45 protein-coding genes and 4 pseudogenes (2 of these 49 cut by a window edge) are annotated in these 57671 nt (G+C 55.7%); 13 read left to right on the top strand and 36 right to left on the bottom strand.

Annotation, left to right across the window (positions count from 1 at the left end; translation table 11 throughout):
* The 16 genes from hemN to ccoN (KGB06_RS02880) form a co-directional block, all read right to left on the bottom strand.
* Window positions 1–102 carry the 5' end (the start) of an oxygen-independent coproporphyrinogen III oxidase gene (hemN, locus tag KGB06_RS02955; protein ID WP_223511780.1) on the bottom strand. The gene continues 1281 nt to the left of window position 1, outside the view, so 102 of the gene's 1383 nt are visible here — the first part of the coding sequence; its start codon is at window positions 100–102; its stop codon lies off the left edge, out of view.
* Between the two features lie 217 nt (window positions 103–319).
* Entirely contained in the window at window positions 320–1003 is a 684-nt protein-coding gene (locus tag KGB06_RS02950; protein WP_223511747.1) for a sulfite exporter TauE/SafE family protein, read from the bottom strand.
* Window positions 996–1214, bottom strand: coding sequence for a cbb3-type cytochrome oxidase assembly protein CcoS (gene ccoS, locus KGB06_RS02945; RefSeq protein WP_223511746.1), 219 nt, complete (start codon window positions 1212–1214; stop codon window positions 996–998). The genes KGB06_RS02950 and ccoS overlap by 8 nt, the downstream gene beginning before the upstream one ends.
* A gap of 25 nt (window positions 1215–1239) precedes the next feature.
* Window positions 1240–3690 carry a heavy metal translocating P-type ATPase gene (locus tag KGB06_RS02940; RefSeq protein WP_223511745.1) on the bottom strand — a complete coding sequence of 817 codons (2451 nt, stop codon included), beginning with the start codon at window positions 3688–3690 and terminating at the stop codon, window positions 1240–1242.
* Window positions 3691–3830: 140 nt separating this feature from the next.
* Complete coding sequence (locus KGB06_RS02935) at window positions 3831–4370, bottom strand: FixH family protein (RefSeq protein ID WP_223511743.1); 540 nt, start codon at window positions 4368–4370, stop codon at window positions 3831–3833.
* Between the two features lie 11 nt (window positions 4371–4381).
* Window positions 4382–5797, bottom strand: coding sequence for a cytochrome c oxidase accessory protein CcoG (ccoG, locus tag KGB06_RS02930; protein WP_223511742.1), 1416 nt, complete (start codon window positions 5795–5797; stop codon window positions 4382–4384).
* Window positions 5798–6002: 205 nt separating this feature from the next.
* Window positions 6003–6413 carry a type II toxin-antitoxin system VapC family toxin gene (locus KGB06_RS02925; protein ID WP_223511741.1) on the bottom strand — a complete coding sequence of 137 codons (411 nt, stop codon included), beginning with the start codon at window positions 6411–6413 and terminating at the stop codon, window positions 6003–6005.
* Window positions 6413–6667, bottom strand: coding sequence for a type II toxin-antitoxin system Phd/YefM family antitoxin (locus KGB06_RS02920; RefSeq protein ID WP_223511779.1), 255 nt, complete (start codon window positions 6665–6667; stop codon window positions 6413–6415). Before KGB06_RS02920 ends, KGB06_RS02925 begins: the two co-directional genes overlap by 1 nt.
* 177 nt (window positions 6668–6844) lie before the next feature.
* Window positions 6845–7828 (bottom strand): cytochrome-c oxidase, cbb3-type subunit III, encoded by a 984-nt coding sequence (gene ccoP, locus KGB06_RS02915; RefSeq protein WP_223511740.1) that lies wholly within the window; start codon window positions 7826–7828, stop codon window positions 6845–6847.
* On the bottom strand, window positions 7825–8010 hold the full coding sequence (locus KGB06_RS02910; RefSeq protein WP_003175465.1) for a CcoQ/FixQ family Cbb3-type cytochrome c oxidase assembly chaperone: 186 nt from the start codon (window positions 8008–8010) through the stop codon (window positions 7825–7827). The genes ccoP (KGB06_RS02915) and KGB06_RS02910 overlap by 4 nt, the downstream gene beginning before the upstream one ends.
* 5 nt (window positions 8011–8015) lie before the next feature.
* Window positions 8016–8624 carry a cytochrome-c oxidase, cbb3-type subunit II gene (gene ccoO / locus KGB06_RS02905; protein WP_223511739.1) on the bottom strand — a complete coding sequence of 203 codons (609 nt, stop codon included), beginning with the start codon at window positions 8622–8624 and terminating at the stop codon, window positions 8016–8018.
* A complete protein-coding gene (gene ccoN / locus KGB06_RS02900; protein ID WP_223511738.1) occupies window positions 8624–10066 on the bottom strand; it encodes a cytochrome-c oxidase, cbb3-type subunit I in 1443 nt (480 codons plus the stop codon). The genes ccoO (KGB06_RS02905) and ccoN (KGB06_RS02900) overlap by 1 nt, the downstream gene beginning before the upstream one ends.
* A 482-nt stretch (window positions 10067–10548) precedes the next feature.
* Window positions 10549–11502 carry a cytochrome-c oxidase, cbb3-type subunit III gene (gene ccoP / locus KGB06_RS02895; protein WP_223511737.1) on the bottom strand — a complete coding sequence of 318 codons (954 nt, stop codon included), beginning with the start codon at window positions 11500–11502 and terminating at the stop codon, window positions 10549–10551.
* Window positions 11499–11696 (bottom strand): cbb3-type cytochrome oxidase subunit 3, encoded by a 198-nt coding sequence (locus tag KGB06_RS02890; RefSeq protein WP_223511778.1) that lies wholly within the window; start codon window positions 11694–11696, stop codon window positions 11499–11501. The genes ccoP (KGB06_RS02895) and KGB06_RS02890 overlap by 4 nt, the downstream gene beginning before the upstream one ends.
* A gap of 18 nt (window positions 11697–11714) precedes the next feature.
* The gene (gene ccoO, locus KGB06_RS02885; RefSeq protein ID WP_223511736.1) at window positions 11715–12323 is read right to left on the bottom strand and encodes a cytochrome-c oxidase, cbb3-type subunit II; all 609 of its coding nucleotides are present in this window, start codon (window positions 12321–12323) and stop codon (window positions 11715–11717) included.
* Between the two features lie 10 nt (window positions 12324–12333).
* Window positions 12334–13758: a cytochrome-c oxidase, cbb3-type subunit I gene (gene ccoN / locus KGB06_RS02880; protein ID WP_223511735.1), complete on the bottom strand. Its 1425-nt coding sequence runs from the start codon at window positions 13756–13758 to the stop codon at window positions 12334–12336.
* Window positions 13759–13869: 111 nt separating this feature from the next.
* Here ccoN (KGB06_RS02880) and KGB06_RS02875 point away from each other — a divergent pair, with 111 nt between their 5' ends.
* A complete protein-coding gene (locus tag KGB06_RS02875; RefSeq protein ID WP_223511733.1) occupies window positions 13870–14547 on the top strand; it encodes an alpha/beta family hydrolase in 678 nt (225 codons plus the stop codon).
* Window positions 14548–14680: 133 nt separating this feature from the next.
* Here the strand turns inward: KGB06_RS02875 and KGB06_RS02870 are convergent, their stop codons facing one another.
* Together KGB06_RS02870 and KGB06_RS02865 are read right to left on the bottom strand one after the other, a co-directional pair.
* Window positions 14681–15148 carry a hypothetical protein gene (locus KGB06_RS02870; protein ID WP_223511732.1) on the bottom strand — a complete coding sequence of 156 codons (468 nt, stop codon included), beginning with the start codon at window positions 15146–15148 and terminating at the stop codon, window positions 14681–14683.
* A gap of 212 nt (window positions 15149–15360) precedes the next feature.
* On the bottom strand, window positions 15361–16926 hold the full coding sequence (locus KGB06_RS02865; protein ID WP_223511731.1) for a methyl-accepting chemotaxis protein: 1566 nt from the start codon (window positions 16924–16926) through the stop codon (window positions 15361–15363).
* Window positions 16927–17248: 322 nt separating this feature from the next.
* On the opposite strand from KGB06_RS02865, the gene KGB06_RS02860 reads away from it, so the two are divergent.
* Window positions 17249–24811 carry a type I polyketide synthase gene (locus KGB06_RS02860; protein ID WP_223511730.1) on the top strand — a complete coding sequence of 2521 codons (7563 nt, stop codon included), beginning with the start codon at window positions 17249–17251 and terminating at the stop codon, window positions 24809–24811.
* 8 nt (window positions 24812–24819) lie between these two features.
* Window positions 24820–26169 (top strand): aminotransferase class I/II-fold pyridoxal phosphate-dependent enzyme, encoded by a 1350-nt coding sequence (locus tag KGB06_RS02855; protein ID WP_223511729.1) that lies wholly within the window; start codon window positions 24820–24822, stop codon window positions 26167–26169.
* Window positions 26170–26220: 51 nt separating this feature from the next.
* On the opposite strand, the gene KGB06_RS02850 is transcribed toward KGB06_RS02855, so the two are convergent.
* The 8 genes from KGB06_RS02850 to KGB06_RS02815 all read right to left on the bottom strand — a co-directional run bounded on the left by KGB06_RS02850 (window position 26221) and on the right by KGB06_RS02815 (window position 37468).
* A complete protein-coding gene (locus tag KGB06_RS02850; RefSeq protein ID WP_223511728.1) occupies window positions 26221–26679 on the bottom strand; it encodes an REP-associated tyrosine transposase in 459 nt (152 codons plus the stop codon).
* Window positions 26680–28566: 1887 nt separating this feature from the next.
* Entirely contained in the window at window positions 28567–30018 is a 1452-nt protein-coding gene (locus tag KGB06_RS02845) for a capsule biosynthesis protein (protein ID WP_223511727.1), read from the bottom strand.
* A gap of 11 nt (window positions 30019–30029) precedes the next feature.
* Window positions 30030–30641 carry a GNAT family N-acetyltransferase gene (locus KGB06_RS02840; protein WP_223511726.1) on the bottom strand — a complete coding sequence of 204 codons (612 nt, stop codon included), beginning with the start codon at window positions 30639–30641 and terminating at the stop codon, window positions 30030–30032.
* Entirely contained in the window at window positions 30634–32196 is a 1563-nt protein-coding gene (locus KGB06_RS02835) for an LTA synthase family protein (RefSeq protein ID WP_223511724.1), read from the bottom strand. Before KGB06_RS02835 ends, KGB06_RS02840 begins: the two co-directional genes overlap by 8 nt.
* Window positions 32189–32965, bottom strand: coding sequence for an SDR family NAD(P)-dependent oxidoreductase (locus KGB06_RS02830; RefSeq protein WP_223511722.1), 777 nt, complete (start codon window positions 32963–32965; stop codon window positions 32189–32191). Before KGB06_RS02830 ends, KGB06_RS02835 begins: the two co-directional genes overlap by 8 nt.
* Window positions 32962–34284 carry a capsular biosynthesis protein gene (locus KGB06_RS02825; RefSeq protein ID WP_223511720.1) on the bottom strand — a complete coding sequence of 441 codons (1323 nt, stop codon included), beginning with the start codon at window positions 34282–34284 and terminating at the stop codon, window positions 32962–32964. The genes KGB06_RS02830 and KGB06_RS02825 overlap by 4 nt, the downstream gene beginning before the upstream one ends.
* Entirely contained in the window at window positions 34221–36248 is a 2028-nt protein-coding gene (locus KGB06_RS02820; RefSeq protein WP_223511719.1) for a capsular polysaccharide biosynthesis protein, read from the bottom strand. The genes KGB06_RS02825 and KGB06_RS02820 overlap by 64 nt, the downstream gene beginning before the upstream one ends.
* A gap of 293 nt (window positions 36249–36541) precedes the next feature.
* Window positions 36542–37468, bottom strand: coding sequence for a phosphotransferase (locus tag KGB06_RS02815; protein ID WP_223511718.1), 927 nt, complete (start codon window positions 37466–37468; stop codon window positions 36542–36544).
* A gap of 464 nt (window positions 37469–37932) precedes the next feature.
* Between KGB06_RS02815 and KGB06_RS02810 the strand changes: the two genes are divergently transcribed.
* From KGB06_RS02810 to KGB06_RS02790, 5 genes are all read left to right on the top strand, one after another.
* Window positions 37933–38730, top strand: a complete 798-nt coding sequence (locus KGB06_RS02810; protein ID WP_223511717.1) for a S1/P1 nuclease — start codon at window positions 37933–37935, stop codon at window positions 38728–38730.
* A 33-nt stretch (window positions 38731–38763) separates the two neighbouring features.
* A complete protein-coding gene (locus KGB06_RS02805) occupies window positions 38764–39699 on the top strand; it encodes an SIS domain-containing protein (RefSeq protein WP_223511716.1) in 936 nt (311 codons plus the stop codon).
* Window positions 39700–39788: 89 nt separating this feature from the next.
* Entirely contained in the window at window positions 39789–40802 is a 1014-nt protein-coding gene (locus KGB06_RS02800) for a galactosyltransferase-related protein (RefSeq protein WP_223511715.1), read from the top strand.
* Window positions 40795–42300 carry a stealth conserved region 3 domain-containing protein gene (locus KGB06_RS02795; RefSeq protein ID WP_223511714.1) on the top strand — a complete coding sequence of 502 codons (1506 nt, stop codon included), beginning with the start codon at window positions 40795–40797 and terminating at the stop codon, window positions 42298–42300. Before KGB06_RS02800 ends, KGB06_RS02795 begins: the two co-directional genes overlap by 8 nt.
* A gap of 108 nt (window positions 42301–42408) precedes the next feature.
* On the top strand, window positions 42409–43815 hold the full coding sequence (locus KGB06_RS02790; protein ID WP_223511713.1) for a glycosyltransferase family 2 protein: 1407 nt from the start codon (window positions 42409–42411) through the stop codon (window positions 43813–43815).
* Window positions 43816–44194: 379 nt separating this feature from the next.
* Here the strand turns inward: KGB06_RS02790 and tnpC are convergent.
* A pseudogene (gene tnpC / locus KGB06_RS02785) lies at window positions 44195–45740 on the bottom strand (IS66 family transposase).
* Window positions 45741–45758: 18 nt separating this feature from the next.
* Window positions 45759–46118, bottom strand: a complete 360-nt coding sequence (tnpB, locus tag KGB06_RS02780) for an IS66 family insertion sequence element accessory protein TnpB (RefSeq protein WP_223511711.1) — start codon at window positions 46116–46118, stop codon at window positions 45759–45761.
* Window positions 46119–46351: 233 nt separating this feature from the next.
* Here tnpB (KGB06_RS02780) and KGB06_RS02775 point away from each other — a divergent pair, with 233 nt between their 5' ends.
* Complete coding sequence (locus KGB06_RS02775; RefSeq protein ID WP_223511710.1) at window positions 46352–46762, top strand: hypothetical protein; 411 nt, start codon at window positions 46352–46354, stop codon at window positions 46760–46762.
* A 108-nt stretch (window positions 46763–46870) separates the two neighbouring features.
* On the opposite strand, the gene KGB06_RS02770 is transcribed toward KGB06_RS02775, so the two are convergent.
* On the bottom strand, window positions 46871–48106 hold the full coding sequence (locus tag KGB06_RS02770) for a hypothetical protein (RefSeq protein ID WP_223511709.1): 1236 nt from the start codon (window positions 48104–48106) through the stop codon (window positions 46871–46873).
* 256 nt (window positions 48107–48362) lie between these two features.
* Between KGB06_RS02770 and KGB06_RS02765 the strand changes: the two are divergent.
* From KGB06_RS02765 to KGB06_RS02750, 4 genes and pseudogenes are all read left to right on the top strand, one after another.
* Window positions 48363–48800, top strand: a pseudogene (locus tag KGB06_RS02765) (glycoside hydrolase family 19 protein); the annotation flags it as partial.
* Window positions 48801–48884: 84 nt separating this feature from the next.
* Entirely contained in the window at window positions 48885–49124 is a 240-nt protein-coding gene (gene tnpB / locus KGB06_RS02760; RefSeq protein ID WP_223511707.1) for an IS66 family insertion sequence element accessory protein TnpB, read from the top strand.
* Window positions 49125–49227: 103 nt separating this feature from the next.
* Window positions 49228–49326: pseudogene (locus tag KGB06_RS02755) on the top strand (transposase domain-containing protein); the annotation flags it as partial.
* A 69-nt stretch (window positions 49327–49395) separates the two neighbouring features.
* Entirely contained in the window at window positions 49396–49656 is a 261-nt protein-coding gene (locus KGB06_RS02750) for a DUF6429 family protein (RefSeq protein ID WP_223511705.1), read from the top strand.
* 47 nt (window positions 49657–49703) lie between these two features.
* Here KGB06_RS02750 and KGB06_RS02745 read toward each other — a convergent pair.
* The 7 genes and pseudogenes from KGB06_RS02745 to KGB06_RS02715 all read right to left on the bottom strand — a co-directional run.
* A pseudogene (locus KGB06_RS02745) lies at window positions 49704–49862 on the bottom strand (IS66 family transposase); the annotation flags it as partial.
* Between the two features lie 27 nt (window positions 49863–49889).
* Window positions 49890–50090: an IS66 family insertion sequence element accessory protein TnpB gene (gene tnpB / locus KGB06_RS02740; protein ID WP_223511777.1), complete on the bottom strand. Its 201-nt coding sequence runs from the start codon at window positions 50088–50090 to the stop codon at window positions 49890–49892.
* Between the two features lie 83 nt (window positions 50091–50173).
* On the bottom strand, window positions 50174–51442 hold the full coding sequence (locus KGB06_RS02735; protein WP_223511704.1) for a hypothetical protein: 1269 nt from the start codon (window positions 51440–51442) through the stop codon (window positions 50174–50176).
* A gap of 45 nt (window positions 51443–51487) precedes the next feature.
* Entirely contained in the window at window positions 51488–55258 is a 3771-nt protein-coding gene (locus KGB06_RS02730; protein ID WP_223511703.1) for a CDP-glycerol glycerophosphotransferase family protein, read from the bottom strand.
* Between the two features lie 70 nt (window positions 55259–55328).
* Window positions 55329–56399: a polysaccharide biosynthesis/export family protein gene (locus KGB06_RS02725; RefSeq protein WP_223511776.1), complete on the bottom strand. Its 1071-nt coding sequence runs from the start codon at window positions 56397–56399 to the stop codon at window positions 55329–55331.
* 40 nt (window positions 56400–56439) lie between these two features.
* Complete coding sequence (locus KGB06_RS02720) at window positions 56440–57546, bottom strand: ABC transporter permease (RefSeq protein WP_223511701.1); 1107 nt, start codon at window positions 57544–57546, stop codon at window positions 56440–56442.
* A gap of 47 nt (window positions 57547–57593) precedes the next feature.
* A protein-coding gene (locus KGB06_RS02715) for an ABC transporter ATP-binding protein (RefSeq protein WP_223511700.1) crosses the window boundary here: on the bottom strand, window positions 57594–57671 show its final stretch. It continues 576 nt past the right edge of the window; the window shows 78 of its 654 coding nt (coding positions 577–654); its start codon lies off the right edge, out of view; the stop codon is at window positions 57594–57596.

Below are 57671 nucleotides of genomic sequence, written 5' to 3'. Positions count from 1 at the left end.
CTGACTGTTGAATTGCACCGCAGTCGGATAAGAGGTGTAGCGCGGTCCCGCCAGGTCATAACGGCGGATCAGATCGGTGTCCCAACGAATGGCGTCGAGCATCATGCGGGCATTCCCCCCGGATAGGCTGGCAGTGACTGCGAGTCTAGGGGGCGAGGCGGTTGGGCATGTTGATTTGTGTCAAGGTCAAGATCTGCTCACTTGGTGAAAACCTCTTCGTCGGAACGCCGCCCGGAGCCGGCTCGCTCCCACAGGTTTTTTTTGAGCGCCGCAAATCCAGTGTGGGAGCGAGCCTGCTCGCGAATGGGGCACCGCCGATCTAATGCCCCATAAGCCAATGCTGATGCGGCCCCGGCAAGGTCCATATGCCAAACAGCATCACCAGCAACCCACCCGTCATGCGTACGCTGCGTTTGCGTAACAGCGCCGTCACCCGCTCCGCGGCCAGACCCGTGGCGAGCAGCACTGGCCAGGTGCCCAGTCCGAAGGCGAGCATCAACAGCGCACTGTCCAGCGCATTTCCCTGGCTGGCCGACCACAACAGCGTGCTGTAAACCAACCCGCACGGCAGCCAACCCCAAAGCGCACCCAGCAGCAAGGCGCGGGGCAGGCTCGACACCGGCAGCAATGTGTTGGCGATCGGTTGGATATGTCGCCACAGGCCGCGGCCCAGGCTTTCGATGCGGGTCAGACCGCTCCACCAGCCGGCGAGGTACAGGCCCATGGCGATCAACAGTAAACCGGCAATGACCCGCATAAACATGGCTGCAGGGCTGTTGGCCACGGCCCAGCCCGCCAGACCGATCAGCAGGCCGGCCGTGGCATAGCTGAGGATTCGTCCCAGGTTGTAAGCCAGCAGCAGTCGAAAGCGCCGGCTGCGTTGTTCCTTGGGAATCGCCAGGGTCAGCGCGCCCATCAAGCCGCCGCACATGCCCAGGCAATGGCCGCCCCCGAGCAAACCGAGAATTACCGCGGACACCAGCAGTGGCGCCAATTCAAGCATGAGGCGGCGCCTTGTCGTCCGGCTTGGCCGGATGGCCGCTGGCTTCATCGACCGCTGCTTTGTGGGCCGGGTCCTGGTCGTCGAACAGAATGCTGTGGGCCGGGCCGTCGAGGTCGTCGTACTGGCCGCTGTCAACTGCCCAGAAGAAGATGTAGACAGCGATGGCCACGAGCAGCAATGCGGCCGGGATCATCACGTATAGAGCTGGCATGGGTGGACTCCATGCCCGCGCTGGCTCAGGCCGGCAGCGGGCGGGTTTCTGGCGTGGCGGAGGCGGCCGGCATGCTCGGCAGGCGAGTCAGGCGCAGGGCGTTCAGCACCACGGTCAACGAACTGATCGACATGCCGACGGCGGCCCAGACGGGGGTAATCCAGCCGAGGGCAGCGAACGGCAACATGAGGCCATTGTACAACCCGGCCCACAGCAGGTTCTCGATGATAATCCGACGGGTTCGCCGCGCCAAACTGAAGGCTTGCACCAGCGCATCGAGGCGGTTGGACAGTAACACGGCATCGGCGCTGGTTTTCGCCAGATCGGTGGCCGAGCCCATCGCCACACTGATGTCGGCAGCAGCCAGCACCGGCACGTCGTTGACCCCGTCACCGAGCATCAATACCTTGCGGCCTTCCTTGTGCAGTTGTTGCAGGACCTGCAGTTTATCGTCCGGCCGTAAACCGCCACGGGCCTCGTCGATACCCAGCTCAGCAGCGACACTGGCGACCATCGGCGAGCTGTCGCCGGACAGCAGCAAGGTTCGCCAGCCCCGCGCCTTGCAGGCTTGCAGCAATGCCGGGGCATCGGCGCGCAAACGGTCGTCGAGGACAAACCACGCCAGTGGACCTTGAGTGTCGCCGAGCAGCAACCATTGGCCCGCTTCATCGGGCATCAAGGGCACGGATGCGCCACTGAGTTCGCAGACAAAACCTGGCTGGCCAATTCGCAATCGCTGGACGCCGACCAGGCCCTCAAGACCCAGCCCCGGCGTGCTGTGGACTTCTTCTGCGGCCAGTGGCGCGCGGCCAAAGGCTCGGGCGATCGGGTGTTCGGAGCGGTTTTCCAGTGCGGCAGCGAGGCTCAGGCAGCGGTCACTGTCGAGTGCGCCAAGGGGGCGGATTGAACGCAATGCCAGACGACCTTCAGTGAGGGTGCCGGTCTTGTCGAAGATTACCGTGTCGATCTGGTTCAAGCCTTCCAGCACATGACCGCGCGTCAGCAACAGACCGAGTTTGTGCAGCGTACCGGTGGCGGCGGTCAGCGCGGTTGGCGTCGCGAGGGACAAAGCGCACGGGCAGGTGGCGACGAGCATGGCCAGCACAATCCAGAAGGCTCGCGATGAATCGAGTTCCCACCACAACAGACCAATGGCAGCAGCGGCAATCAGCGACAACAGCAAAAACCACTGCGCGGCACGGTCGGCGATTTCCGCCAGGCGCGGCTTTTCGGCTTGTGCGCGGTCCAGCAGGCGGACAATGGCGGACAGTCGCGTGTCCTGGCCCAGTGCCAACACTTGCACCGTCAACGCCCCTTCAACGTTCAGCGTGCCGGCGGTCACTGCGTCGCCTGGCGTTCGCGGTTGCGGCAGGTATTCGCCGGTCAGCAGCGACTCGTCGATGCTCGACTGGCCATCGAGAATCTTGCCGTCCGCCGGCAGAATCGCGCCAGGGTGAACCAGTACCTGATCCCCCACACGTAACTCGGTGAGCAGGATTCGCTCGCTCTGGCCGTCAGTGTTCAGGCGCAGGCAAGAAGCGGGCAGCAGGTTGACCAGTTGTGCGGTAGCGGCGGCGGTGCGCTCGCGGGCTCGGCGTTCCAGATAGCGGCCGGCAAGAAGGAACAGCGCAAACATCCCGACCGCATCGAAATACAGCTCACCGGCGCCGGTGATCGAGGTCCAGATCCCGGCGAGGTAGGCGCTGCCAATCGCCAGTGAGACCGAAACGTCCATGGTCAGGTGGCGGGTGCGCAGGTCGCGCATTGCGCCTTTGAAAAAAGGTGCGCAACTGTAGAACACAATCGGTGTAGTCAGAAACAGCGCGACCCAGCGCAAAATGGTGTGCATTTCGGGGCTGAGGTCGATGTTGAATTCCGGCCAGGTGGCCATGGTCGCCATCATCGCCTGGAACCACAGCAGCCCGGCGACACCCAGTTGACGCAAGGCCAGACGGTTCTCGCTGGCGAGTTGTTCGCTGGCGCGGTCGGCTTGATAAGGGTGGGCCGCGTAACCGATATGGCGCAACTCACTGAGGACTTGGCTCAACGGTAATTGCGCGTCGGCCCAGCGTACGTGCAAGCGATGATTGGACAGGTTCAGCCGTGCTTCGGCCACTGCCGGCAAGCCGCGCAGGTGTTTCTCGATCAACCAGCCGCACGCGGCGCAGCTGATGCCTTCCATCAACAAGGTGGTCTCGGCGAGGTCGCCGTCGTGGCGCACGAAAGGTGCTTGCACGTCGGCGCGGTCGTACAGCGCCAGTTCGTCCACCAACTGCACCGGCAAGGCTTCGGGGTTGGCCGAGGACTCGCTGCGATGCTGGTAATAGCTTTCCAGCCCACCCGCCACGATAGCTTCGGCCACCGCCTGGCAACCCGGGCAGCAAAACTCGCGGGTATCACCCAGGACCGCAGCGGTGAAGCGGCTGCCGGCCGGGACGGGCAGGGCGCAGTGGAAGCAGGGGGTTGGAGTGGTCATGAGGTGGAGTCTATATCGTTCGGGTGGGCCTCATCGCGAGCAGGCTCGCTCCCACATGTGATCGATGTCATGCACAAGGTCTGTGTACACCAGAGATCCACTGTGGGAGTGAGCCTGCTCGCGATGCGCGAAGCGCGACTTTACTTTTTCAGGTCTTCGGCACCTTGCAGCGGTTCATCGCCCAGCAGCAGGTCTTTGTCGTGGCTGACCGGTTCTTCTTCGAACATGCGCCAGGTCTTGTCGCCTTCGACCCCCAGCAACTCTACAAAGCGACGGCCTTCGACCTTGTCGCTCAGTTGACCAATGTAGCGGCCCTGTTCTGTGTCGCTGTGGACGAGGGTGATTTTGCGATCCTTCTCCGGCTGAGTCGGCGAGATCAGATTCAGTTCGAGGGTTTTCGGTTGGCTGTTGCCGCTCAGGTGCAGGTCGACTTCACCGGTTATGCCATCCAGATGAACACTGGCGCGCAGTTGCAGGGTCTGGGCCAGCAGTTCACGGTCGAGTGAGCGATTGATGCCTTTGCCAGCCTCGTAGTAGTTGTCGTTCACCAGGTCGATCGGGTGATTCACCGCGATGGTCACCATGGACAAGGTCAGGGTCACCGAACAGGCCAGAATCCCGATGATGATCCACGGCCAAAGGTGCTTGTACCAGGGACTTGCGGCAGATGCTGCGGGCATGGCGACTTCTCTCAACGAATTTGTGGGCCGATGAATCGGCTCTTGGCTTCAACGTGAACGCTGTCGTCATCGGCATCCTTGAGGATGAATTTCACCTCGTTGGTGCTCGATGGCAGTTTTTCCGGTGCGCTGGACAACTCTACCGGCTGGCTGAATATTTCCCCGGCCGCGACTTTGATCTCGCGCTTGCCTTGCAGCTTGAGGTCCGGCAAACCGGTGGCCTCCAGCACGTAAGTGTGGTCGCGCTGGTCTTTGTTCATGATTTTCAAGCTGTAGACGTTTTCGATTCGGCCTTCGGCATTCTCGCGGTACAGCACGCGGTCTTTACTGACGTCGAAACCGACCAGCGAACGCATGAAGAACGCGGTGATCAACAACGAAATCATCGTCAGCAGCACCAAGGCATAGCCGATCAGGCGCGGGCGCAGTTTATGGGTTTTTTGCCCGGACAGGTTGTGTTCGGTGGTGTAGCTGATCAGGCCACGTGGGTAGTCCATCTTGTCCATGATGGCATCGCATGCGTCGATACAGGCGGCGCAACCGATGCACTCGATTTGCAGGCCGTCGCGGATGTCGATGCCGGTCGGGCAGACCTGGACGCACATGGTGCAATCGATGCAATCGCCCAGGCCTTGTGCCTTGTAGTCGATGCCTTTCTTGCGCGGGCCACGGGACTCGCCACGACGTGGATCGTAGGAAACGATCAGTGTGTCCTTGTCGAACATCACGCTCTGGAAACGAGCGTACGGGCACATGTAAATGCACACTTGCTCGCGCAGCCAGCCGGCGTTGCCGTAGGTGGCGAGGGTGAAGAAACCGACCCAGAAATACGACCAGCCATCTGCTTCGCCGGTGAAGAAGTCGAACACCAGTTCACGGATCGGCGAGAAGTAACCGACAAAGGTCAGGCCGGTCACAAAACCGATCAACAGCCACATCGAATGCTTGCTGAATTTACGCAGGAGTTTGTTGGCGCTCATCGGCGCTTTGTCGAGCTTGATGCGCTGGTTGCGGTCGCCTTCGGTGACTTTTTCGCACCACATGAAAATCCACGTCCAGACGCTTTGCGGGCAGGTATAACCGCACCACACGCGACCGGCGTACACCGTAATGAAGAACAGGCCGAAGGCACTGATAATCAAAATCCCCGACAACAGGATGAAATCCTGAGGCCAGAACGTTGCACCAAAAATAAAGAATTTACGCTCCGGCAGGTTCCACCAGACGGCTTGATGACCGCCCCAGTTCAGCCAGACCGTGCCGAAATACAACAGAAACAAAAAGGCGCCGCCCATCATCCGCAGATTGCGGAAAAGGCCAGTGAAAGCGCGGGTGTAGATCTTTTCTCGAGAGGCGTAGAGGTCGACGCTGTTGTTCGCGTTCTTGTTGGGTGGAGTGACGTCGTGTACCGGAATCTGGTTGCTCATCGTTGCATCCCACGGCAGTGGAAAAATGCCCCGGTCAGTACATGCCAACCGCGGTCAAAAAGGGGTGTTGCAGTGGCGCAATGATACGCCTGAAGCTCTGGCACAAGGGTGCGACCTTTGGTCACGTTGGTGGAAATCAACTGACGGTGTAATGACTTGAATCAATTGACTTGTGAATTATGGACGGTTTTGCAGGGCGGCGGGTTCATTCGTCCCATGGGTTGATCAGCGCAACACCGCTGGATTGAAAGTCGCTGGTGTTACGGGTGACCACTGTAAGCCCGTGAACGAGTGCCGTCGCAGCGATCAGGGCATCGCTTTCGTTGGCGCGGTCCGGAACATGCAGGCTGGCACAGCGCAATGCCACGGCGGCATCGATCGGCAGGATTCTGGCATCGAAGGCCGGTATCACGTGTCGTTTTAGCCAGGTGCGCAATACCTTTCCCTGGACGGGATCGCGCCGCTCCATTCGCAGCACCCCGGTCTCCAGTTCCTTCAAGGTAATGGCTGAAATAAACATTCGTGGGGCGATGATACTTTTGGCCCAGGCGACGACGTTTGCGTCTGCCTGGGGTTTGCGTAATTCGGATATTACGTTGGTGTCGAGCAAGAACATCAGGACAGGTCCACGGGTCGATGATTGATGACGGCACGCTCGGTGTCGAACTCGATGTCTGCCGCTTCCGGCATCACCAACAGGTCGACAATGTTTGCGTTGATGCCGGTCAGTTTTTGGTACTCCTCAATGCTTAGCAGTACGTGGGCAGGTCTGCCACGGTCGGTGATGATAACCGGCCCCTGAAGCGTGGCTTTTTTGGCACTACTTGTGTCCTGATTGAATTCACGGCTGGAAATGGTGGTGATGGCCATCATGTGTGTCCCTCCTGAAAATGCTTTGTAGAAACGTTACTACTCGGCAGGTTGTCAGGCAACCTCAGAAGGGATGCAGAGCGCTACCATCGGTCGCTGTATTAATGCGATTGAAACAAAACGGCCCCGCCAATTATCATTGGCGGGGCCGTTTTTTTGTTGCCTTAAGCGTGTGTCTTACTGAGCGTCTGTCGCCAGTGCTTTCTCACCTTGAGAGAGGCTGTAGACGTAAGCGGCCAGCAGGTGAACCTTGTCGTTGCCTTGCAGCTGTTCTTGCGCAGGCATCTGGCCCTGACGGCCGTAACGGATGGTCTGCTGCAATTGAGCGAAGCTCGAACCGTAGATGAACGCGCTCGGGTGAGTCAGGTTCGGTGCGCCCATCGCTGGCGTACCTTTGCCTTCCGGACCGTGGCAGGCCACGCAGTTGGCAGCGAACAGCTTCTGGCCGGCAACCGGGTCAGCCTTGGTGCCTTCCGGCAGTTTGCGGCCATCGAGGTTGGTCAGTACAAACGCTGCAACGTCGGAAACGCCTTGCTCGCCGATCACGTCCGCCCATGCCGGCATGACCGCGTGGCGGCCGCCCATGATGGTGGTCTTGATGGTTTGTGCTTCGCCGCCCCAACGCCAATCAGCGTCAGTCAGGTTAGGGAAACCGTAAGCGCCCTTGGCGTCGGAACCGTGGCAGACCGAGCAGTTGGAGGCAAACAGACGGCCACCCATCTTCAGGGCTTGCGGGTCTTTGGCGACTTCTTCGATAGGCATGGAAGCGAACTTGGCGAAGATCGGGCCGAACTTGGCGTCCGACTTGGCCATTTCCTTTTCCCACTCGTGTACGCCGGTCCAGCCGGTCTGGCCGTTGGCGAACGCGGTCTGCTTCTCTGTATCGAGGTAGCTGTAACCCGGCAGCAAGCCTTTCCAGTTGCCCAGGCCCGGGTACAACACCAGATAGCCCAAGGCGAAAATGATGGTGCCCACGAACAGCATGAACCACCATTTTGGCAGTGGGTTGTCGTACTCCTCAATCCCGTCGAAGGAGTGTCCAACCGTATCTTCCGTCTGCTCGGTGCGCTGACCCTTGCGGGTGGACAGCAGCAGCCAGGTCAGGGCGAAGATGGTGCCGAGAGTGAGGACTGTGACGTACAGACTCCAGAATGTAGTCATTCTTTGTTACTCCTAGAAGCTTGCTCGACGTGCTTGATGGCTTCGGGATCATCCGCGAAAGGCAGCAAGGTCGCGTCTTCAAACTCCGACTTGCGCTTGGGGCTGAACACCCACAACGCCAGACCGATGAAGGCCACCATCACAACAACGGTGCCCAGGCCACGAATCATCCCGATATCCATCTAAATCACCGTTTGCTTTTGATGATGGTGCCCAGGCCTTGCAGATAGGCCACCAGCGCGTCCATTTCGGTTTTGCCCTTCACAGCATCCTTGGCACCGGCGATGTCTTCGTCGGTGTAAGGGACGCCGAGCGCGCGCAAAACTTCCATTTTCTTGGCGGTGTCTTTGCCGTCGAGCTTGTTTTCCACGAGGAACGGGTAAGCCGGCATGACCGACTCAGGCACCACGTTACGCGGGTTGTACAAATGCGCACGCTGCCAGTCATCAGAGTAACGACCGCCGACACGGGCCAGGTCCGGACCGGTACGCTTGGAACCCCACAGGAACGGGTGATCCCAGACGCTTTCACCGGCGACCGAGTAGTGGCCGTAACGTTCGGTTTCAGCACGGAACGGGCGGATCATCTGCGAGTGGCAGCCGACACAGCCGTTGGCGATGTAGATATCGCGGCCTTCCAGTTCAAGGGCGGGGCGCGGCTTCATGCCTTCGACCGGCTTGTTGGTGACGTCCTGGAAAAACAGCGGAACGATCTGGGTCAGGCCGCCGATGCTGACGGCGATAACCATGAAGAAGGCCAGCAGGCCAATATTCTTCTCGACTGCTTCATGCTTCATCAGTGAGCTCCAACTACAGCGATCTGTTCGGCGGCTTTGGCTTCTGCCGGGTTCGAGGCGCGTACGGTACGCCATACGTTGTAGGCCATGAACAGCATGCCGCTGGCAAAGAACGCACCGCCCAGGGCGCGAACGATGAAGCCAGGGTGGCTGGCTTGCAGCGCTTCGACGAACGAGTAGGTGAGGGTGCCGTCATCGTTGATTGCACGCCACATCAGACCCTGGGTGATGCCGTTGACCCACATCGAAGCGATGTACAGAACGGTGCCGATGGTCGCGAGCCAGAAGTGCGCGTTGATCAGGCCGACGCTGTACATCTGCGGGCGACCGAACAGTTTCGGGATCATGTGGTAAACCGCGCCGATCGAGATCATCGCTACCCAGCCCAAGGCGCCGGCGTGTACGTGGCCGATGGTCCAGTCGGTGTAGTGAGACAGCGCGTTGACGGTCTTGATGGCCATCATCGGGCCTTCGAAGGTCGACATGCCGTAGAACGCCAGCGACACGACCAGGAAGCGCAGGATCGGGTCGGTGCGCAGCTTATGCCAGGCGCCCGAGAGGGTCATCATGCCGTTGATCATGCCGCCCCAGCTTGGTGCCAGCAGAATGATCGACATTGCCATGCCCAGCGACTGAGCCCAGTCCGGCAGAGCGGTGTAGTGCAGGTGGTGCGGACCGGCCCAGATGTACAGGGTGATCAGCGCCCAGAAGTGCACGATAGACAGGCGATAGGAGTAGATCGGACGCTCGGCCTGCTTCGGAACGAAGTAGTACATCATCCCCAGGAAGCCGGTGGTCAGGAAGAAACCGACCGCGTTGTGGCCGTACCACCACTGGATCATCGCGTCAGTCGCACCGGCGTAAGCCGAGTAGGACTTGAACAGGCTGACCGGCAGCGACATGTGGTTGACGATGTGCAGCATCGCAGTCACGACGATGAAGGCGCCGTAGAACCAGTTACCGACATAGATGTGCTTGGTCTTGCGCTTGACGATGGTGCCAAAGAACACCAGTGCGTAAACGATCCAGACAACGGCCAGCAAAATAGCCAGAGGCCATTCCAGCTCCGCGTATTCCTTGCTGGTGGTGTAGCCCAGCGGCAAAGTAATGCCGGCACCGACGATCACCGCTTGCCATCCCCAGAAGTGGAAGGCCGCGAGGCTGTCGGAAATCAGTCGCGTTTGGCAGGTTCGCTGCACGACGTAATAAGAAGTGGCAAACAGTGCACAACCACCGAAGGCGAAAATCACCAGGTTGGTGTGCAACGGGCGTAAGCGTCCAAAAGTCGTCCACGGCAGACCGAAGTTCAATTCCGGCCATACAAGCTGTGAGGCGATGAAGACACCGAGCCCCATGCCAAGGATCCCCCAGACCACCGTCATGATGGCGAACTGGCGGACTACCTTATAGTTATAAGCAGTCGGACTGATTGCTGTGCTCATTCTAAGGTTCCACGGTTTGGGTGTTTTATTAGGAGTAAAAATCGGCCGCAAGTATGGAGAAAGCAGGGGGTCATTGCAACGCGCCATGACCCCGGTCAAGGCTTTCTAAAGCTGATTCTGCGGCCTTTCCATGCGCCGCGTAGGGACAAAATCGCCCAAGGGAAAAATGTCGCCGCGGACGAAAATGGTAAGGGGGTCCGGTCAGTTGTAACGGGACGTGTTCAAACGCAACGATCGAGTGACCGACGGCAATTGGCGCGACAGCCGGTATCTACCAGCCTTTGCGGGTTGTCATCGAACAGAATCGTCGAACACATCGGCTAAAAACGACCCGGAACCGGCTCATGCCAGTCCGCACGGAGGAAGCTTAGACCCGAATCTGGTGAACCGAAAGAAAGAGCAAGGGGAGGGTGCGACAATGAGTCGCAAAGGAGCAGGGAACTGCCGCATCCGGGAGAATGCGGCAGCAGAGCGGTCGAGAATTATTCGGTTTTGCCTTCAGCCTGCAAACGCTCGGTGCCGGCACCGTGGGACAGGCTGTACACGTAAGCGGCCAGCAGTTGCACTTTGTCGTTGCCGAGCAATTCGTTCTGCGCCGGCATATGGCCCTGGCGACCATGGCGAATGGTCTGCTGCAATTGCGCCAGGCTCGTACCGTAAATAAAGCCGGACGGGTGCGTCAGATTCGGCGCGCCCATGGCTTCAGTCCCCTGGCCGTTTGCCCCATGACAGGCGACGCAGGTGGTGCTGAACAGTTGCTGTCCGGCTTGCAGGTCGGCGCCGCTGTCGGCAGGCAACGGCAGGCCAGCCAAGTCATGGCGTACGTACGCCGCGACATTTTTCACGCCGGCCTCTCCGAGGATTTCACCCCAGGCCGGCATCGCCGCCATGCGACCGCCCATGATCGTGGTTTTGATCATTTGGGCGTCGCCGCCCCAGCGCCAATCGCTGTCCGCCAGGTTCGGGAAGCCAAACGCGCCCTTGGCATCCGAGCCGTGGCAGACCGAGCAGTTGGACGCAAACAGGCGGCCGCCCATTTTCAGCGCTTGCGGGTCCTTGGCCACTTCTTCTACCGGCATGGCGGCGAATTTGGCGAAGATCGGACCGAACTTGAAGTCGGCCATATCCATTTCCTTTTCCCACTCATGCACGCCGGTCCAGCCGTTTTCATAGCCCGGCAAAATGCCTTTCCAGTTGCCCAGGCCCGGATAAAGGATCAGGTAACCCACGCCAAACACCAGCGTGCCGACAAACAGCATGAACCACCACCGCGGCAACGGGTTGTCGTATTCCTCGATGCCGTCGAAGCTGTGGCCCATGGTCTGGTCGACGCTGCCCTTGGTTTCGCCCTTGCGGGTGGCGATCAGCAGCCAGGTCAGGCCGATCAGGCTGCCGATGGTCAGTACGCAGATCCACGTACTCCAGAAGGTGGTCATGGCCGGGTACTCCTTGTTTCTGGTTCTTGGGTGGTGTCGGGTTGTGGCTCATCGGCGAACGGCAGCAAACGTGCTTCGGCAAATTCCGCAGTGCGCTTGTTGTTGAACACCCACAGCGTCAGGCCGACGAAGGCCACAAACACCACGACCGTGCCTAAGCCTCGGATCATTCCACTGCTCATTTCGCTCGCTATAAAAGACATGGGCATGCTTCACCTCTTGCTCTTGATGGCAGTGCCGAGCACTTGCAGGTAGGCAACCAAAGCGTCCATTTCGGTCTTGCCCTTGAGCGAGGCGACTGCGCCAGCGATGTCGTCCTCGGTGTACGGCACGCCGAGGGTGCGCATGGCGCGGATCTTGGTTTCGGTGTGGCTACTGTCGAGTTGATTGGCCACCAGCCATGGATAGGCAGGCATTTTCGATTCCGGCACCACGTTGCGCGGGTTGTACAAGTGCGCGCGATGCCAGTCTTCCGAGTAGCGACCGCCGACTCGCGCCAGGTCCGGCCCGGTGCGCTTGGAACCCCACAGGAACGGGTGATCCCAGACGCTTTCACCGGCGACCGAGTAGTGGCCGTAGCGTTCAGTCTCGGCACGGAATGGGCGAATCATTTGCGAGTGGCAACCGACGCAACCTTCGCGGATGTAAATGTCGCGACCTTCCAGTTGCAGCGCGGTGTAGGGCTTCATGCCTTCCACCGGTTTATTGGTCACGTCCTGAAAGAACAGCGGGACGATCTGGGTCAGACCGCCGATGCTCACGGCCAGCACCATCAACAGCAACAACAGGCCGACGTTTTTCTCGATTGTTTCGTGTTTCATGGCGGACTCCTCAAGCCATCTGCGCGGCAGCGGCGACGTCGGCAGGCTGCGAGGCCTGTACGGTGCGCCAGGTGTTGTAAGCCATCAGGAACATGCCGCTGAGGAAGATCGCCCCGCCCACCAGCCGCACGATGAAGCCTGGGTGACTGGCCACCAGGGTTTCGACGAAGGAGTAGGTCAGCGTGCCGTCTGCGTTGACTGCGCGCCACATCAGGCCCTGGGCGATGCCGTTGACCCACATGGACGCGATGTACAGCACGGTGCCGATGGTCGCGAGCCAGAAGTGCGCGTTGATCAGGCCGACGCTGAACATCTGCTCGCGGCCAAAGACTTTTGGGATCATGTGGTACAGCGCGCCGATGGAAATCATCGCCACCCAGCCGAGTGCCCCGGCGTGAACGTGACCGATGGTCCAGTCGGTGTAGTGGGAGAGGGCGTTGACAGTCTTGATCGCCATCATCGGCCCTTCGAAGGTCGACATGCCGTAGAACGCCAGCGACACCACGAGGAAGCGCAGGATCGGGTCGCTGCGCAACTTATGCCAGGCGCCCGAGAGCGTCATCATCCCGTTGATCATCCCGCCCCAGCTGGGTGCCAACAGGATCAAGGACATCACCATGCCCAGCGACTGTGCCCAGTCCGGCAGCGCGGTGTAGTGCAAATGGTGCGGGCCGGCCCAGATGTACAGGGTGATCAGCGCCCAGAAGTGCACGATGGACAGGCGATAGGAATACACCGGCCGCTCGGCCTGCTTCGGCACGAAGTAGTACATCATCCCGAGGAAACCGGCGGTGAGGAAAAAGCCCACGGCGTTGTGGCCGTACCACCACTGCACCATGGCATCGGTTGCACCGGCATACACCGAGTAGGACTTGGTGAAACTCACTGGCAGCTCAATGTTGTTGACGATGTGCAGAATCGCCACGGTGACGATGAACGCACCGAAGAACCAGTTACCGACATAGATGTGCTTGGTCTTGCGCTTGGCCAGTGTGCCGAAGAACACGATGGCGTAGGCGACCCAGACGATGGTGATCAGAATGTCTATCGGCCATTCCAGCTCGGCGTATTCCTTGGAACTGGTGTAACCCAGGGGCAAGGTGATGGCCGCCAACAGGATCACCAGTTGCCAACCCCAGAAGCAGAATGCAGCGATTTTCGGTGCAAACAGCTGGGTCTGACAGGTGCGTTGCACCGAATAGAACGAACTGGCAAACAAGGCGCAACCGCCGAAGGCGAAGATCACGGCGTTGGTGTGCAGGGGGCGCAACCGCCCGAAACTGGTCCACGGCAAATTGAAGTTGAGTTCGGGCCAGACCAATTGGGCCGCGAGAAAAACCCCGAGCCCCATACCGACGATGCCCCACACCACCGTCATAATGGCGAATTGGCGGACCACCTTGTAGTTGTAGGCGGTACTGATAGAAGTGTTCATGGTTCCCCATCCACGGTTCAGCCGAAGTGAAGGCCCGTCTTCGCGAGTAAGCCGCGCAAGGCAGACGCTCCCTTCGCCTGGAGTTATAGGCAGACTAAAAGCGAGGCAAGCATGGACAAACAGCACATGGCCAGTATTGACGGGGATCAATGGGCGCGGTGCGTGCGGGATCACGGATGGTTGTGGAATGCAGCTGTTTCGCCGGCATCGGCGACACTGATCCTCGCCCACGGTGCCGGCGCGCCGATGGACAGTGGCTGGATGAACGACATGGCTGCACGCCTTGCCGATCAAGGCATCGACGTGGTGCGCTTCGAGTTTCCATACATGGCGCAACGGCGCATTGATGGGGGTAAACGCCCCCCCAATCCAGCCCCGAAACTGCTGGAATGCTGGCGTGAGGTGTATGCCCAGGTGCGACGCCATGTCACTGGGCCTCTGGCCATCGGCGGCAAGTCCATGGGCGGGCGTATGGCGAGTTTGCTCGCAGATGAACTGGGGGCGGATGCGCTGGTGTGCCTGGGGTATCCGTTTTATGCGGTGGGCAAGCCGGAGAAGCCGCGGGTTGAGCATTTGGCCGGGTTGAAGACGCGGACGTTGATTGTGCAGGGTGAGCGCGATGCGCTAGGAAACCGTGAGGCGGTGGAGGCTTACACGTTGGCACCGGGGATCGAGGTGTTCTGGTTGGCGGCGGGGGATCATGACTTGAAGCCGTTGAAGGTTTCGGGGTTTACGCATGAGCAGCATTTGGCGGCTGCGGCGCGGAAGGTTGCCTTATTCCTTCAGTGATATCTGCGGTGCCAGTCATGGCCTCTTCGCGGGCAAGCCCGCTCCTACAGTGGAATGTGTAACCCCTGTGGGAGCGAGCCTGCTCGCGATAGCGATCTGACTGACAGTGCACACTGCCTCTGGTCAACCGGATTTACTGGTCGTCTCTTTTCAATTGGAATGTGCCGTTCGGATTCATGCGATGGGTTTTAAATACTGCGTTGAAATCGCCTTGAACAGTTCCCTTAATCGGGTCGAGGTGGATCGTCAGTTCCGCATCATCGGCATCGACAACTCTGAAACCGGTGAATCCGGGAGGAGCTGGAATAGAGTAGGTATGGGAAACATGCAGCTTTTGACCGTCTCTCAGCTTGTAAGTGTTTTCTAGCACGTTGTCGTCGATGTAAGGCACCATCAACAGAAAACTGTAGAGGTTCTCTTCATCGCCCGAGCCAGTCGAACCGTCGAAGACCCAGCTTTCTTCGCCGGTAGGCTCGAACAGGCTTCGGTAAAAAGTGGTGTGCTCGGCCTGTTTTGGGTCATCCCCGAAGTTCCAGTGAAAATCGTTTCCTGGTGCCTGAATACTGTTCGCTTTCGGAATGAATATATCTTTGGTGCTCATTGCGAAATCCTTCTCTGCTATATGGGTATTAATCAAAGACCGACGGTGTGTCGGTGATCGATAGATATCCTCCTTCGATACAGGAACCGTCTACTGTCATATCTGACAGGTCCGTTCTGTCCTTCAGCGAGTCGCCAGCAAACTCAGGTATTTCAGCCATAAAAAAACCCGGAGGTTTTTCACCGTCCGGGTTTTCGTTTTACCTATAGCAATCAGCGGTTAAACCGCTCCACCAACGAATACTGGGTATTCGCAGTTTTCGTCAGCTCTTCACTCAACAATGCCGAGTGTTGAGCCTGTTCTGACGTCTGATCCGCCAAGTGCGAAATGTTGCTGATGTTGCGGCTGATTTCCTCGGCCACCGCACTTTGCTCTTCAGTCGCCGCCGCGATCTGAGTGGTCATGTCGGTGATGTTGGCCACCGCTTCGCTGATCCCCACCAATGCCTGATCCGCTTCCAGCACTCGCGCCACGCCTTCTTCGGCCTGACGATGCCCGGCTTCCATGGTTTGCACCGCCGTACTCGCCGTTTGCTGCAACTTGGCGATCAGGGCGTGGATCTGCCCGGTGGATTCGCTGGTGCGTTGCGCCAGTTGGCGAACTTCGTCCGCGACCACCGCAAAACCACGGCCCATCTCGCCAGCGCGGGCTGCTTCGATGGCGGCGTTCAAGGCCAGCAGGTTGGTCTGGTCGGCGATGCCTTTGATCACATCGACCACGCCGCCGATTTCGTCGCTGTCCTTGGCCAGTTGGGTCACGGTCAGGCCGGTTTCACCCACCACCACCGACAGGCGCTGAATGGCTTCGCGGGTTTCCCCTGCGATGTCGCGGCCGCGACCGGTCAGACGATTGGCTTCCTGGGTGGCGTCGGCGGTGCGCTGTACGTGGCTGGCGACTTCCTGAGTGGTAGCGGCCATCTGGTTGACGGCGGTGGCCACTTGTTCGGTTTCGACGCGCTGACGTTCCAGGCCGCTGGAGCTGTTGTGCGCCAGGGCGTCGGATTGCTTCGCTTGCTCGGTCAGGTGCTCGGCGGTGTCCTGCAGACGGGTCAGGCAGGTTTTCAGGCGGGCTTCCTGGCTGAGGATCGACATTTCCAGTTGCGCCTGAGCGCCACGGCTGTCGGTGTACATCTGCGCGATCAGCGGGTCGGACGTGGTCTGTTCGGCCAGGCGCAGCAGACGCTTGAGCCCACGCTGTTGCCAGCTCAAGCCTATCAGGCCCAACGGCACCGACAGGCCAGCGGCCAGGGCAAAGCCCCATTGGGACGACAGCGAGGCACCGATCATGAAGCTCACCTGGCTGACCAGAATGAACGGTAGCCAATCCTGAAGCACCGGCAGCCATTTATCAGTCGATGGAATGGCGGACTTGCCCTGGTTGATGCGTTGGTAGAGTGCTTCGGCACGCTGGATCTGTTCGGCGGTGGGTTTGATCCGCACCGACTCGTAACCGGTCACCTGGTTGCCATCGAAAACCGGTGTCACGTAAGCGTTCACCCAATAGTGATCACCGTTCTTGCAGCGATTCTTGACGATGCCCATCCATGGCAAGCCTTGTTTCAGCATGCCCCACATGTGCGCGAACACCGCCGCAGGAACATCGGGGTGGCGGACCAGGTTGTGCGGTGCACGGATCAGCTCCTCACGAGAAAACCCGCTGATCTCGACGAACGCGTCGTTGCAGTAGGTGATCACGCCCTTGGCATCGGTGGTGGAAATCAACCGTTGCTGAGCCGGGAAGGTTCGTTCGCGTTGGGTTATGGGCTGGTTGTTACGCATGGCTATTTCAATCCGCAAGGCTTTCAAGCGTTGTCGGCCGAGTCGCGAATTTGATGAGTGTTTTTTTGCAGCATCTGACATCAGTTGTCGTAATTTCGCAGCGCGGATGAAGGTCGATCTGTCCGGAAATTGGGCTTTCAGGTTTCCCTTGAGGCGATGCATGCGTATGATCTGTCGCTCTTTTGTGTAGGGTTTTTCCCTACGTTCGCGGTTGGATCAGTACATAGCACTCAAGATGTAGCCGGATATCCAGCATTTACATTAATAGAATTTGATTGTTGTTCAGCTTGGAAAAGGGCTGGGGATTAAAGGATTAGCTTCAATGCGTAAAAAAGTTGCAATCATAGGGACGTCTCTCCGGTTTCCAGGCTCTACTTCTGCAACTTTTTGGCCGCACCTGCTAGATAGGCAGAACTTTATTACCCAGGTGGATTCTTCTCGCTGGTCTAAAGACGAATTCCTGCACCCGGACAAAGCAAACCCTGCAACGTCCTATACTTTAGCTTCCGGAACCCTGGGCGATATTTCGACCTTCGACGCCGGATTCTTCAATATCTCTCCTCGTGAAGCGGCGGTCATGGATCCTCAGCAGCGTTTGTTGCTGGAGCTTGGCTGGGAAGTGTTCGAGAACGCCGGCGTCAAGCCGTCGAGCCTGCGTGGTAGCAATTGCGGTGTTTACCTGGGCATTGCCAGTGTCGACTACGGCTACCGTCTGGCCCATGACCTGTCGATGATCGACGCCGCCACCGCCACCGGCAATACCAACAGCATCGCGGCCAACCGGTTGTCTTTTTTCTATGACCTGCAAGGTCCGAGCATGGCCATCGACACGGCGTGCTCTTCTTCCCTGATCGCTTTTCACCAGGCTTGCCAGGCCATTCAGAGCGGCGAAATCGAACAGGCGATTACCGGTGGGGTCAGCCTGCACCTGCATCCTTTCGGCTTTCTGATCTTTTCCAAGGCTTCAATGCTGTCGCGCACCGGGCAATGCCATGTGTTCGATGAGTCTGCGGACGGCTATGTACGCTCCGAGGGCGGTGGACTGTTCTATCTGAAGGATTACGACAAAGCGATCGAGGATGGCAACCAGATCCTCGCGGTCGTTGCCGGCAGTGCGGCCAATACCGATGGGCGCAAATCGACGCTGACCCTGCCGAGTGCAGATGCGCAGATTGCCCTGATGAAACAGGCCTACAACACAGCGGGCATTGATGCGGCAGATATCGATTACCTGGAGGCTCACGGCACGGGTACGCCAGTCGGCGATCCAATCGAGAGCCAGGCCATCGGTGAGGCACTGGGTCAGCAACGCCCGGCGGATCAGCCACTCCTGATCGGTTCGATCAAAAGCAACATCGGCCACCTTGAGGCTGCCTCCGGCGTCGCCGGGCTGATGAAAGCGCTGTACTGTGTGATCGAACGCAAGGTGCCGGCCACCATTGGCATCAAGAAGCTCAATCCGAATATTCCTTTCGCCGATCTCAACCTGAGTGTGGTCACCGAAACCCTGGCCCTAAAATCCAGCGGAAAACTGGTGGTCGGGGTTAACTCCTTCGGTTTCGGCGGGGCCAACGCCCACGTGATTCTGGAAAGCCCACCGCAGGTAACGCAAGCCCCGAGCCCAACGCAACAATTCGTGCCGCTGATGGTTTCTGCCAAGGACAGCACCGCCCTGGCGGCCCAGTGTGAACAGCTCGCGCAGTTCATGTCCGTGCCGGACGCGGCAAGCCTTTATGATGTTGCCTATCAGTCACTGGTGCGCCGCGAACTGCACCCGCAAAGGGTTGTGGTGTTCGGTGCGCAGGCTCAGGACAGCGCTCAGGCACTCCTGGATTTCGCCACGGAACCCGGTGTTCCGGCGTTGTCGACGGTGCTGGAAAGTGGTCGCGCCCTGGATCAGGCCAAAGGACCTGTGTTCGTTTTCTCCGGTAATGGATCGCAGTGGCAGGGCATGGGCAAGTCATTGCTGGCCGACCCGCTGTTCCATCAGGCAGTTGCCGAACTGGACGCGATTTTCCAACCGCTGGCCGGTTATTCGTTGATCGCCGAACTGGCGGGCGAGCTGGGCGAAGACCGTTATCAGCTGACTGAATTTGCACAGCCAGCGCTGTTTGCCTTGCAGGTGGGGGTTACCCGCATGCTGGCCGAAAAAGGCGTCGTGCCGATGGCCGTCATTGGCCACAGCGTGGGTGAAGTCGCTGCCGCCTGGGCGTGCGGGGCGCTGACGCTGAGCGACGCCACCGCCGTGATCTACCATCGCAGTCGCTTGCAAGGCTTGACCAAGGGCTGCGGCAATATGTCGGCGGTCGGCTTGTCGGGTGCAGAGACCGCGAGCCTGTTGCAGGCGCTTTGTCTGGACAACGAGCTGGTGGTCGCTGGCGACAACAGTTTCAAAGGGGCGACTGTCGCCGGTCTGCCGGCTGCATTGGAGCGCCTGGAGAATGCACTGACCGAGCGTCAGGTTTTTGCTCGTCGCCTGGGACTCGATTACGCGTTCCACTCGCCGGCGATGGATGTGATTGCCGATCAGGTGGTCGAAGCCTTGAGCAGCATCGTCCCGGGGCCTGCCCGTATTCCAATGTATTCGACCGTGACCGGCGACCTGTTGGCTGGCGAATATCTGGACGCCGAATACTGGTGGAAAAACATTCGTTATCCGGTGCTGTTCAAGTCTGCCAGTGAGGCCCTCGTCGAGCAGGGCTACAACGTCTTCGTGGAGGTCGGACCCCATCCGATCTTGCGCGCCTATGTGGCCGACGCACTGACCCGTCAGGAACTGGACGGTGTCGTGATCCCGACGGTGCTGCGCGGTGAGCAAACCTCACAGTTGATCGATCGCACGCTGGCGAAAGTGCTGATCGCCGGTGTCGACATCGATCTGCAATGCGTGTTTCCCGATGTCGGGCGTTTCGTGCAACTGCCCAATTACGCCTGGCAGCGCGAACGTCACTGGCTTGCCGACTCACCCGAATCAAACGGCAACCTGCACCGTGAACGCGTCCACCCGCTGCTGGGTTACCCGCTGCCCGAGCACGAGTTCACCTGGGACAACCGTCTGGATACGCAGCTGTTCCCGTCGCTCGGTGACCACCGGGTGGGCGACTCGGTGTTGTTCCCGGGGGCGGGTTTCACCGAACTCGCGCTGGCAGCGGCATTGCAGTATCAACCCGGCGAGTTTGTTGAAATCGAAGAGCTGGAAATTCACAGCCCTCTCTTGCTGCATTCGGATTTCAGCAAAAAAGTCCGCGTAACCATCGACAGCAGTGACGGAACGCTTTCCATCGTGTCGCGCACCACCGCCCAGGCTGAGCCGTGGGCGCAGCATGTGGTTGCCAGGCTTCCGGGTGAAGCACGCGGCGGCATGCTGGCCTGCGCCGCTCCGGCCTTGCCGACGCGTGCACCGGATTTCAACGCGTCCGGGCACTTGGCGCTGACCCGGGTCGTCGGCCTGAATTATGGTCCGGCTTATCAAGTGGTCGAGGCCGGCTGGATCGAGGGCAACCAGGTATTGGCGCGCTTGACGGTCCCGGCGCTGATCGAGGCCGAACTGAACACTCTGAATTTGCACCCGGCGCTGCTGGACGGTGCTTTCCAATTGATCACCCAGCTGTTGAGCCAGGATGCCGGGTGCCGCAAAGACCTGGCCTTTATCCCGGTAAAACTGGGGCGGATCTGCTTTGCTGCCGGCAGTCCTGCGCCTTGCCTGGCCCAGGTCACCCTGGTGAAACGCTCAGAGCATTCGTTGCTGGCGGATTTCACGCTGTTCGATGCCCAAGGCAATGCGGTCATCTGCATCAAGGACGCGCGTTTTCGTGGGGTACGGCTGCACAAGGATCGCAGTGGCGACATCAAGCTGGCGGACTTTGTCGGGGTTGCCAAACCCTATCCCGCCAATGAGCGTGCCATGCCAATGGCCGGTTCACAGCTGCAGGTGAAGCTGCAGCAGCACCTTGGCACGCTCGCGGGTGATCACGGGTTGGCCCGGTATGCCAATGAAATCGACCCGTTGCTTGATGGCCTGTGCGGCAGCTTCCTGCTCGAAGCCGTCGAGAAACTCGGCGGTCAACTGACGCGGCAGCAGTACGCCACTTGGGAATCCGGCAGTTATCTTGACCATTTGCTGGATCAAGCCATAGAGGATGGCAGCCTGGTCACGGTCGGCAACGACGCCTGGCAGTTGGCCGACCAGGGTGAACGCTCGAGTGCACAGGACATCTGGCAGGAACTGTTCCGCAGTTATCCCGAGCACTTCCAGATCATTCATTCAGTTGGCCGCATCGGCATGCACTTGCTGGAGCTGATCAGCGGGCAGATGAGTCTTGCGCAACTTTTGCCGAGGGAAACCACGCCCGCCGTATTGACCCGCCTGGTGCTCGGAGCTTGCGGCCACTACGCATTGCTGGGCGGTTTGCGAGAGCACATTGCTCAACGCTTGAGCGCTCTGCCTGACGGGCAGCGCTTGCGTATTCTCGAGCTTGGCTTCGAGGGCGCGCCTTTGGCGGCTGATCTTTGTGTCGGGCTGGATTTTGATCGGGTCGATTATCAGTACGTGGCGCAGAACGTTGAAGCGTTGTCGATGCTCCAGGCTGACTTTCCGGATCTACAGGTGCTGAACCTTGAAGATGCGGAAAAAGTCGCCCAGGTGCCGGCGAACTGTTTCGATCTGGTCCTCGTCGCCACTGATCTGGCACCGCTGGAAGCACTCAGTCAAGGCCTGCAACAGGGTGCCGCAAGGTTGTGTGCCAATGGCGAAGTGCTGCTGCTCGCGCAACATCCTGCACGTTGGGCTGACTTCACCTTCGGCGCCGAACCTTCCTGGTGGCTGGCCCGACAGGGGCAGCAGGCGCTATCGGCGCAACAGACGCCGGGCTTCTGGCAGCAGGAACTGCGGCGTCATGGCCTGACGGTATCCGGGCCGCTGGAGTTTATTCCGGATTCGGCATCCGGCAGTTATCTATTGGTGGCCGCCAAAGATGAGGTGAAGACACTCGCGGTTGCTCCCGAATATCCGCGTCATCGCTGGTTGCTGGTCGCCGACGAGCAAGGGCCTGAAGGGCCATTTGCCCAGGCACTGGCGTCGGTCTTGCGTGAGCAAGGTCAGGACGCCGCACTCCTCGCACCGGGCTCGGCAGTGGTTCTGGCGCAACAGTTAATTGAAGAGGCCGCGGCGCCTCAGCACATTGTGATGCTCGCTGGTTTGTTCGCCACCCAAGGGCTGGATGCGCAGGCGGATCGGTGCATGCTCGCCGCAGCCATCACTCAGGCCTGTGAGTCGGCCGGCATTGCCGCCGATTGCTGGTTACTGACCTCCGGCGCCGCTGTTCATCTGCTGCCGCAAGGCGCCCGGCCGGAAACGACTGTGCCGGACATTGCCGACGCGGCCTTGTGGGGCTTCGGTCGGACCCTGAGCAACGAAGCTGTCGGCTGTCGTGTCCGTCTACTCGATCTGGCGATGGGCGCCGGTGTCGAGCATCTGGCTCAGGCACTGCTCAACGCTGATGAAGAAACCGAACTGGCGATCAGTGCGGCGGGTGATCGTTATGTCGCACGGCTGCGAATCCAGCCAGATGAGTTGTCGCGTAATGCCGCGCTGGAGGCACCGGCGCAGGTCAAGCTCGGGTTCGATTTGCCGGGGCAGTTGCGCCATTTGCGCTGGGAAGCACGAGCGCCACGGGTGCCGGCTGACGACGAACTGGATATTGACGTTCAGGCGACGGGTCTCAATTTCCGCGATGTCATGTACGCGTTGGGCCTGCTGTCCGATGAAGCGATCGAAAATGGCTTCTCGGGACCGACGCTTGGCTTCGAGTTTGCTGGCGTGGTGCGGGACAAAGGCGCGCTGGTCGAAGGCGATTTTCAGCCGGGCGACCGAGTCGTCGGCTTCGGTCCGTCAAGCTTTGCCAATCGTCTGGTCACCAACGCCAATGCGGTGGCACGCATTCCTGACGGTATGTCTTTCGAGGCAGCGGCGACCATCCCGAGTACCTTCTTCACTGTGTACTACGCGGTGCATCACTTGGCGCGCCTTGAGCCGGGAGAGAAGATTCTGATTCACGGCGCAGCGGGCGGCGTGGGTATTGCCGCGATCCAGATTGCCAAATGGTGCGGTGCCGAAATTTATGCCACCGCGGGCAGCGACGAAAAGCGCGATTTCCTGCGGCTGATGGGCGTCGAGCATATCTTTGACTCGCGTTCGTTGGCGTATGCCGATGACATCCTGGCCATCACCGATGGCCGCGGCGTGGATGTGGTACTCAACTCGCTGGCGGGCGAGGCGATCAATCGCAATTTGCGGGTACTCAAGCCGTTTGGCCGGTTCCTCGAACTGGGCAAGCGCGACTTCTACCAGAACACCAAAATCGGTCTGCGACCTTTCCGCAATAACATCAGCTACTTTGGCATCGACGCCGACCAACTGATGAGCGAACGCCCGCAGCTGACCCGTCGGCTGTTCGGCGAAATGATGGAGCTGTTCCGCGAGGGCGTTCTGAGCCCGTTGCCTTATCGCGCTTTCGATGCCAATGAAGTGGTCGAAGCGTTCCGCTACATGCAGCAGGCACGTCAGATCGGCAAGATTGTCGTGACGTATCGCACGCCGATCCAGGGCGTTGTCGCGACGTCGGTCGCGCCAGCACCGAGGTTGACCCTGGCCGCGAACGCCAGCTACCTGGTCACCGGCGGTCTCAGCGGTTTTGGCCTGCGCAGCGCGCAATGGCTGGTGGAAAAAGGCGCTCGTCATCTGGTCCTGCTAGGTCGTCGTGGCGCCGCGACGGAGGAGGCGCAACCCTTGTTGGCGCTGTGGCGCGAGCAGGGTATCGAGGTCCAGGCGCTGGCCTGTGACATCACCGACCGCGCGCAATTGGCGTCCGTCATGGCGCGCATTGACGCCAGCGGCCAGCCATTACGTGGCGTGGTGCATGCGGCAACGGTGTTCGATGACGGTTTGATCCGCAATTTGACCCGCGAACAACTGCAACGCGTCTTGGAGCCCAAGGCCAAGGGAGCGCAGTACCTGCATGAGTTGACGGCCCGTTTGCCACTGGACTTCTTCGTGCTGTTCTCTTCGGCAACCACCTTGTTCGGTAATCCGGGGCAGGCCAACTACGTTGCCGCCAACCATTGGCTCGAAGCACTGGCGCGCCATCGCCTGGTGCTGGGGTTGCCGGCCACTAGCGTGCTCTGGGGGGCCATTGATGACGCGGGTTTCCTGGCTCGCAATCAGGATATTAAGGACGCTCTGCAAAGTCGCATGGGCGGTGCAGCCTTGCAATCGCAAGCGGCGCTGCAGACCCTGGAACGCTTGCTGTTGCAGCGTCGTTCGGGGCTAGGCGTGCTGGAGCTGGACTGGAAGGCGCTGTCGCGCTTCCTGCCGGCAGGCGGCTCGCCCAAGTTCAATGAACTGGCCAGGTTGCACGGTGGTGAGCAGGACGAAGAAAGCGATGCCGACGATATTCAGCGGTTGTTGGCCGAAATGGATGACCCTGAGCTGATCGAGCTGTTCAGTGAAATGCTCAAGCAGGAAATCAGCGAAATCCTTCGTTTGCCAACCAGTAAACTGGACGCCACCCGACCGCTTCAAGAGTTGGGTCTGGACTCGTTGATGAGTGTCGAGCTGGTGGTGGCGGTCGAGGAGCGCTTTGGTGTTCGTCTGCCGGTCATGGAGCTGAGCGAAGCGTCGAGCATCGGCAAGATCACCGTTCGAATCCTTGAACTCCTGCGCGGTAATCAGCAAGGCGATGTGCAACCGGATGCCGAAAATAATCTGCAGCCTCTGGCGAGCGAAACGTTTTCACGTCATGGCGTCGACATTTCCCGTGACGATATCGCGCAGTTGAGCGCGGGCCTCAGCGCTCAGGATTCCAAACTTTCACGCTTGATTAATTGATCCGGACCATGACCCATAAAACCGCGCCCAAGCTTGCCGCTTCGATGAAAGACAAGCTGATCCAACAGGCTCTGGAACGGCGTCTGCGCAAGACCGGCGATGGCGTACCGAGCCCATCGCTGGAGGGACTCAAAAGCGCCCCGCGCGAGGGGTTCGGGCAATTCTGCCGATTTGACCAGTTCCCCGGCTATCAGCAGTTACGCATCATGCTCGACGGCGCCGCGCGTTTTGGCTTGGCCAATCCGTTCTTCAAATTGCACGAAGGGTTGGCGGGAGCCGAAACCGTCATGGACGGTAATCGTTACGTGAACTTCGCGAGCTATAACTACCTGGGCTACTCAGGACACCCGGTTGTCGCCGAGGCCGCCAAGGCCGCCATTGATCAATATGGAACGTCGGTATCGGCCAGTCGTCCGGTGTCGGGCGATCGTCCGATTCATCGCGAGCTGGAGCAGGAACTGGCTCGCCTCTATGAAGTGAACGACGCCATTACCTTCGTCAGTGGTCATGCGACGAACGTGACTACCATTGGCTACTTGTTCGGTCCGCGGGATCTGATTCTGCATGATGAGCTGATTCATAACAGCGTGCTGCAGGGTATTCAGTTGTCCGGTGCCCGGCGCCTGAGTTTTGCCCATAACGATTGGGAAGCGGTCGATCGTGTACTGAGCGATCAGCGTCAGCATTTCGAGCGGGTGTTGGTGGTGCTTGAAGGCATCTACAGCATGGATGGTGATTTCCCGGATTTGCCTCGTTTCGTCGAACTCAGGAACAAGCACCAGGTATTGCTGATGGTCGATGAAGCCCATTCGCTGGGCGTCATGGGGCAGACTGGCAAAGGCATCCGTGAGCATTTCGGCCTGGCCGGCAGTGACGTGGATATCTGGATGGGCACCTTGAGTAAAAGCCTGGCCAGTTGCGGTGGTTACATCGCCGGTGAGTCGGCACTGGTGGAACATCTCAAGTTCCTGGCCCCGGGCTTTCTCTACAGTGTCGGCATGCCGCCATCGGTGGCGGCGGCAGCATTAGCGGCGCTGCGTTGCCTGCCAGAAGATGGCGAGCGCGTCGCCACCTTGCAGGCACGTGGCAGGCAATTCCTCGAACTTGCCAGGGAAGCAGGCCTGGACACCGGCACCAGCACAGGTCTGGCGGTAGTTCCGGTCATCACCGGCAGTTCGCTCAAGGCGACCCAATTGTCCAGCGCGTTGTCACGTCGTGGAATCAACGCCCAACCCATCTTGCATCCGGCGGTACCCGAGAAGTCAGCGCGAGTACGCTTTTTTGTGTCATGCCTGCACACCTCGGAGCAAATTGCCGAAACCGTCGCCATCGTTGCGCAGGAACTGCGAAAGCTCTAAGACGAGCGGCCAGAAGATCGAGGCGGCGTGCCTTCGCCGGCAAGTCAACCGCTACAGCCATATGGCATCCCACAGCGGATAATCATGAACGCGCCTGACCAGGTCAGCGCGCAATGGGTTGGCGATGATGTAACGGGCCACCGTCAAAAGATTTTCTTCGCGGCGGATGGCGCGATCATGAAAGCCTTTTTGCCAAAATCGGCCTGAGCGACCCAGGTAGGCATTGATCTCTCTCGCGCTGCGAGATTTGGTTGCAAGCATCAACTCCGGCAGCGTGCTGTTCTGGAGTTCGACCAACCAGTGAAAATGATCGGGCATTACCACCCAGGCAAGGGAATCTGCCCGTCCTTCAGTCATGGCCAGACGAAACTGATCCACCACCAAACGTCCCGCTCGCCAATCGCTGAACACCGGTTCACGCAGGTGTGTCACGGCAGTGAGCAGGTAGATTTGTCCGGCCTGGGAATGGCGACCGGTGCGCAGATGATTGGCGTGGGAACGAGTAGGCAATCCTTTGCCCTCCTGTATAGGTTGAAAGGGTAAGGCTAGGACGTAGATGATTGAACGTCGTAAAAGTTTGGAACCGGATGTGTACGGGCCGCCGCCTTCGCCGGCAAGCCGGCTCCTACGGGTTTTGTGTTGTCCACAAAATGAGGGCGTGCACGGGGTTGGTGGCGTCCGGAAAATGAGGATGCGCACGGGGCATGTGCCGTCCGAAAAATAATGGCGTGCACGACGATTTTGTAGGAGCTGGCTTGCCAGCGAAGGCGGCCTTGCGACATGCGGCGGCAATGAGGACGCCTTCGCCGGCAAGCCGGCTCCTACGGGGTTGGTGTCGTCCACAAAATGAGGGTGTGCACGGGGTTGGTGGCGTCCGAAAAATGAGGATGTGCACGGGGTTGGTGGCGTCCGGAAAATGATGGCGTGCACGGCGATTTTGTAGGAGCTGGCTTGCCAGCGAAGGCGGCCTTGCGACGTGCGGCGCCATGGGGACGCCTTCGCCGGCAAGCCAGCTCCTACGGGGTTGGTGTCGGCCACAAAATGAGGGCGTGCACGGGGTTGGTGGCGTCCGAAAAATGAGGATGTGCACGGGGCATGTGTCGTCCGAAAAATGAGGGCGTGCACGGCGATTTTGTAGGAGCTGGCTTGCCAGCGAAGGCGGCCTTGCGACGTGTGGCGGCAATGAGGACGCCTTCGCCGGCAAGCCGGCTCCTACGGGGTTGGTGTCGTCCACAAAATGAGGGTGTGCACGGGGTTGGTGGCGTCCGGAAAATGATGGCGTGCACGGCGATTTTGTAGGAGCTGGCTTGCCAGCGAAGGCGGCCTTGCGACGTGTGGCGGCAATGAGGGCGCCTTCGCCGGCAAGCCGGCTCCTACGGGGTTGGTGTCGTCCACAAAATGAGGGTGTGCACGGGGTTGGTGGCGTCCGGAAAATGAGGATGTGTACGGGGTTGGTGGCGTCCGGAAAATGATGGTGTGCACGGCGATTTTGTAGGAGCTGGCTTGCCAGCGAAGGCGGCCTTGCGACGTGTGGCGGCAATGAGGGCGCCTTCGCCGGCAAGCCGGCTCCTACGGGGTTGGTGTCGTCCGGAAAATGAGGATGTGTACGGGGTTGGTGTCGTCCGGAAAATGAGGATGTGTACGGGGTTGGTGTCGTCCGGAAAATGAGGATGTGTACGGGGTTGGTGGCGTCCGGAAAATGATGGTGTGCACGGCGATTTTGTAGGAGCTGGCTTGCCAGCGAAGGCGGCCTTGCGACGTGTGGCGGCAATGAGGGCGCCTTCGCCGGCAAGCCGGCTCCTACGGGGTTGGTGTCGTCCACAAAATGAGGATGTGCACGGGGTTGGTGTCGTCCGGAAAATGAGGATGTGTACGGGGTTGGTGGCGTCCGGAAAATGATGGCGTGCACGGCGATTTTGTAGGAGCTGGCTTGCCAGCGAAGGCGGCCTTGCGACGTGTGGCGGCAATGAGGACGCCTTCGCCGGCAAGCCGGCTCCTACGGGGTTGGTGTTGTCCACAAAATGAGGGTGTGCACGGGGTTGGTGTCGTCCACAAAATGAGGGCGTGCACGGGGTTGGTGGCGTCCGAAAAATGAGGATGTGCACGGGGCATGTGGCGTCCGAAAAATGATGGCGTGCACGGCGATTTTGTAGGAGCTGGCTTGCCAGCGAAGGCGGCCTTGTGACGTGCGGCGGCAATGAGGGCGCCTTCGCCGGCAAGCCGGCTCCTACGGGTTTTGTGTTGTCCACAAAATGAGGGTGTGCACGGGGTTGGTGGCGTCCGGAAAATGATGGTGTGCACGGCGATTTTGTAGGAGCTGGCTTGCCAGCGAAGGCGGCCTTGCGACGTGCGGCGGCAATGAGGACGCCTTCGCCGGCAAGCCGTCTCCTGCAAGGGTTATAGCGGGAACATACCTTTGAGGTAGCGGCGGATCTGCCAATAGCGCGGGCAGTTTTCGATCAGGCCTGGAGTGTTTTTCGCGCGGTGTTCCAGCGCCTGCTGTTGGCTACAGGGCATGCCACGGACTTGCACCAGTTGTTGTACATCGCCGTCATAACGCTCAAGGATCAAGCTGGCTGTTGCGTTGTCCGGGCTGATTCGCCAAAGCGGTACGCCCCGTGCTGCTGCACGTGATGACAGGTCGCGGGGTTCATGGGGGCTCCACACCACCACCTTGCCATCTTCGCGCGCCACGGTCGTCATCAGGTCGGCGCTATCGTGGGTGAATTTCACGCGGCCCCAACGGCTGTCGAGCAAGCGGCGGATTGCCGGTTGCCGGCGCCGAGGCACACCAAGCACGGTCAATGCGCCGGCGAACTGGCTGTCCTGTTGTTTTTGTCGGGCCAGTTGCCGGGCCACGGTCATCACGTCGCAGCGCTGATCGGTCAATGGGTCCACATAGCGGCAGTAGCGAATGTAAGCGGCGGCCACCAGTTGCTCCAGCGTGGGCCGGGCCTGGCGTCGCGGGATCGGTAAGCGATCATCGGTCAGCCCCCAGCCGGCGTAGAACGGCAGCCCGAAACAAGTCACCGGTACACCCTGAATCAACGCTTCCAGTCCGGCCTGGCTGGTGCCGACATACACGCGTCGGGCCCGGCTCGCCAGTGAGGCCCAGGATACGTGGCGGTTCTCCAGCGCTACGCCCCGTGCAAGGGCGGCGTCGAGCAGGCAGCTTTTCTTGTGGCCGTTGATGCAGTCAGGGTGAATCCGTACCCGCACGTCCGCATCGGGGTTTTCCGCCAGCGCCGCATCGAGCATGCGGATAAAGTCCGCTTCGCAAAGTCCGCCGCCAGGAATGGAAAAGTCGCCGTAGGTCTGGTCCACCACCAGGATAAGCGGTTTGTCGCGGCCAAGTGCGTCGTCATCGCTCAAATCCGGAGCGTTGTTGTATTTGCCGATCCCGCTGCTGCGCATCAGGGCAATCAACGCTTGAGCGGTTGCCAACTCCGCAGCCGTCAAGATGTGCGGGGTTTGCAGAATGTTTTCCAGCAGTGACGGACGATCGGCCAGGTAGTGGATGCCGATGGGATCGATCACCATCGACATCGGCGTATCGCCTTCCACCCCCAGCGAGGAGGAGCGCAGAAAGCCGTCCTCCAGCGCCACATAAGGAATGCCCCAGCGTTTGCACAATACCCGGGCATGGTCGGACGAACTTTTGTAGCCGATCCCCGAAATCGCCTTCAAACCTTCGGGCCGTTGTTGGCCGCGTCTCCACAACCAGTAGGGTGGCCCTTCGGGGTCGAGAAACTCACCCAGGTGATGGACTTTCCACATCACCCACTGGGACATGATGCCCACCCAGCCGGGGCCTTCCACCAATGACTCAAGGGGAACTGATCGACTCATTTCTTCACCGCTCATGGCTGGGGTGTCATCGAGCGACGCATGTTGATCACGGCGGGGAAGGGCAGCAGGCGGCCAAGCCAATTCACCGGAGTGGTCCGGATTCGGGTGAATCCCATATGCGCATAGAGCCGCTGTGCCCTCACATTCTTCACCTGAACCTCCAGCTCTACCCTGTCATAGCCGGCTTGCCGGGCCTGATCAAAGGTCGCGGCCAGCAGCGAACTGGCAATGCCCTGATGACGTGCATGCTTGATCACATGCAGGCCATAGAGATAAAAGCCGTAGTACCACTCGCGACCTTCGGTAATCGCAAACAGCAGGTAGCGCAATACGCCCCGCCACCAGCCAAATTCGCGCAAAAAAGGCCGGACACCGGGCGAAAATGGCCCGCGTCGATGATGTTTGAAGGCGGCATAGCCAAGGGTGCTGCAATCGCGGCGGGCGATCAGAATCCGGTCCCAGTTGATCGACTCGGCCAGCAGCCGATAGCGGCAGGCTTCATCACCGAGAAAGAAGGCCAGCGAATTGCGGCCCGAAGTGATCATCCGCGCGATTGACTCATCAGGTTCCGGCAAGCTGGAACCGAGGGCAATCCGCAAGGGGGCGTTGTCGATGTCAGTCATGGGTGGCGGTCTGGTCCAGCCTCGCTTTTGCGACGGATTGCTCACAGCTGTTCAGGTGGTCGACGAAAGTCTTGGCCAGCTGTTCCACGCCTATTGGCCGGGGCGCGCTGGAGGACGGAGCCTGATTGGACCAAATGAAGTAATCAGTATCGCCATCGGGTGCGCCCAAGGCGGTATACACATCCGGGAGAATGGGCACATGGTCGCCGAAGAAACACAGTCCGGTAGACGTCGGGCTGGCCAGCAGGTACTCGCGCAACTTGCCGAGCATCCGATCAGCATTGCTCAGGTGACGCAGATAAGGCGCCAGGTCTCGCAGGCCGTCCGGCAGTGGACGATCGAACCAGCTTGGCAACTCGGCCGCTTCAACCTGCTCCAGCTGTAGCGGTCCATGGTTCTCCATGGTTACGGCGTGGATATATAAGGGTTGGGTGCGCGTGCTGTCGTCGAGCAGTTCAATGATCTTGTCTGCCACGGCACAATCGCCAATAAAAGGTCCGGCCTTTTGCCCGTCATTGAAGCTGCGCACATCGATGAACTCATCGAAACCCAGTGCCGGCAGCACGCGGTCACGGCCGTAAAAACTACCCGCGTAAGGGTGAACGCACACGGTGCGATAACCCCGGCGCTTCATCTCGGCGGCGATGCTTGGCAACCCCTGGCGGGCGAGGTGGCGATAAGGATTGAAGCGATGAACGCCCAGCCTGTCGCCGGCAATCCCGGTCAGGAAGGCAAACTCGGTGCGCACGGTATTCGCGCCCCAGGCCGCGACTTTCAGGCGCCCATGGGCCCTGGCTTCGGTGCGCAGCACATCGTATTGGCTCAGTACCTGCTCGCGGATACCGGGCCACAATCGGCGAATATCGAAAAACGATTCGCTCTGCACCGAAACCAGGTCCGGCAGGGCCACATCAGAAGGGTTGCGAATCGATTGCGCACTGATCGCAAAAGGCGAGCCCAGTGTGTCGATGGGCACCTTGCGCCGGGCTGCGCAAAAGTAGGTCCACAAACTGGCGGCCAATCCCCAACGGCGCAAATCCAGGCTGGCATCGTAGCTCGGTTGTAGCGGTTTCAATGCGCCGACGACCAGCAGCACCACGGCACAGACCAGTGCCATGGCCGCGGTTGCCAACGCATCACTGGCGCCAGCCTCGAAATACAGTCCGCAGGCCAGGTAGGCGACAAAGGCCAACGCCAGCACAATGGTTTTGCCGATGCCGAAGAAGGGCAGGTACAGACGCGGGAAACGCACGGCGTCGCTGAAATACTCAAAGTCTGCGCACACAAAGGGTTCGCGCAACGAGTGATACTTCGAATTGCTCACCAGAACGATCAGCGTCCAGATGGCCAGCACATTCACAGCACTGAAATATGGGCGTCCGGTCAGGCCATAAAGCAGGGCAACCGAGAATAACCATGCCCCGGCGTGCAGCAGCCAGCTGCGTAGCGGTCGGCGTAAGGCGGGCCTGGGAATCAGCAGCGCTTCGATGGCGCAGGAGAGCAAAAATCCGCCCAGGATGACCCAGGCGAAAGTACTGTCAAAAAAATCAGGCACCGTAGTCCAGCCATCGCAAAATTACAGAAGACATCCGTGGGGGAATCACGCCCAGGGCCCAGCATCCGAGGTTCAAAGGGAAGGGGAAACTGATTCGCGCCTGGTCGGCTGCCAGGCCCCGGCGAATCCGCTGCGCGGCTTTGTCCGGGTTCCACAGCAACGGTTTCGGTCCAGGCATTTCAAAGCACATTTTCGATTCAACATAACCGGGCATGATCACATTGATCCGCACGCCGTCAGCGGCCACCAGGTCGCGCATGGATTCGCCGTATGCCTTTATTGCCGCTTTACTGGCGCTGTAGCTCGGCGTCGCCGGCAGCCCGCGCCAGCCAGCGAGGGAACTGAACAGCGCGATCTGCCCGTGCTTGCGTGCGCGCATCGCCGGCAACGCCGCTTGTACGGTGGCAATGGCGGCCATGACGTTGACTTCGATCACCGCCTGGGACAACGCCCAATCTTCATCCTCGGCATTCGGGCCGCTCGCCGTGTTGAGGCCGGCTCCGACAATGATCAGGTCCGGCTGCTCGGTTTCGCTGATCCGGGTGATCCATTCACGCACGGCCTCCAGGTCCTGCACGTCGAGTGCGTGAAGGATGACCCGGGCGCCGGCAGCGCGACACTGCTCCGCCATTTCTTCCAGGCGTTCGGTGCGCCGGCCTTGCAAAATCAGGGTCACGCCGGGTGCCGCATAGGCGGGCGCCAGTGCGCCGCCGATGCCACCTGTAGCACCGGTGATCAGGATGCAGCGCGGTTTTTTCGGCAGCGTCATAAGTAGCGTTCAATCCGAGAGGTTTTGGCCATCAGTACTTCCAGCGAGTTGTTCACGGCCATGTCGATACCGCAGCGCGTATAGAAGCCGCCATTGACCTGGGTGGTGTGAATCACCGTGCTGCGAAAACGCTGGAACAGCGTGGCGTCAGGCGGTTCCGGTGTGTGCCAGAAATCGTCAAGGCTGCCCTGGTGGGTGAGCCCCTTGAGGTTGTAGATCGGGTCGCTGAGGGCGATGGTCGGCACGCTGTGCATCAGCGACGAACCGCCCACTGTGCTGTTGACGGTAATCACGCCCGCGACATGCGACAGCAATGTCGGCATGTGACCGCTTTCGAGGAAGTCCACCCGATCGGCAATGCCGAATTTGTGGGCAATGCGCCGGGTGATTCGGTGGTAGTTGATGATGCCCGGGGTCAGCGGATGGTTCTTGACCACCAGGCGCGTGTCACTGCCGGCATGGCGGGCGAACGAACCCAAAACATGCTTCAGCACATCCTTCATGTGTTTGAACGGCGAGTGATCGCGGATCTGCGCGTCGCTGTCCAGCTGCAGTGGCAACAGGAAGGTGCGATAGCGATTGTGCGCCACTTGACTGATCACCTCGGAATCACGGCCCTTGGCACGGGCCAGGCGAAGGCCCTGGCGAATGTAGCCGGCATACTCCACCGCCGCGTTGTACGGCGCGTGGGTTTTGTAGTGGGGGAACACCACTTTGTTCAGTGCGCCACCGACGTGGTACATCACATCGTGCAGGGCCCTGGAGGCAAAGGACAGGCGGAACGAATTGCCGTTGTGATAGCGGGGGATGTACTTGCCCACTTCCCGATACCACTCCGGATCACGGGGCAGCAGCGAGTGATTGTTCACGCCGTTGCGCTCAAGGGTGATCCAGTAGGGGCGGAAGTAACCTTCTTCGAACACGTGCACGCGAATGCCCAGCGACCTGGCCAGCTCCACCGCCGGCTGATGCACCGGACGGCAGTCGCCGAACAACACCACGTCGGTAATGTGGTCCGCCCTGAAGCATTGGCTGTAGAAATCCATCAGCTGCTCGGGGCGCGCCGAATAAAATACGCGCGCGCCGCTGCCGTACAGGGTGTCGCCCATGTTGAAGTTGACCGACTTGACCAACTGTCCCTCGGACCGCAGAGCCTGTACCAGGCGGGCAAAAAACGGCGAACTGACGCCCTGCAGGAACAGGAACGAGTTGCGCGGTTTCACCGACACCGGGCGCGGGGAGCGCTCGACAGGAACTACGAGTTTTTTGGGCGTGGTCTCAAAGCGGTGAGGAGCAAACGCTGGATCATCTCTCGCCATGTTGGACGCTTTCCATGTGTAGGTACTTCATCCCAGTTTTGAATCTCGACTAACGTACGTTCGGGAGTCGTGAATTTTTTAGTAATGCGGCTGACATAGGTCGGGTAGCGGATCAGGGTCGCGGCCACCAGTTCGTCCAGGCTCAGGCGCCGGGTGCGGCGCGCCTGGACGTCCGGGCTCAGGTCCTTGTCCCGGGTCAAACCCCAGCCGGCATAAAACGGCTGGCCGTAGGTGGTCACGGGCACGCCGCGCAACAAGGCTTCGAAACCCGATTGCGAGGTCAGCACATGCACTTCATCCACTTCAGTCAACAGCTCATGGAACGGCACATCGCCCACCACTTGATTGCACCAATCGCTGGTGCGCTCTTCGTCAAAGCCTGCTTCGCGGGTGCCGGCCAGCACTTCCGGGTGCGGCTTGTACAACAGCCATGCCATCGGATGGTGCTCGCGCACCGCCTTGAGCAAATCAATGTTGCGTCGGATACGGTGCGCGCCGTAGCGAATCGAGGCGTCGGACTCGACCTGGCCCGGTACCAGAATCACCCGCTCGACACCGGCGGGGCGTTTCCACGTCGTGCCGGGCAGGTTGTATTTGGTTACTCCGGCAGCGCAGATCGCTTCGCGCAGGGCTGCTGCCCGTTGCAGTAAACCTGGGCTGCACGGTTCGTGCTGTAAGAGATGTTCCAGACGCGAAGGACGGGTGGCGTCGTAGTAAATGCCCAGGTCGTCGAACACCCATGACAATGGACGGGTTTTCTTCGCACCCAGGCCGACGGAGCGCAGGAAGCCGTCTTCGACGCGGCCGAGGTGGCTACCGACTTTGTGGGTCAACGGCGCATCGTGCTGGCAACCCCAAGTGATGACCGGCGTGATGCGACGACGGGAAAAGCGACCGAGGAACCGAATCGATGAACCATTGAAAAAGTCCAACACCAACGGTTGCTTCCACTTGCTGAAACCGACCATTTGCAAATCTTGCGGTAGCCGACTGCGCATCCGCCGTTGCAGGCCGAGCCAGGCCAACACGGTCTCAGGCTGGCAGGGCGCGCCCGTTTCGGGGTCAACGTAGCGCGGGTATTCCACCAGCGCGGCATGCAGCAATTGTTCAAGGCTGACGGGTTGGCGTCGCTCGGGAGCGGGCAGGGCATCATTGGTCAGACCCCAGCCGGCATAGAACGGCATGCCAAAGGTGTACACCGGCACGCCCCACAGCAAGGCATCGAAGCCCAGTTGCGAAGTCATCACGTACGCAGCCTGGACGGCGGGCAGTAGTTCGGCCGGGTGAACGTTATGGCTGATCAGGTGAACACGTGGGTGCTTGCGTAGCGCCGCCAGGTCAAAGTGACCTTGCTTGCGCCCGGCCACCACGTCCGGGTGAACCTTGACCACCACCGTGCTTTGCGGGTGACGGGTCAGCGCGGCTTCGAGCATGCGCTCGAAATCGGCGACGGTGGCACCTTGCAGTGAGGCATCACCGCGAGTCTGATCGGCGACCAGCACGCACGGCTGCGGCAATGTGCAGGCTTCGATGCGGGCGCCGTTGTATTTGGACACGCGCTCTTCACACCAGCTTGCTTGCAAGGCGCGGGCGCGCAGTATCTGTGCTTCTGTGAGCGGCACGGGAATCAGTTGTTCAAGGCGAGAAGGAGCGGTGGCGTCGTAGTAGATGCCCAGCGGGTCGACGATCAACGACAGCGGCGGGTCTTCGGCGCCCAGACCCACCGAGCGCAAAAATCCATCTTCGACGGTTAGTAGCGGCAAACCTGCAGTTTCAGCGGCCTCTTGGGCACGCATCGCACTGGGTTTGCGTCCCCACGCGAGAACCTCATCGGCTTGGGCAATGTCGCGCACCGCGCCACACAGCAGCCGATACTCGGGCAGCAGGGCAGGGAGCGTGGGGATCTGTTGCGCGCCTTTAGACAGAATCAGCAAAGCGCGCCGGTTTGAATCGACATTGTCCATAAAAGACAGCGGATATCCCTAAAGGGTGCACACATCTACCAGGCTCGAATACATGCGAACCTGTAAAGAATGTTTAATAAAATTTGCCGCGAATAATAATACAAATGGCACGTTGCCATTCACAAAAAATTGACCAAATGCACGGTTTTTTCACATCTTGTGTGAACTTTTATTTCAACACCTGTAACGGCGTAAACAGTCCGATGAGCGGCTTTCTAATTGGGTGTCGGAGAGATTGACAAAGGCTTTGTTTTCTTCGTAGTAACTGGCTCGCCATCGACAGCGATTGCACATCATGCGTCGCCGGCGAGCGCCCCTTTTTCCAGCAAGTACTCATATTTCTCGTGCAGCAGATCCAGTTTGCCCCGTTGCTGATAGTCGGCAATCGTTTTGGGGCGCAGGAAATGCCAGAGAGAGTTTTGCAGGAAAAAGTAATCCATGTTGTGTAAGGCGATCTGTGGATCGAAGCGCTCGTCCAGCGCTGCGATATAGGAGCGCAGGAAATACATGCGGATTCTTGTGAAGCGTGCCATGTCTTCCTGTCGGAAAATCGCACTCAGGTACGCGCCCCCATCAAACCCGACCCGGCCGACTTTCACCTCACTCCAGTCGATCATCTGGAATCTACCGTGCGAAGAAAAGAAATTCTTGGCCAGGTAATCCATGTGGCAAAAGCAGCGCGGGCTATTGTTGGCACGGTTTTTTGCGAGGTTTAGCGCGGGTTGCAAACCTGATAGCCGCTCTTTGAGACCTTGAAAGCGCGCATCGTCGGTGGGCAGCTCGCTGAGGGAGGGCAGGTAACGCACAAAATTGAAGCGCCAACGCAACAAATACCATGGACGAAAAAAATCCATTTCCCAAAACCGATAGCGTTGTTGCCAGTTTTCAGGTCGCAGGTGCAGATTGGTGAGATTTTCTATTTCTGCGATGCCTTGGCCAATTTGCGTCGCAATTTTGCCCATGCGTGGTGCTTTCCCCCGGACAAAGCGAGTGAAGATCAGGCTTTCCCAAGGTGTTTCGATAACGCCCAGGCATTGTGGGTGTTGGAAGTGGGTACTGTTAGCCAGCACGCTGCCCTCGCGATGGAAGCGCGATTCCAGGCTAGAGATGCCGAGTAATTTGCGAATCGATTTTTCGACTACATCCAGCGTGACGCCAGTCTGTCGATGAGTCAGGCGGTGATGATGTACATAGTTGACGAACGAGGCGTTGGAGTCCATGTCCGAGGTGGTAATGCTGTAATCATCCAGCGCGTGACCGAGTACATGGCTCAAGCGTTTTTTCAGGCTGGGTTGGCTCCACCAAAAGACATTGTTGCGACCCAATATTTCTTGGTTCTTTGATTCGGTATTCATGGGCTCCAACTGTCAACGACCGCTCGAATCTTGATCGGATAAGGTAAGTCGTACCCAGAGCAGACTGTGCCCAAAAGCGTAAGGACCGATCAAACGAGGCGCGATATTACGGACTCTGCCTGCTGATTGCCATGGTCATGGATGTGGCGGCACAGAAAACAGGATCATTGCTTTGCGTTAATCGGAAAGCTCACATCAACGTTCCATGCTGGCCACTCAACCGTTAACATACGCGCCACTCGAATCAAGGAGCGATCGCTGCCGTCATGAATCGGCCCGCTGGCAAGTCAATTGCCTCGTCGATCCTGCGCAGGAGTCAAGGGAGGTCAATGTTGAGAATCAAGCACATCGTTTTCGTCCTCCTGACTATTCATGCGTCAAGCGTATTGGCCTGGGGTGTCGAAGGGCATAAAACAGTAGCCATGATCGCTGAATCCAGACTGGACCCGGTAGCTAAAGCCGAGGTTCGGCAGTTATTGGCTCTGGAAGACGCAACCAGTCTGGCAGACGTCGCCTCTTGGGCAGATCAGATAAAGGGCACTGAACCTGGGCTGATCAGTCACGCCGTCCGTATTCCTTTTGATGCCACGACCTATGACCCAAAGCGTGACTGCAATCGCAAAGGCAAGTGCGTGGTTTATGGGATAGAGCGATTTGAAGCCATCCTTGGTCAGAAAGATGCGCCAGCAGCTGATCGATTGAGGGCGCTGAAATTCGTAGTGCACTATGTCGGTGACATCCACCAACCACTGCATGCCATCAAGGAAACCGGCGGTGTGAAGGTCCAGCTCGGAAAGCGTGAGTACACGCTTCATAAGGTCTGGGACACCATTTCTGTCAGATCATTAAAAATGTCTCCTGCCGAGTTGGCATCTTCTCTTCTGGCTGGCAACCCGAGTGTTCCCCAGCGCACGCCCGAACAATGGGCAATGGAAAGTCATGATATTGCCAAGACCTACATCTATGGCGGCAACATACAGCGTGCCGACTCGACGTCGATGATGACGTTGCCAAAGAGCTATTTGAAAGACATCTCTCCGGTGGTCAAAACAAGACTCACCGATGCCGGACTTCGGCTGGGCACATTACTGAATCAGGTGTTGGACGCTTCGCACACATCCATGTAAGCGTGCCACCTAACCTAGGACCAATGGTTTTCCATGAATCACCTCCCAATTGCTAAAGATGCACTCAGCGCTCAGGCGCAAGCTATCAGCCAACTTGCAGAACGCCTGGACGGTGAATTTCAGCGTGCAGTGGAGCTCATTCTGGCTTGCAAGGGGCGTGCGGCAGTCTGCGGCATGGGTAAGTCCGGGCTTATCGGCAAGAAAATGGTCGCTACGTTTGCCTCAACCGGTACGCCAAGTCTCTTCCTGCACCCGGCTGAAGCCTTTCATGGTGATCTCGGCATGCTCAAGCCGAGTGATGTGCTGATCCTGATCTCATACAGTGGCGAAACCGAAGAGGTCGTCAAGCTGATCCCGAGCCTGAAGTCTTTCGGTAACAAAATTATCGCCATGACCGGTAACGGCCAATCAACCCTGGCCAGGCATGCCGACATCTGGCTCGATATTTCCGTGGAGCGCGAAGTTTGTCCGAACAACCTCGCCCCAACGACTTCGACACTCGCGACCATGGCCATGGGAGATGCGCTTGCCGTAGCGCTGATCGCCGCACTCGACTTCAAACCGATGGACTTCGCTCGCTACCACCCGGGTGGCAGCCTCGGCCGAAAACTTCTGACCCGCGTCAGTGATGTGATGCACACCAATATCCCTAAGGTGACCCGCGACACCTCGTTCCATGACTGCCTGTTGGTCATGACGTCAAGCCGCCTTGGGCTTACCCTGGTCATGGAAAACGACAAACTCGACGGCATTGTCACAGATGGTGACCTTCGCCGTGCATTGCTGGGCAATCCAGGTGTCGTCAATGAAAACGTCGAGGCGTTCCTGACATCAAGCCCGCACACGGTAAAAGCGTCTGCGCAATTGTCCGAGGCAGAGGCTTATATGCTGGCTCACAAGATCCGGGCTTTGCCAGTGATGGATGATGAAAGCGGCGAAGTGGTTGGGATTGTCGAGATATTTGACTGAGTTAACAGATATTTAACCCTGCTCACTGCACTAATGAGGGCAGGGGTGTTGGATTTAGTCGGTCAAGCAAGACCAAAGAGTGTTGAACATTGTCAGAGACAACCAAGCGCAACATCACCGCTATCGTGCCGCTGGATTTGGTGCACCGCCCTTTGGATATCATCTCCAAGGCGCGTCAGATGGCCATGGCTGCAAACCGTGCAAACGTCAAAATCATCTTTGCTCACAATGATCGCGGCATGTGGGTGGACAGGCTGTTCAAGCTTGTTATCAGAAAGTGCGAAGGCGCCTTCACCGTCTCGAAGCCCTTTTACACGGGAAATGTGAATGCGGCTTTGCTTCGTAATGAAGCGTTCAAGCACGTGACGGATGAGTTTCTGACGCTGTTGGACGTTGATATCTGGCCCGATTTCGCGCTGATCGAAAAATACAGAGACAAGGTTGATTCGCAAGAACGACCGTTTTACATGTTGCCGTGCCTTTATCTAACGAAGAAAGGGTCCCGCGATCTGACGCGATCAAAAATTGATGTAAAACAGCTAACCCAGCGGTTTTTTAATTTTTCGCGGAAAGAATTTTTACACCTCGCCAGCCCTTCGTCTGTAATTGTAATGCGTAGCAAGGATTACTCCCTTCTGAAGGGCTTCAATGAAGCTTTCTCCGGGCATGGATATGAAGATTTTGACTTCATGATGCGCCTCGCTGATCTTCACGGTGCTTCGGAAAAATCCCCGGACATGCTACTAGACAAAACCGCCAGGTCCCCTCTCTTTGCCCGTGGGTTTCGACGCTATCTGGGTGAGAACTGCTTCGAGGCACTGCTTGAAAAAGACCTGGCATTTCACATTTTTCATGAGCGCCCCGATGTCGAGGGATATCAGGCTGCGCGCAAGAAAAATTACGAACTTTTCGCCTCACTGCATAAACATAAAGTTTTAGGAACGACAGTCGGCGACCCGACATTGATATCGGGTTTTAGCCGGTTGTGCGCAGAAAAAAATATCGACGTAAGCGATTACGGCATTCTCTTTGATAACAAGCCAGGTCATATCGACAGATTTGACACTTTTCGGCGGCGTTTAAGGTTTTTATTAAATGAGTAAAGTTCGGCGGTTCAAAAAATTTCGTAAGTTCATCAAGGACCCGAATCTGTTTTTTTATGACATGTTTAGAAAGCGCGTGTTCAAAGAGGCAGAGCAGACAGTTCGAGAAAAAACAGAAATTTTTGTATCGTCTGCCGTCGTCGATCTGGATATGGTTCAAAAGGTTGGGGTGCAAGAGTATTTGCGTCTTACAATTGGAGCAGGGTATGGGGCGGAGGATGGCAGCGACAAAAACAGCCTGCTAGTTTGGTCTGGTCATCTGTATGGGCTACTTGATGTCGTGAGCCTCTTGAAAGAATCACTGTCAATGAGTGTGACCATCTATACAGTGAACGGTTCTTATAACTCTAGATGTGGGGTCGGGGAGAAACTTGACGTCCGAGTTGTAGGGGGCGACCTAGGTTCCCGGCCAGATTTTGTATTGGAAATGAGTAATCAGTTCGGTGTGTTATATGTGCTGCGCATATATCAATACGACATTGATGGCGATGGGTTGGCAAACGTTCGCTCCTCCTCTGCATTGATTAGAAAGTTTCAGGCTAAAGAGCTTGATGCGATTTACAGTGGCGCTCCATTAGGTTGCGGTTATACGACCCCCGTAGATGCTGTTTATACATGGGTAAGTCATGCAGATGCAGACTGGCAAGCTTTGTGGGCGTCAACATATCCTTCCGATAAATTTGACCCGGATAGATATACATCAAATGATGAATTACGATATTCATTGAGGTCGCTGAATAAATTTGCGCCGTGGATAAATCGGATATTTGTTGTTTCAAATTGCAGCCAGCCCGACTGGATGAAAGAACACTCTAAAATTGTCTGGATAAAGCACGAAGAAATATTTCCAGCAGAGTCGATGCTTCCAACGTTTAACTCCCATGCCATAGAGGCGTGCTTACACCGTATTCCTGAACTCTCAGAAAATTTCCTTTATCTGAACGATGATTTTGTGCTCAATCAGCCTTGTTTGCCTCGCGATTTTTTTGATGAGATAGGGCGTTCCGTGGCTTATCTGGAGCCTTATGGAATGGTTGATTCAAAAGCGGGAAGGGATAAGTCACTGGATTACCTTGCGGCCGCCAACAACTCCAAGGAATTGTTGAAGACGGTTTTCTCGGGCTATGAGGCCAGGTGTTTGCATCGCCATGTGCCCTACGCGTTAAAAAAGACAATCTTGCAAGAGATCGAAGATAAGTTTCCGGAGGTCATCGAGTTAACGCGAAGTGCTAAACGTCGTTCGTTAAGCGATGTTAATGTAACTTCGTTTTTTTATCATCATTTTGCTTTTGCCAGTGGTCATGCGGTTAAAGGTGAGTTGGTTAGTTTGATAGTTCGCCCGAACAATGTAGAGAAAATTGTTGGGAAAAATGCTTACAAATATAAAATACTGTGCTTTAACGATGGCGGCGGCAGCGCGACGAATGAGCAGTACAAAAAACACACATCAAATTTTTTTAGTCGGCGATTGACTGAGTCAGCTGCTTGGGAACGATAGATTGATTATGTCCTAAGAGGATTGATCGTTTTTTAGAAGCTGCAAATAAATTTGGTAAATATTTTTGGAAGGCTTCTTTTGAGGTCCTGTCTGAATAAGGTAAGTATTTTGAAAATTGCTGTTTGTGCGATTTGTAGAAATGAAGTTGATTATGTTGAAGAGTGGGTTTCTTATTATAAGACTGCCGGTTTTGATTCGGTTTTTATTTACGACAACGTTAGTGATGATGGAACGTCAGAATTGCTGTCGGCTCTTCATGGTGTGGGAGAGATTACTAGAGTACATTGGCCTAGACGTGAAGGGATTCCGCCGCAGCGAGATGCTTATGGTCACTTTATTGAGCAGTTTTCGTCGGCATATGATTATGTGTTGATTTGCGATATTGATGAATTTTTGGTTGTCGAGAATGGTTCTGTCAAGGAGCTGTTAGCTGAGGCGGAGCGCACATATGGAAACGTCGGAGCGATAGCTTTTCCTTGGCTTGTATTTGGTTCCAGTGGGCATGAGGAATCGACGGCTGCGCTGGTTGTTGAACGCTTTAAAAAATGTGAAAAAAAACCATCTGCTGTAGTGAAAACGATGTTCTGTCCAAAAAATACGTACAACATGAGGACGCATATTTGTGATTTGATATCAGGTGTCTACCTCGACAATAAATTGGCTGTTGCGGAATGGAATCAGTCGATGCCGATCAAGTTGAAGTCTTCTACTTTTGGTCGTGCAGTTGTTCATCATTACTACACTAAGTCGAGAGAAGAATGGGCTAAAAGACGCCTTTTACCAAAGGCTGATCGAGCAGGCCAAGAGCTGAAAAATATTGCGGAGTTCGATAAGTACCATAATCAAACGCATCAGCGTGCTGATGCAAATATAGATACGGGAACTATTTTACGTTATTTAAATGGCGTTAGGGCGAAGCTCGAAGCAGTAAGAATTGACATTAATAACGCCACCGTAGAAATAGTATCTGTAAATAAAGATTGGGTCTTTGGTGTGGTTCATGGTTTTGCTACAAGTGAAAGCGTAAAAATTAGAATCGTGAACTCATCTGGAAAAGAAACTATTGTTGATACCAAGCCTTCGAATGAAAGCGTGCACGTTTTTACAGTTAAAACAAAGTGGCGGGATACGTTTTCTGAGGACTTTAGTGTTTCTATAGTAGGAAGTAGCAATGCACGTTCTTTTACAAGGCAGGACTGGCCTGAACCTGAGAAATCAATTGAATTGTTGGTGAAATATTATCCTGAGGCTGAGGAGCATATTTTTTCCATGTTTATTGATATGTTAGAAAAAGAACCTAGCTTCAGGCTTCTTGAGTTGGTTAGTGGGTTGGGCTTTAAAAAATATACGATGTATCGTGAATTTATTGTTGCATTATCTTTGCATGTGGAGTCGCCAAATATTGGCTATCTAAAGATTTTTGCCAGTTCCTGCGGGGATGATTTTTTTAAAAAAATAGCTGATCCAAAAAATAGAAGGCGCAAGTATATAGTAAGTTCGATTAATGGTTGGTAGCGTGGGCTTGAAATTTAGAGCGAACAAAGCTGAGATTGAGTTATATAATGTTAAGCTTGAAATGAGTTTAAGGATTTTGTGATTGGCCGCTTCGATTTGGTCACAAGTTATTTTGATATCGCCCGTTGTAGGTTGTTAAATTCAATGTAAGCGCCCCATGAATCCCGCCTATTCAAAAATAGGCGGCGTGCTTAGCGAGGCGATGCGAGCGAGCAGTTCCAAGGCATCAAGGCTTCGTAATCTTCACCAGGCTATGCACCAGGCCGGATTCGGCATCGACGCCAATGTGCGATTTCATTCCAAAATAGTATTGGTTTCCTTTCTTGGTTTGATGGTATGCGATCCATGAACCACACCTACTCAAAGGTGGGTTAGCGATTTACCGTGGCATCTCTGGCGAACAGTTCCACGGCAACAAGGCTTCGTAGTCTTCAACCGACGAAGCGTGCGGCAGCCGTTCCAGTACGTGGCGCAGCCACGTATAGGGCTCCTGGCCGTTGACCTTGGCGGTCTCGACCAGACTGTAAATCTGCGCGCTGGCGCTGGCGCCGTGGGTGGTATCGCTGAACAACCAGGCCTTGCGTCCGATGACAAACGGCTTGATCGCTCTTTCGGCGGCATTGTTGTCGATGGGTAAATAACCCGCTTCGACATAGCGCTCCAGGCGGCTCCAGTTATTTGCCAGATAATGCACGGCTTTGCCCAGCGCACTTTGCGGCGTCACTTGGGATTGGGTTTTATCCAGCCAGCTTTTCAGTTGAGCCAGGATCGGAAGGCTCTTTTCCTGACGACCGATGAACCGCTGTTCATCGCTGGCGTCCTTGAGTTCACGCTCAATACCGTACAGCTTATTGATCATTGCCAGCGCGATATCGGCACGTCCGGTCTTACCCTTGGGCTGCACTTTCTGAGCGTCGACGAACTTGCGCCGCGCATGGGCCATGCAGGCCAGACGCTCCACCCCGGGCTGCAACGCCAAGGCGTTATAACCGGCGTAATCATCGGTCATGACATAGCCGCGATAACCTTCCAGCAAACGCAACGGCACGTCCTGCGCACGGCTGGAGGTGTAGTCGAACAATACGACTTTGCGACCGGGCGGGCCGCTGGCTTGTACCCACATCCAAGATTGGTTGGTCGGATCTCGATCTAGTTCTTTCAACACTTGAACGCGGGTTTCATCGCAGTGAATCACCGGGCTTTCCAGTAAGCGGTCGCGCATCAGGTTCAGCAGCGGCTGGAAGTGATCGCTGCACTGGATCACCCAGCGCGCCAGAGTCTGGCGCGGGATATCAATGCCATGCCGGCTCAGCACGGTTTCAAACCGGTGCAACGGCAAGCCATCGACATACTTGGTCGTCAGCAGCATTGCCAGCACGCTGGGGCTGGCCATACTCTTTTCGATTAACTGAGCCGGTTTGTCTGCGGTGACCGGTGCGGTTTCACAGCCCCGGCAACCGTAGACCTTGCGGATGTGTTTGATGACCCGGATCTGCATCGGCACAGATATCCAGCTGTTCGCTGGTTTCTTCGCTGATCACATGCTTGCGGCAACCGCAGGCACAGGTCAGCTCATGTTCGGGCAGTTCATGAATAACTTCGATACGCGGCAGATCAGTCGACAACGGCTTGCGTTTGCCACGGCGCGATGTCGGCGAAACGGCTTCTTCGTCAGAGTCATCAACGAGCGGCATCGGTTCGCTTTCAGGCTCGTTGAACAGCGCCAGTTGTGGCGTGATGGGCTCGACGGTTTGCTCGGACTTGCGCCCGAACAAACGGTCGCGCAACAGCTTGATCTGTTCTTTCAGGTCGACGATATGGGGCTGATAAGCCCGGGTCACTTCTTCCTGGCGGCTGAGTACCTCAAGCAGCATTTGCTTGAGCAGAACGGGATCATCAAGAAGGTCGTCGGGTAGGGAAATCATGGCCCGGATTATACCGGCTCACGCTACGTAGCGTGGGGTCAAAACCTGGTGAGGGCGGTTGCGCCAAAGATCAAAACCGTCGAGTAACCAGTTGAGTTCCTGAACCGTCAGCACGATCGCCTCATCGCTGACATCGGGTGATGTTTTAAAGCGCTCCGACTCAAGGCGCTTGAGCCAAAGGCAGAAACCGTTGCGCTCCCAGTACAAGATCTTCACCCGGTTGCGTGGCTTGTTGAGAAAGACGAAAAGCACAGGGTCGAACACCGCCACTTTGATGTCCAGCTCGACCAGAGCGGCGAGGCCATCAATGGATTTTCGAAAGTCCACGGGCTTGGGATAGAGATAGACTTTTTCGACTTTGGCGTCGGGTCTCATCATGGCGGGGCTGGCTTCAGAGAAAAAACGGGAGCACAGCATCCGACGTCAGGGGAACCCTTTGAATGTGTAGTTCATGGAGCGCTTACGATCGAGCGCGCCTGGCTGGGGATCAAGAGCGCCGCACTGGGCGCGCTTGATGTAACCCTTGATGTGGGCAGGGATAGCACGCTCGGCGAGCAACTGGCCGATGCGAAGAAGCGCCTGCTCCAGTGTCCTCACATCGCGGTAACTCGGTGACGCCGTCTATTCCTGGGTTATCAGGTGGTACGAGCATCCTTCTACGTGCCAACCAAGTAGTGTCAGCTGGCGCAGCTCGTTCCGCTGCCAATGCCTACATCCTTGAATTGATCAATATCGTGAGCGGCGCACATACCTCATGGCGCCTCCTCTGCATGCGGACTAAGACCGGTGCAAAGTCCAAGATCTTCGACATTACCAACGGCATCAGCATAGAAGGCACCGATACGACTCTGCGTCCACTGGCTGATACGTTCTTTCGAGTCGGTAGTACGACCATCGATTACAACGGCGAATCGGATATATCCGCCGCAGCTATCTATTCCGCCTATCTGACGGATTCGGAGATCAATGAGGTGGCAGCGGTGATGCGCAAACGAATGGCCCGACTCGGGATCACTGTTTAAAAGGTGCGGGAACGCTTCGGATAGGGGCAGCAAAAAGGCTGTTGCAGCAAGGCAGCGTAAGCAGTAAGGAGTAAACTGCTTACGCTGATTGCGGTTGACTAGCTCTAACTAGATAGGGGTAATAATGAAGCTAGATTCTTTAGCGTTGGCACGGAATACCATTCGTTTGATGTTTCCTTCCCCTGTAGATAAAAATTCTTTATCTGATGTAAGTGGTGCCTGTCGGACATAGCCTTTTGATAAAACCTCAATGTGGGCCGACCATTCCCCCAGTGGAAGTTCATCTATGGGAAGCCCCGCATGCTTAAGTGTGCAAAACCAGCCTTTATCATAATTAACTAAATCGCCATCAAATAGCTCTCTTGATAAGTCCGGTTTATTGTCCTTTGCGATGCCTATTGATAATTTTTGTTCGTTGTTTTTAAGGACTAGTTTCATGTTTATGTCGGAATAATTTTCGCATGAAACTCCGCGAATTACTGAAATTCCTTCTGGATAGTACTTGCCTTCATTTGTTTTGAATTTTTTTAGCTTTACGTATGGTCTAAAGCTAGGTTTTTCTGGTGGTGAAAGCACTCGGAATTTAAGTTCTTCATCTGAAAATCGCGGGCTCATGCCCATTGCTGAAAGGTTAACAATGGACATTGTCGTTGCGATAGTATGTCTACTGACTTGGTTGTGTTGCTTGATCATTTGCGAGTTTGCCATGATCAAATTGAAATTTTCGAACTTCCTTAGCTGCTTGACGTTGTTGGCGATTTCTGTTTCGTACTGTACGTCAGCCAAAGATGATATTAGGTATACGTTTTTTTGGGGGTGGGAGTCTTTAATTGCCTCCGCTATCATGTAGTCGAGTTTGCCCTGTATGTCGCGAATTCCGCTTTCTGACAAACCGTCTGTCATGTGTTTGAGTGCGTAAGGCCAATCTTGTTCCACGTACGAACCTATGTGGAATTGAGGTACAGAGGCGATGATAGTTCCAAAATTGTACTTGAATCCATAGTACATTGCGGCGCTGCCGCCTTTCGAGCTTCCGAGCACGGTGCAGTCAGTTGCCTCTAATTTAAGCTCTTGTAGGATGCTTGAAATAAATCCATAAACGATTGGCTCAATATTGAACTGTCCTTTGGCGCAAAGGTAATAGCTCTCTCCGCCAAAAAAATAATCCTGTATCCATACTACCTCGGCAGGGCAATCTGAGAGGGTGTTGTGGTAGTTGTATGCCGGTTTTCCATTTCCGCTGAAGCCCGAAAAAACAATAACCAGATGCTTGGTATCGTACCTTGCGGGTTTTCTCATGTATGAGATTTCTACACCACCAATAACAGCCTTTTTCTCAATCATGTCGACTCAGTGCTTCCAGCTTGTAGGGATTTTAAAGTGTTTTGTATGTGATCGATTGTGCTCGGACAGTCCGTGCGGGCTGAACGATACACGTAAAACCAAATCTCAGGAAACTCACGCCTCTTGCGTAAGGCGCCCAACTGGAGTCTCGATCCATCTGTCACTCCACCGTTGGTCAGGTGCCAACAATTCATCCCCTAAAACTGTTTACGGTCCAGCCCGCCAAAAGCGGGCTTTTTTCCCTTGGAGAAAAGTGATGCCGATCACCCAGCAGCAATTGCTGCAGATCCTCCCGAACGCCGGACCAGTTGCCGCCGTTTTTTTGTCCGCGCTAAATGACGCGATGGCGCGCTTCAAGATTGAAGGTCGGCTGCGGATCGCCGCGCTCCTGGCGCAAGTCGGGCATGAGTCCGGCCAACTGCGCACGCTGGTCGAAAACCTGAACTACAGCGCCGAGGGCTTAATACGGACCTGGCCGAAGCGGTTCAACCTGCTGACGGCAACCAGTGTCGCCCGCAAGCCCGATCAGATCGCGAATATTGTCTACGCCTCGCGCCTGGGCAACGGGCCAGCAGTGACGGGAGACGGCTGGCGGTACCGGGGCAGGGGGCTGATCCAGGTCGCCGGCTGGGTCAACTATCAAGCGTGCGGCTCAGCCCTGAGTCTGGACCTGCTGAGCAAGTCTGAACTGTTGTAAGGGATCCTTGAACCCCACATTCAAAGCAGCCATCTGATCTCCGATGCTGTGCTCCCGAATTCTCTCAGGAGCCAGCCTGTCATGATGCGACCCGACGCCAAAGTCGAGAAAATCTACCTCTACTCCAAGCCTGTGGACTTCCGAAAATCCATTGGCGGCCTAGCCGCCTTGGTCGAGCTTGATATTAAAGTCGCCGTGTTCGACCCCGTGCTTTTTGTCTTTCTGAATCGCCAGCGTAACCGAGTGAAAATCCTCTATTGGGAGCGCAACGGCTTTTGCCTTTGGCTCAAGCGTATGCGATCCATGAACCCCACATTTTAAAGGTGGGGCGTATAGCTATCTTGGTATTTGCGGCGTGCAGTTCCACGGCAGCAAGGCTTCGAAGTCTTCTACTGCGGCGGCTTGCGGCAACCGTTCAAGTGCGTGGCTGTGCCACGCACTTGAGCGCCTGCCGACGGCTTCTTCGGTTGAGGATTACGAAGCGTTACTGCCCTGGAACTGCTCGCCGGTATCGCGTAGTTAAACGCGCTATTTATCTTGATGGCTGGCGGGGTTTACGGTGAGCTTAAAGAGTACGAACGGAGCAACGATCATGGAATACGACGATAAACTGATTGAAGAAGCCGTGCTTGCCCTGTTGGCAACCTTCAGCTTTGATAACGGCAATGCTTGGAAAGGGTTCGACTTCGAGACCATGAACCGATTACATGAACATGGTTTCATCAGTAATCCGGTGAACAAGAACAAATCGATTTGGTTGACGGCTGAAGGGTTGGAGCGAGGTCGGCAGATAGCCGACCAGTTGTTTGGGGTAAGAACTCAAGTGGAGCATGTGTCCGACTCGGATATCTGACTTCATACCACGGCCATACGGTAGGTGGGGTTTATGGATCGCATACCGAGTTTGTTCCAGTTGCTGGCCAGGTAGCCAACAGCCTTACCCAGTGCATTTTGTGCCGTAACGTGCGGTTGAGTTTTCTCCAGCCATCCATGCAATTGCGCAAGGATCGGCAGGCTCTTCTGCTGGCGAGTTTCGGTACGTTGTTCGTCGCCGAAGTCGTTGATGTCAGACTCGAGGCGTTTGAGCTAAAGGCAAAAGCCGTTGCGCTCCCAGTACAAAATTTTCACCCGGTTGCGAGGTTTGTTGAGGAACACGAAAAGCACCGGGTCGAATACCGCGACCTTGATGTCCAGTTCGACCAGAGCGGCAAAGCCATCAATGGATTTTCGAAAGTCTACGGGCTTGGGGTAGAGGTAGACTTTTTCGACTTTTGCGTCGGGACGCATCATGACGGGCTGGCTCCAGAAAAATATCGGGAGCACAGCATCCAGCATCAAATTGCAGCTTTGAATGTGGGTTTATGGAGCGCTTACGATAATTCCTCATCATGAAGAGCGTTAAGCGCGGTTTCTTTGCGATTGATATTTATGAATGTACCATCAGTGGAAGTGAGAGTTAGAATGGTATGATTATGGTTTTTTGATGATTTAGATGTTTGGGAGGTGAGTGGGGCTGTGCAATCATACCCACTCATTACTATTCGAAGTGAGCACTGATACTCGCCTACGGGGATGGGTTTGGTATCAATGCCTGCATGTTTTAGTGTGCAGAACCAAGCTTTGTCGTAACTGGTGAAAGATTCAGAATAAAACTCTCGCGACAGAAAAGGTCTATTATCCTTCGCCAAATCTATAAAGACGGTATGGGATGATTTGGTGTCCGTTAATTGCAGTTGAAATTTTACGTCACCCCATTGGTCGCAGGGAATGTGTTTTAAAATTCCGATACCATCGATAAAAATTTTGTCGTTATTGACTTCTATCTTGTTGAGTTGAACTATTGGTTTGCCAATTTCAGTTTTTTTATTTTCATCAATGTCGTCGCCACGCAGGATGGTATAGCCGTAGCGAGGTGCTACATTATTGCTTAGGGCATAAAAAATTGATAATAAAAGTGACGTGTGGTGGCTTGTTACTTGATTGTGGGTGCGAACTAGTACAGATCGGCTTAAGAAAAAATTGAAATTACTATACTTTAAGAAATCACCTTTGAATGGTTTGATTTCTGTTTCGTATTGTATGTCTGCCTCTGACGTTAGTAAGTATATGTTTCTATTTAGGTTGTTATCGGATTTTAAAAGTGATGGCAATAGATCGTCTATTTTACTATTTTTTTCAGTATAGCTGACCCCCAGCATGTTTTGAGCTGTCTGCTCCCAGTGGTTGGAGACATAAGTTGCTATGTTCATTTGGGGGACAGTAGATACTATGTTTTTGAAGTTGTATTTAAGGCCGTGATATAGAGCGGCGCTGCCGCCTTTGGAGAAGCCTGCAAGTGTGCATTCTTCCTTCTGAAGTCCTAGGGAATTAAGTGTGTTCTGAATAAGCTTTTGAACAGCCACTTCGGGAGTAAAATCATTGTCTTGAAGAATGTAATACGAGCAGTGCCCTCCAAAATCGTCTTTTATCCACAATATATTAGCTGGGCAAGTTTGAAGCGAATTTTCGAAATCATAAGTAAATTCCGAGTTTGCACCGAAACCTGAAAAAATTACAATCAAATGTCGCGTATCATGCTTTCTAGCTTTAAATTTGTATTTTAATAATGTGTTATTGTACTTGAACTCTAGTTCATTCATTTTGGATCCAAAAAGCTCAGGAGAAACTCCTGAGCTTACTAATTATTATACTGGTTGTTTTATTTTTGCCCAGGCCTTTTCAGTGCGGGGGCTATTCCCAAATTGCTGGCAATATTGAGTTAAGGTTTTTTTCGCAGCTTTGGTATTACCTGACTGATGCAGTGCTAATGCTAGGTCTACAGTAGCATCTCGATTAGGATTCAAATCTTTACGAGCGATAAATTCATTCAGATGTTGAATAGCGGCATCCCATTCAGCGGAAGCTAAACTAAGTAGGGCTTTTTCCTGAATGCGAGTACGCTCATCCACCGCGTTATGGGCTTTTTTGAACGCTTCAGTGGCTGCGGCAATTTGATTGTTTCTTCGCCGAGCCCTGGCGAGTTTCAGCCAATGGTCAGAAGTAAAATCATCTGCGTCAGCTGCTGCTGTCCAGCACTTATCAGCTTCTTTCCATTTGGAGTTCACGAAAAATACTTCGCCAGCAATAATGTTTGAACTCTCATCCATTACAGGCGTTTTTATTGTATTAAGCTCTTTGAGTGCTTTTTCATAAAAATTTTGTTTGTATTGTGCGCGTACTACTCGAAAAGATAGATCTTCTGAATAAGAAATTTCTCTTAATTCCATCCAGAGCTTCTCTGCTTCACTCCACATGTCCAGTTTTTCAGCGATTTCCGCGCGCTCGGAAAGAATGGATGGGTGATGCATGTCGGTCGAAAGCTCAAACTGCTCCAGTGCTTGCGCAATATTTCCTATTTTTCGATAGTGTTTGGCAGCAGCAGCTACTACTTGTGGGGAGAATTTCTTACCTTTGAATTTATTTGTATATAATTCATACGTATCTATGGCGATTCCAGTGGGGTTCAATTCGAAGCCCACTGCAATCTGTTCTTCATTCATTCGATCCGACCACATATCCAAAGCTTTTAGCTTTTCATGCCATTTGTTGCATTTTTCATATTCACGCAACTCGCGGAGAGTTCGCGAGTATTCTGCGGCGTCGGAGTCGCTTAACATACGTGGAGAGTTATCGATTAGTCGCTCCCATGCATGAAGCGCCAGATCCCAATTGGAGTGTTGCATGGCTTTAGTGGCTGTACGTCGTACCGCTCTAGACAAATCAATGGCAGAGACAGTGTTTCTCTCGAGTCTCACGATAGATTTGTATACCCTCTCACAATTGAGGGTGTCGTGGAATGCGAATGTATCATTACGTCGTTGTTGGTATAAGGCATGGTCAAGAGTGTTGTTTGCAGCTTTCGCCAATGCATTGAGCGAGCTATCCAGAGTTTTGCATACAGGCCCGAATCCGTCAGATTCGTACGAATAGTAACCCTTAGTATAAGTGTGACTACCATTAAAGAAAACGTCATGGTCAAACTGGAAGTAGATAACTTTTTTATCCAGTGCTGCTACGTCAAATGCTACTGATGAATAGTCTGTCACTAGTACTTCACAATCTGCAAAGTACTGCTGCATGGAAATGCCGGGGTTATGAGTGCCTAATTTTACGTACGACGGTACCTCGAAGTCATCTAGGTATGGTTGCACGTTAGCATGCGGGAAAAATACGATTTCGAGGTTTTGTTCCTCGGCGATTGCTTTCAATTTTGGTGAATGCAAAAACGCTTTCCACGCGATTGTGTATTCACTTTCAGCGAACCCAGGCTGTTTCTCACGCTCGAAACCATTGTCAGATGCTTGACCGACTAAGTCATGGCGCCATGTTGGCATAATTAGTATGCTCGGTCTTGAGTTTCTTGGCAAAGAGCGCAGTCGGTCATGACGCGGTAGGCCAGTCAGTACCATTTCCCGTTCGCTAAATTTGTAACTGTCCCCATGGCAAATAGACTCATATTCGCGCTTGGACGATGTCACGAAGCAATGAATATTTTTGTTGTTTAGCCAGCCAGACAAGTCATCTTTAATAATGCCGTGCTGAAGAAAGGTGAACTTGTATTTTCTTAGGTCGGCAGTATGGGAGTTTGTTAGGCCGCCGAATACATAGTGGTCTGCATGAGATGAGATGAGATGTACGGCATTTAGCAGCGCAATTTTATGCTCGTCTGAACCGTAGGGAATAAGGTTGAAGTTCTCTTCTGCAAGTCTGATCCAGTCCGGTGAAGTTTGATCTAGTACAAAATAAATATTTTGGTGAGATTGATTTTCTTTAATATATCTATATAAGTGCTCTGCATTATCATCGGCGAATGAGTTTCGATCCATGAATACCCAGCAGTTTGCATATTTCAGGCGATTAGCGCTGTCTAAAGCCTGTAGGCGCAAAGATTTTACATCTTCTGGAATTGAGTTCGCGTCCACTGGTGTTGGTCGGAATGATTTGAAGATCTCAGAAACTTCGACACCCGCTTTATGCTGCTTGCCCTTGAGGGTCATCCGGGTGTCTTGCTTGCCTTCTACTTGGATGAATAGACTTTTGGTGTCGCCTGCTTTGACCCAAATTATCCTTTCATAAAGGAACGCTTCGCCAAAAAGAACATGCTTGCGGGTTTTGTCGAAAACCGGAATGGTAGGTTTCGAATCTAGGGTCAAAATTTCTTTTGTGTGCGCATGTCTAGTAAAGTAACGAATCTTGATAAGGTCGCGAAGTTCGTCAGCTTCATCGATATAAGTAATATTAAATTTAGGTTCGGTGTTTTTATAGTACGAGATTAATCCGAATTTCTGGAAGAACCATAACCCCGCAAGCTCAAAGTTTAGGATCGTTTCAAACGAGATGTGCTGCATTATCTCGCGAACTAAATTCTTATATTTTTCCAGCTCGACGGAAGTGAGGTGGCTGAGCTTTCCATCGTCATTGATGAATCGTTTGAAGTGCCACGCCAAATCATAAAGAATTGTTCGCTGAATAAAAGTTTTTACTGTGCCATGTTTCTTGAGGCTTTCATTAATTAGACTCAAGTAACCGAGACGCAGTTGTGCGTCAAAGCGACCGGGTTTTTCCCACGCGGTATCGATGGTGGAAGTGCCATTTTCGCGCTTCCGGTAGTAATACTTCGGTTCCGAAATGAACGCGATATGACCGTCAGTTAATCCCAGCAAATACCTGTTTACGAAATGGCCGTCTTCAAATGCAGGTCTGATAAGCGGATTGAAGTAAAGGTTTTCACTAAGAACCCGAGTGCGCTTAAATACAGCTGTGCTAGCGCTCAGTTGAATGAATTTTCCGAGATCGTTAGCTGGCAATAGCACATCGCCGCTAGCAAATCGAAAGCGAAGGGCGTGGCCATCACTGAACTCATTCCGATTTTCCATGAAGAAAATCATATTTGCGCTGACCATTTTCAGTTCTTTGCCTGCTGAGCGTGCCTTTCGGAAGCAGGCGTCTATTTCCTCAAAGTAGTTCAGCGACAAGAAATCGTCGGGGTCAACAAATGTCAACCATTCATGTTTAGCATACCGCAGTCCATTATTTCTTGCTTGAGCCTGGCCCGCATTGCTTTGCTTAAAATATTTGATGTTGAATGGATATTTGGCGACCCATTCTTTGATAATCTCAGCAGAACCATCTGTAGAGCCGTCATCCACCAAAATGATTTCAATGTATCTTTCGAAGTCAATCGTTTGATTTACGATTGACTCAAAAAATGCATGCAGATATAGCTCTACGTTATAAACTGCTGCGATGATCGAATATGTTGAAGTTGATTCTTTTCGCAATAACTCACTCGGAATTGAGAACGGGAGTGGTTGCTGGCTCTTTTCAACAATAAAATTAGGACATGCTTGCTTGTTATCATTGATAACATTGCGTGCTCGGGTCCTTGACTTGTTTTTCCGTTTTTTTCTGGTCATGTCTATATAACTTAAGTTGTGGATACAGGCGAGCAGCAATAACACCCGCTATTATGATGTGATATGAGGTTTAATTAGAAATGCCGGTGGCTGCGCCAAAGATCATCGTCTGCACAATAGGAGAAATTACTTTCTGCCATTCATAGACCGCAGCGTTGGTTATATAGATAGTGTCATCAGGCTTAATCATGACTTGGCGGGCGTAGAAGATAGCGGCCGGGTCACGCATATCAATACGCATTACGGTAGGTTTGGCATTTGCCCCTTCACCCATACGGAATACGAATACGCCTTGTGGGTTTGCGTTGGACTCTTTCAACCCACCAACGGAGCCCAGTGCATCCAACAGACTCGCATTCTGAGAGGGTAGGTCGTGCAGGCCGGGCTCACCCACGGCACCCATCGCAACAAAGCGTTGGCGCGCACGATCCAGAACCACTTCAGAATTAGGCTTCAGAACAAAGTTATTACCGGCCAGAACATCTTCGTAGTTGAAGGTGTCGGTTTGAGATCCATTGCGCACGGTCACATTGACCAGGTGCGGTTCCATCACTGGACCACCAGCCTGGTTAACAGCGTCAAGCAAGGTCAAGGGGCCTTGCAGGGTGGAAAAGCGCCCAGGGGCTTTTACTGCGCCCGCTACCAGCACCGAGCCAGACAGATCGCCAACCAGATCAACGTGCACTTGCACGTCGGTGGTCACGCCTTTGAGCTTCTGGCGAATCATGTCTTCGACCTGAATCAAGGTCATACCGGCAACAAATTGATGACCAACGTACGGCAAGGAGATCATCCCCTTGTCGTCGATGCGCACTTTGAGCTGGGTGCCGCCCGTCGAGAGCGGGGCGAACAGGCCGCTGCCTTCCGGAGCGTTGTCGGTGATCAGCACGTTGATTACGTCACCGCCCATCAGGCGCACACTTTGCGCCAGAGGGCTGGAGATTTGAGCTTTGGCCGGTTTTGCGGCTGGGCGCATGAACGGTGCGATGGTGTTGGCGTTGATGTCCACCATGTCATACGCAGTGCTTTGGCTTTTGCTTTCGATATCGCCTTTGTATGGACCAGCACCGGACAAGATGCCGCTGCAACCCGCCAAAGACAAAGTCACCAGCATCAAACCCGCAACAGCGCTGTTTCGCATGCTCACATTCAGGGGGCGAAGGGGCAGGCCGGAAATGGATTTAATCACGATGATCCTCGATCGATGCAATAAGGAAGCGGGCAATACCGTAGAGCAGCAGCAGGGCCAGGAAGATGGTTGCCAGGTTGTAGATGCGCTCTGGGTACAGGGCCATCTGCGGCGTGTTCGGGCTGACTACGGTGACCAGAGTGCGGATTTTCTTGCTGGCTTCGATGCGGGCGTTGTCCAGTGCGGCAACGGCGGTCTTGTAGGTTTCTTCGGCGATACCGGCGTCCAGGGTCAATTGCTGGAAGCGCGAGGCGACGACGTTGAGCTGGTCGCCATCGGGGGCGGACACCAGCAGGCGTTTTTCGGCACTCAGCTGTTCGCGAATGGCGTCCACGCGTTGCTGTTGTTGCTTGACCTGGGGTGAGTCCGGGCGAAGTTTGTAGAGCATTTGCGTGAGTACGGCGCGCTCTTTGGAGTGCTCGCCTTCGAGGGTGTCGATGATGCTGGCGCGGCCCAGCGCCGAGCTTTTGCCGTCCAGTACCTTGTTGCGGTTCTGGAAGGTCAGCAGCTCTTCTTTGCGTTGGGTGTAGTTCTTCTTTGCGCCTTCCAGTTCGCCTTGGGCGAAACGCATCTGCTCGCGGGCGATGCTGTGGGAGACTTCGTTCACGAAGTGCTCGCTGGCTTCCAGAATGGTCTTGACCATTTGCTCGGCCAGTTCAGGGCTGAAGGATTGCACTTCAACTTTCAGCAGGCCGGTGGTTTCGTCGTAGTGAGCCGAGACCATACGCTGGTAGTACTTGAGCAAATCCTCACGCTCGGTGTCTTTGTCCAGCCAGAAGAGCGGGTCGTTGCGTTGCTTGCTGTATTGCTCGACCCAGTGCAGGCGATCTTCCAACAGTTGCATCATATCCATCGACACAATGTATTCGCGCAGGTACAGGGTCTCTTCCCGGGACGCCGGATTGGTGCCGCTGAGCAGCATGCTCAAGCCTGGGAGTTGAGCGCCGGAATTGTTGCCTTCCTGACGCACCACGACTTGCGCGGAGCTGACATAGCGGTCCACGGCAAAAAAGCTGTAGTAGACGATGGCCAGTACCATCGGTACTACGATTAGCCCCAGCGTCAGGCGCCAGCCCTTGAATTTACCCGTACTGCTCATATGCACTTGCATCCTTGAAATAAAACAATCACGCCACGGTCAGGTGATCAGGTGTTGTAGGCCTTGATGCCTTCATCGACATCGTCATAGATCTGTACTCCGCCATCGCGTACCAGCAGTACGAC

This window comes from Pseudomonas sp. GL-B-19, assembly GCF_019956415.1.
Lineage (GTDB): Bacteria > Pseudomonadota > Gammaproteobacteria > Pseudomonadales > Pseudomonadaceae > Aquipseudomonas.
The sequence above is the reverse complement of the archived record's forward strand: the minus strand, read 5'-3'. Positions and strand labels throughout refer to the sequence as shown.

Excerpts from the sequence above, each read along its gene's own strand:
- KGB06_RS02920 (WP_223511779.1), bottom strand. The coding sequence starts at position 6,667 with ATGGCCATCACCACCATTTCCAGCCGTGAATTCAATCAGGACACAAGT.
- KGB06_RS02910 (WP_003175465.1), bottom strand. The coding sequence starts at position 8,010 with ATGGATATCGGGATGATTCGTGGCCTGGGCACCGTTGTTGTGATGGTG.
- KGB06_RS02950 (WP_223511747.1), bottom strand. The coding sequence starts at position 1,003 with ATGCTTGAATTGGCGCCACTGCTGGTGTCCGCGGTAATTCTCGGTTTG.
- KGB06_RS02865 (WP_223511731.1), bottom strand. The coding sequence starts at position 16,926 with ATGCGTAACAACCAGCCCATAACCCAACGCGAACGAACCTTCCCGGCT.
- tnpB (WP_223511777.1), bottom strand. The coding sequence starts at position 50,090 with ATGCGTCCCGACGCAAAAGTCGAAAAAGTCTACCTCTACCCCAAGCCC.
- KGB06_RS02830 (WP_223511722.1), bottom strand. The coding sequence starts at position 32,965 with ATGACGCTGCCGAAAAAACCGCGCTGCATCCTGATCACCGGTGCTACA.
- ccoN (WP_223511735.1), bottom strand. The coding sequence starts at position 13,758 with ATGAACACTTCTATCAGTACCGCCTACAACTACAAGGTGGTCCGCCAA.
- ccoO (WP_223511736.1), bottom strand. The coding sequence starts at position 12,323 with ATGAAACACGAAACAATCGAGAAAAACGTCGGCCTGTTGTTGCTGTTG.
- KGB06_RS02805 (WP_223511716.1), top strand. The coding sequence starts at position 38,764 with ATGAATCACCTCCCAATTGCTAAAGATGCACTCAGCGCTCAGGCGCAA.
- KGB06_RS02925 (WP_223511741.1), bottom strand. The coding sequence starts at position 6,413 with ATGTTCTTGCTCGACACCAACGTAATATCCGAATTACGCAAACCCCAG.
- KGB06_RS02825 (WP_223511720.1), bottom strand. The coding sequence starts at position 34,284 with ATGGCGAGAGATGATCCAGCGTTTGCTCCTCACCGCTTTGAGACCACG.
- KGB06_RS02815 (WP_223511718.1), bottom strand. The coding sequence starts at position 37,468 with ATGGACTCCAACGCCTCGTTCGTCAACTATGTACATCATCACCGCCTG.
- KGB06_RS02810 (WP_223511717.1), top strand. The coding sequence starts at position 37,933 with ATGTTGAGAATCAAGCACATCGTTTTCGTCCTCCTGACTATTCATGCG.
- KGB06_RS02940 (WP_223511745.1), bottom strand. The coding sequence starts at position 3,690 with ATGACCACTCCAACCCCCTGCTTCCACTGCGCCCTGCCCGTCCCGGCC.
- ccoG (WP_223511742.1), bottom strand. The coding sequence starts at position 5,797 with ATGAGCAACCAGATTCCGGTACACGACGTCACTCCACCCAACAAGAAC.
- tnpB (WP_223511711.1), bottom strand. The coding sequence starts at position 46,118 with ATGATGAGACCCGACGCCAAAGTCGAAAAAGTCTATCTCTATCCCAAG.
- KGB06_RS02735 (WP_223511704.1), bottom strand. The coding sequence starts at position 51,442 with ATGAATGAACTAGAGTTCAAGTACAATAACACATTATTAAAATACAAA.
- KGB06_RS02875 (WP_223511733.1), top strand. The coding sequence starts at position 13,870 with ATGGACAAACAGCACATGGCCAGTATTGACGGGGATCAATGGGCGCGG.
- KGB06_RS02770 (WP_223511709.1), bottom strand. The coding sequence starts at position 48,106 with ATGATTGAGAAAAAGGCTGTTATTGGTGGTGTAGAAATCTCATACATG.
- KGB06_RS02860 (WP_223511730.1), top strand. The coding sequence starts at position 17,249 with ATGCGTAAAAAAGTTGCAATCATAGGGACGTCTCTCCGGTTTCCAGGC.
- KGB06_RS02840 (WP_223511726.1), bottom strand. The coding sequence starts at position 30,641 with ATGACTGACATCGACAACGCCCCCTTGCGGATTGCCCTCGGTTCCAGC.
- ccoN (WP_223511738.1), bottom strand. The coding sequence starts at position 10,066 with ATGAGCACAGCAATCAGTCCGACTGCTTATAACTATAAGGTAGTCCGC.
- KGB06_RS02820 (WP_223511719.1), bottom strand. The coding sequence starts at position 36,248 with ATGGACAATGTCGATTCAAACCGGCGCGCTTTGCTGATTCTGTCTAAA.
- ccoS (WP_223511746.1), bottom strand. The coding sequence starts at position 1,214 with ATGCCAGCTCTATACGTGATGATCCCGGCCGCATTGCTGCTCGTGGCC.
- KGB06_RS02720 (WP_223511701.1), bottom strand. The coding sequence starts at position 57,546 with ATGAGCAGTACGGGTAAATTCAAGGGCTGGCGCCTGACGCTGGGGCTA.
- tnpB (WP_223511707.1), top strand. The coding sequence starts at position 48,885 with ATGATGCGACCCGACGCCAAAGTCGAGAAAATCTACCTCTACTCCAAG.
- ccoP (WP_223511740.1), bottom strand. The coding sequence starts at position 7,828 with ATGACTACATTCTGGAGTCTGTACGTCACAGTCCTCACTCTCGGCACC.
- KGB06_RS02935 (WP_223511743.1), bottom strand. The coding sequence starts at position 4,370 with ATGCCCGCAGCATCTGCCGCAAGTCCCTGGTACAAGCACCTTTGGCCG.
- KGB06_RS02730 (WP_223511703.1), bottom strand. The coding sequence starts at position 55,258 with ATGACCAGAAAAAAACGGAAAAACAAGTCAAGGACCCGAGCACGCAAT.
- KGB06_RS02845 (WP_223511727.1), bottom strand. The coding sequence starts at position 30,018 with ATGAGTCGATCAGTTCCCCTTGAGTCATTGGTGGAAGGCCCCGGCTGG.
- KGB06_RS02795 (WP_223511714.1), top strand. The coding sequence starts at position 40,795 with ATGAGTAAAGTTCGGCGGTTCAAAAAATTTCGTAAGTTCATCAAGGAC.
- KGB06_RS02870 (WP_223511732.1), bottom strand. The coding sequence starts at position 15,148 with ATGAGCACCAAAGATATATTCATTCCGAAAGCGAACAGTATTCAGGCA.
- KGB06_RS02750 (WP_223511705.1), top strand. The coding sequence starts at position 49,396 with ATGGAATACGACGATAAACTGATTGAAGAAGCCGTGCTTGCCCTGTTG.
- ccoP (WP_223511737.1), bottom strand. The coding sequence starts at position 11,502 with ATGACCACCTTCTGGAGTACGTGGATCTGCGTACTGACCATCGGCAGC.
- KGB06_RS02855 (WP_223511729.1), top strand. The coding sequence starts at position 24,820 with ATGACCCATAAAACCGCGCCCAAGCTTGCCGCTTCGATGAAAGACAAG.
- KGB06_RS02725 (WP_223511776.1), bottom strand. The coding sequence starts at position 56,399 with ATGCGAAACAGCGCTGTTGCGGGTTTGATGCTGGTGACTTTGTCTTTG.
- ccoO (WP_223511739.1), bottom strand. The coding sequence starts at position 8,624 with ATGAAGCATGAAGCAGTCGAGAAGAATATTGGCCTGCTGGCCTTCTTC.